The 57,671-nt window shown below is 36.1% G+C and carries 33 protein-coding genes (2 of these 33 cut by a window edge); 10 read left to right on the top strand and 23 right to left on the bottom strand.

What is annotated here, in order from left to right; translation table 11 throughout:
- From ACIGAM_RS05145 to ACIGAM_RS05130, 4 genes are all read right to left on the bottom strand, one after another.
- Positions 1 to 761, bottom strand: partial view of an ATP-binding protein gene (locus tag ACIGAM_RS05145; protein WP_396510388.1) — the beginning only. 1,186 nt of this gene lie to the left of the window's left edge; only the first 761 of its 1,947 coding nucleotides appear in the window; it begins with the start codon at positions 759 to 761; its stop codon lies beyond the left edge, outside the window.
- A 58-nt stretch (positions 762 to 819) separates the two neighbouring features.
- Positions 820 to 1,839, bottom strand: coding sequence for a quinone-dependent dihydroorotate dehydrogenase (locus ACIGAM_RS05140; RefSeq protein ID WP_396510387.1), 1,020 nt, complete (start codon positions 1,837 to 1,839; stop codon positions 820 to 822).
- A 112-nt stretch (positions 1,840 to 1,951) separates the two neighbouring features.
- The gene (locus ACIGAM_RS05135; RefSeq protein ID WP_396510386.1) at positions 1,952 to 4,489 is read right to left on the bottom strand and encodes a TonB-dependent receptor plug domain-containing protein; all 2,538 of its coding nucleotides are present in this window, start codon (positions 4,487 to 4,489) and stop codon (positions 1,952 to 1,954) included.
- A gap of 57 nt (positions 4,490 to 4,546) precedes the next feature.
- Positions 4,547 to 4,831: a carboxypeptidase-like regulatory domain-containing protein gene (locus tag ACIGAM_RS05130; protein WP_396510385.1), complete on the bottom strand. Its 285-nt coding sequence runs from the start codon at positions 4,829 to 4,831 to the stop codon at positions 4,547 to 4,549.
- 162 nt (positions 4,832 to 4,993) lie between these two features.
- On the opposite strand from ACIGAM_RS05130, the gene pepT reads away from it, so the two are divergent.
- Positions 4,994 to 6,229: a peptidase T gene (gene pepT / locus ACIGAM_RS05125; RefSeq protein ID WP_396510384.1), complete on the top strand. Its 1,236-nt coding sequence runs from the start codon at positions 4,994 to 4,996 to the stop codon at positions 6,227 to 6,229.
- 68 nt (positions 6,230 to 6,297) lie between these two features.
- On the opposite strand, the gene ACIGAM_RS05120 is transcribed toward pepT, so the two are convergent.
- Complete coding sequence (locus tag ACIGAM_RS05120) at positions 6,298 to 6,834, bottom strand: DUF421 domain-containing protein (RefSeq protein ID WP_396510383.1); 537 nt, start codon at positions 6,832 to 6,834, stop codon at positions 6,298 to 6,300.
- Between the two features lie 200 nt (positions 6,835 to 7,034).
- Here ACIGAM_RS05120 and sbnA point away from each other — a divergent pair, with 200 nt between their 5' ends.
- The 5 genes from sbnA (at position 7,035) to ACIGAM_RS05095 (ending at position 14,082) form a co-directional block, all read left to right on the top strand.
- Entirely contained in the window at positions 7,035 to 8,015 is a 981-nt protein-coding gene (sbnA, locus tag ACIGAM_RS05115; protein WP_396510382.1) for a 2,3-diaminopropionate biosynthesis protein SbnA, read from the top strand.
- The gene (locus tag ACIGAM_RS05110) at positions 8,015 to 9,772 is read left to right on the top strand and encodes an FAD/NAD(P)-binding protein (protein WP_396510381.1); all 1,758 of its coding nucleotides are present in this window, start codon (positions 8,015 to 8,017) and stop codon (positions 9,770 to 9,772) included. The genes sbnA and ACIGAM_RS05110 overlap by 1 nt, the downstream gene beginning before the upstream one ends.
- A 1-nt stretch (position 9,773) precedes the next feature.
- Entirely contained in the window at positions 9,774 to 11,192 is a 1,419-nt protein-coding gene (locus ACIGAM_RS05105; RefSeq protein WP_396510380.1) for a Y4yA family PLP-dependent enzyme, read from the top strand.
- Positions 11,193 to 11,249: 57 nt separating this feature from the next.
- On the top strand, positions 11,250 to 11,669 hold the full coding sequence (locus ACIGAM_RS05100) for a hypothetical protein (RefSeq protein WP_396510379.1): 420 nt from the start codon (positions 11,250 to 11,252) through the stop codon (positions 11,667 to 11,669).
- 271 nt (positions 11,670 to 11,940) lie between these two features.
- Positions 11,941 to 14,082, top strand: a complete 2,142-nt coding sequence (locus ACIGAM_RS05095) for a catalase (protein WP_396510378.1) — start codon at positions 11,941 to 11,943, stop codon at positions 14,080 to 14,082.
- A gap of 57 nt (positions 14,083 to 14,139) precedes the next feature.
- Here the strand turns inward: ACIGAM_RS05095 and ACIGAM_RS05090 are convergent, their stop codons facing one another.
- From ACIGAM_RS05090 to ACIGAM_RS05080, 3 genes are all read right to left on the bottom strand, one after another.
- Positions 14,140 to 14,277, bottom strand: coding sequence for a hypothetical protein (locus tag ACIGAM_RS05090; RefSeq protein ID WP_396510377.1), 138 nt, complete (start codon positions 14,275 to 14,277; stop codon positions 14,140 to 14,142).
- Between the two features lie 150 nt (positions 14,278 to 14,427).
- Complete coding sequence (locus ACIGAM_RS05085) at positions 14,428 to 14,790, bottom strand: response regulator (protein WP_396510376.1); 363 nt, start codon at positions 14,788 to 14,790, stop codon at positions 14,428 to 14,430.
- Positions 14,791 to 14,802: 12 nt separating this feature from the next.
- On the bottom strand, positions 14,803 to 16,686 hold the full coding sequence (locus tag ACIGAM_RS05080; protein ID WP_396510375.1) for a PAS domain S-box protein: 1,884 nt from the start codon (positions 16,684 to 16,686) through the stop codon (positions 14,803 to 14,805).
- Between the two features lie 411 nt (positions 16,687 to 17,097).
- Between ACIGAM_RS05080 and ACIGAM_RS05075 the strand changes: the two genes are divergently transcribed.
- Complete coding sequence (locus tag ACIGAM_RS05075; RefSeq protein ID WP_396510374.1) at positions 17,098 to 21,216, top strand: two-component regulator propeller domain-containing protein; 4,119 nt, start codon at positions 17,098 to 17,100, stop codon at positions 21,214 to 21,216.
- A 222-nt stretch (positions 21,217 to 21,438) separates the two neighbouring features.
- Here ACIGAM_RS05075 and ACIGAM_RS05070 read toward each other — a convergent pair whose 3' ends face one another.
- From ACIGAM_RS05070 to ACIGAM_RS05050, 5 genes are all read right to left on the bottom strand, one after another.
- Positions 21,439 to 23,622, bottom strand: coding sequence for an endo-1,4-beta-xylanase (locus tag ACIGAM_RS05070; protein ID WP_396510373.1), 2,184 nt, complete (start codon positions 23,620 to 23,622; stop codon positions 21,439 to 21,441).
- A gap of 16 nt (positions 23,623 to 23,638) precedes the next feature.
- Positions 23,639 to 25,003: a glycan-binding surface protein gene (locus ACIGAM_RS05065; RefSeq protein WP_396510372.1), complete on the bottom strand. Its 1,365-nt coding sequence runs from the start codon at positions 25,001 to 25,003 to the stop codon at positions 23,639 to 23,641.
- 31 nt (positions 25,004 to 25,034) lie between these two features.
- Entirely contained in the window at positions 25,035 to 26,669 is a 1,635-nt protein-coding gene (locus tag ACIGAM_RS05060; protein WP_396510371.1) for a RagB/SusD family nutrient uptake outer membrane protein, read from the bottom strand.
- Between the two features lie 10 nt (positions 26,670 to 26,679).
- Complete coding sequence (locus ACIGAM_RS05055; protein WP_396510370.1) at positions 26,680 to 29,847, bottom strand: SusC/RagA family TonB-linked outer membrane protein; 3,168 nt, start codon at positions 29,845 to 29,847, stop codon at positions 26,680 to 26,682.
- Between the two features lie 610 nt (positions 29,848 to 30,457).
- On the bottom strand, positions 30,458 to 32,395 hold the full coding sequence (locus ACIGAM_RS05050) for a sialate O-acetylesterase (protein ID WP_396510369.1): 1,938 nt from the start codon (positions 32,393 to 32,395) through the stop codon (positions 30,458 to 30,460).
- Positions 32,396 to 32,642: 247 nt separating this feature from the next.
- Here ACIGAM_RS05050 and ACIGAM_RS05045 point away from each other — a divergent pair, with 247 nt between their 5' ends.
- Both ACIGAM_RS05045 and ACIGAM_RS05040 read left to right on the top strand, forming a co-directional pair.
- On the top strand, positions 32,643 to 34,793 hold the full coding sequence (locus ACIGAM_RS05045; protein ID WP_396510368.1) for an alpha-glucuronidase family glycosyl hydrolase: 2,151 nt from the start codon (positions 32,643 to 32,645) through the stop codon (positions 34,791 to 34,793).
- Positions 34,794 to 34,816: 23 nt separating this feature from the next.
- Positions 34,817 to 37,618 (top strand): glycosyl hydrolase 115 family protein, encoded by a 2,802-nt coding sequence (locus ACIGAM_RS05040; protein WP_396510367.1) that lies wholly within the window; start codon positions 34,817 to 34,819, stop codon positions 37,616 to 37,618.
- A 63-nt stretch (positions 37,619 to 37,681) separates the two neighbouring features.
- On the opposite strand, the gene ACIGAM_RS05035 is transcribed toward ACIGAM_RS05040, so the two are convergent.
- From ACIGAM_RS05035 to ACIGAM_RS05025, 3 genes are read right to left on the bottom strand one after another with little or no spacing between them, the layout of a single operon-like run.
- Positions 37,682 to 38,644 (bottom strand): glycoside hydrolase family 43 protein, encoded by a 963-nt coding sequence (locus ACIGAM_RS05035; RefSeq protein WP_396510366.1) that lies wholly within the window; start codon positions 38,642 to 38,644, stop codon positions 37,682 to 37,684.
- Between the two features lie 46 nt (positions 38,645 to 38,690).
- On the bottom strand, positions 38,691 to 40,424 hold the full coding sequence (locus ACIGAM_RS05030) for a glycoside hydrolase family 43 protein (protein ID WP_396510365.1): 1,734 nt from the start codon (positions 40,422 to 40,424) through the stop codon (positions 38,691 to 38,693).
- Between the two features lie 60 nt (positions 40,425 to 40,484).
- Positions 40,485 to 41,654 (bottom strand): endo-1,4-beta-xylanase, encoded by a 1,170-nt coding sequence (locus tag ACIGAM_RS05025; RefSeq protein ID WP_396510364.1) that lies wholly within the window; start codon positions 41,652 to 41,654, stop codon positions 40,485 to 40,487.
- 439 nt (positions 41,655 to 42,093) lie between these two features.
- Here ACIGAM_RS05025 and ACIGAM_RS05020 point away from each other — a divergent pair, with 439 nt between their 5' ends.
- Positions 42,094 to 43,521 (top strand): nucleoside hydrolase-like domain-containing protein, encoded by a 1,428-nt coding sequence (locus tag ACIGAM_RS05020; RefSeq protein ID WP_396510363.1) that lies wholly within the window; start codon positions 42,094 to 42,096, stop codon positions 43,519 to 43,521.
- A 31-nt stretch (positions 43,522 to 43,552) separates the two neighbouring features.
- Here ACIGAM_RS05020 and ACIGAM_RS05015 read toward each other — a convergent pair whose 3' ends face one another.
- The 7 genes in view from ACIGAM_RS05015 to ACIGAM_RS04985 are tightly spaced (at most 24 nt apart) and all read right to left on the bottom strand, a layout consistent with a single transcriptional unit that may run on beyond the window.
- Positions 43,553 to 47,599, bottom strand: coding sequence for a two-component regulator propeller domain-containing protein (locus tag ACIGAM_RS05015; protein WP_396510362.1), 4,047 nt, complete (start codon positions 47,597 to 47,599; stop codon positions 43,553 to 43,555).
- Positions 47,600 to 47,612: 13 nt separating this feature from the next.
- Positions 47,613 to 49,463, bottom strand: a complete 1,851-nt coding sequence (locus ACIGAM_RS05010) for a metallophosphoesterase (protein WP_396510361.1) — start codon at positions 49,461 to 49,463, stop codon at positions 47,613 to 47,615.
- Positions 49,464 to 49,466: 3 nt separating this feature from the next.
- Positions 49,467 to 52,424 carry a glycosyl hydrolase 115 family protein gene (locus ACIGAM_RS05005; RefSeq protein ID WP_396510360.1) on the bottom strand — a complete coding sequence of 986 codons (2,958 nt, stop codon included), beginning with the start codon at positions 52,422 to 52,424 and terminating at the stop codon, positions 49,467 to 49,469.
- 6 nt (positions 52,425 to 52,430) lie between these two features.
- Positions 52,431 to 53,576, bottom strand: coding sequence for an acyltransferase family protein (locus ACIGAM_RS05000; protein WP_396510359.1), 1,146 nt, complete (start codon positions 53,574 to 53,576; stop codon positions 52,431 to 52,433).
- Positions 53,576 to 55,813, bottom strand: coding sequence for an alpha-N-acetylglucosaminidase (locus ACIGAM_RS04995; RefSeq protein ID WP_396510358.1), 2,238 nt, complete (start codon positions 55,811 to 55,813; stop codon positions 53,576 to 53,578). The genes ACIGAM_RS05000 and ACIGAM_RS04995 overlap by 1 nt, the downstream gene beginning before the upstream one ends.
- Positions 55,814 to 55,837: 24 nt before the next feature.
- Positions 55,838 to 57,400, bottom strand: coding sequence for a glycoside hydrolase family 28 protein (locus ACIGAM_RS04990; RefSeq protein ID WP_396510357.1), 1,563 nt, complete (start codon positions 57,398 to 57,400; stop codon positions 55,838 to 55,840).
- A protein-coding gene (locus ACIGAM_RS04985) for a GH92 family glycosyl hydrolase (RefSeq protein ID WP_396510356.1) crosses the window boundary here: on the bottom strand, positions 57,390 to 57,671 show its end. It continues 2,076 nt past the right edge of the window; 282 of the gene's 2,358 nt are visible here — the last part of the coding sequence; its start codon lies off the right edge, out of view; its stop codon occupies positions 57,390 to 57,392. Before ACIGAM_RS04985 ends, ACIGAM_RS04990 begins: the two co-directional genes overlap by 11 nt.

The raw sequence follows: 57,671 nt of genomic DNA, 5'->3' as shown, positions 1-57,671 counted from the left end.
CATTTTGCTAAAAGTTTAAATTGAAGCGGAATGTTTTCTTGATTTAAAGAAGCATTTAAATTTTTAAGAGCTTCCTCAGGATTTTTGACAAAATACTGAGCCGTACCCATATTAAAATGAGCTACAGATAAAAAGCGCTTGTCAGAAAGTTTTTTTGAATACTCAATTCCGCGCTTAGCATAATATAATGCACTATCCAGATTTTTTTTCTCCCGATGCACAGCGCTCAAATTAAGCGTTTCTTTTGTGTATTGATTAAATTGAGATACTGTATCTAGAAGTTCTACAGACTTGTGAAAATTTTCAAGAGCAGCATCATAATCTTTTAAATAAAAATCTAGAGAGGCAAGATTACCGTAAGTCGTACTAAGACCAACAGAATTATTACTTTTTTGATAAAACTGCAATGCTTTCTGAAACTCTAAAATAGCTTCTGTATATTGAGAGGTTACTACATAATAAGTACCTTTTCTATTATGTGCATTTGCAATACCTGATGACCAGTTATTTTTCTCCGCAAGTTGCAAGGCCTTGTTGACATATACTAATGTGGAATCTGGTTTATAATATAAATATTGATAAGCAATTTGCTCATTAATATCACTGCGAAGAGTATCTGACGTAACTTCTTTTAAAAGTTTAGAAAGGGAATCTATTTTAGTACTTTGCGCAAACGCTTGGGGTACCATCAAAAACAAAATACAACTACATAGTACAGAATAAACCTGCACACTTAGTGTAAAGTAGCCTATGTTTGACATTATAAAAGAAATTAGATTTGAGGTAATCTAATGTAATTTAAGTAGAATTAAATTCAAATTACAATCCTCTTGATATAATTTCTTTATTTATTTTTTTTATGACCTGTGGGCCTTCATAAATAAAACCGGTATAAAGCTGAATTAGTGATGCACCCGCTTCCAATTTTTCTATTGCATCTGCAGCATTGTGAATACCACCCACACCAATGATTGGAAATGCATTTTTGCTTTCCGTAGCCAAAAAACGAATGACTTCAGTAGAACGATTACGTAAAGGCTTACCACTTAAACCTCCTTGTTCTGCTTTATTTGCAGATGACAAACCTGCTTTGTCAATTGTTGTATTTGTGGCTATTACACCTGCTATATGTGTTATTTTAATAATATCAATTATATCTAATAACTGCTCGTTAGTAAGGTCTGGAGCTATTTTGAGAAGAATAGGCTTGGGGTTGCTTTTCTTAGTATTTAAATCTTGCAAACCAGATAACAATTGTGTTAGAGGCTCTTTATCTTGTAAGGCTCTTAAATTTGGCGTATTTGGTGAGCTTACATTTACCACAAAATAATCTACATAATCAAAGAGAGCTTCAAAACAAATCCTATAATCTGTATAAGCATCATCATTAGGAGTAACTTTATTTTTACCAATATTCCCTCCTATTAAAACACTTTTATTTTTCTTCAATCTTTTAACGGCATCCTCAACACCACCATTATTAAACCCCATTCGGTTAATTATCGCCTCATCTTCTTTTAGACGGAATAGGCGTTTCCTAGGGTTTCCACTTTGGGCTTTGGGTGTTAGTGTTCCTATTTCTATAAAACCAAAACCAAAGTCTGAGAGCTCTTGATAGAGCTTAGCATCCTTATCAAAACCAGCAGCGAGTCCCACGGGGTTTTTAAATTTAAGACCAAAAACTTCCCGCTCTAACCGCTTATCTTCGATATTAAAAACGGGTCTAAGTAGTTTTGTTATTCCTAATCTACTCATTAAGCGAATACTTTTAAAACTGAAATGGTGTACCGCTTCGGGATCAAATTTAAAGAGTAACGGCCGTATAATTGATTTGTACATAGCATGATAGTAAGTGGCCTCAAAAATACACTCGCTAATGGTAAATCAAAAAGAAAACTGAACATAAAAAAAGGCTCCCTAAAGAGCCTTTGAAGTTTATGGTAAATAAAGTTTAATTAAGTGTAATACTCAACCTTGCAAATAAATAACGCCCATCTATACCAAATTGAGTCGAACGTCTTGAATATAGGAAACGACCATCAGATTGAAACGCAGCATCAGATTTATCTGGATATACATCTAGTAGATTATTAGAACCTATTGTTAAACGCATTGCTGAAGAAAGGCTGTAACTCGCACTTAAGTCTGTAATTATTTTACCTCCATAAATACGATCTACTGTAGGATCTATATTGTTTGTAGCCTCTTCTACTTCTCCAAAATAGGTGTTACGTAAATTAAAATTCCAATCATTCCCTACAGATAAACTATTTGATAAACTACCTTTTGTACGAGGGACTGCAGCTTCTATATACAATTCACTTGTACGATCAAAATAAGTATCTGTAAGGCCTGCTGCCGAAATAGCGTCGGGAACATTAATATTTTCTATAGTTGTTTTAGAAACAGTGAAAGACAAGGTACTTTTTAAACGCATATCCTGACCAAATGAAGCGCTGTGATCTGCTACAAAGTCAATACCTTTTGTTTGCGTATCTACAGAATTTACAAAGAATGCAGCTTGTGTAGCATTAGCCTGACTAAATAAACGCTCTAATTCTTCGTTTCCATTTGAGGTAAACTGTCCTGTAAGAACTACGCGATCATCAATATTTATTAAATATCCGTCTGCAGTAAAGGTCAGGTTCGCATCAGGAATTTTAGCTGTAAAACCAGCCGTAAAACCAAGTGAAGTTTCTTCTTTTAACTCCCCTATTCCTAATAAACGGGCAACCCGAGAAGTATTTGAAAAAATACCTACTTCTTGAGGAACACCATCAACAAATAGCGTAGATGTTGAGTTGTAATTTATCTGATGCAAAGACGGTGCTCTAAAACCAGACTGCACAGAACCTCTTACGTTTAATACATCATTAACCTTCCACAATGCAGAAGATTTAAAATTTAATGTACCGCCAAAATCTGAGAAATTCTCATATCGCAAAGCTCCGGTTAGGCGAAATTCTTCTGTAAAATCTGCTTCCACATCTAGATAACCAGCTACCGAATTACGAAATGAGTCAACGACATTTTTAGGAGCAAACCCAGGAAATACCTGTATTCCTCCGGGACGTGAATCTCCAAAAAAGTCTGTTGCTACCGTTGAATTAGGATCTGTAGGATCATGCACATTACCTAATGTATTGTACTGTGCATATGAAAGCTCTTCTCCTGCTATAATATTGTAATTTTCAACACGGTATTCTGCTCCAAAAGCAACACTCAAGCCAGAAAGTACATCTTCAAAAAAGCGACTTACATCAAGATTTGAAGTATTTTCCTGATAACGGTATCCGCCAGCATCAGCGTCAAACGGAGTTGAGTTTAAAAGGGATGCATTTAAGGTATTTGCAATTCTATATGTAAATTCATTAATACCGGTATTGTTGCTTAAATCAACATTCCACTCACCTACCTTACCCTTAATACCTACTGCAATTGCTTTATCTTTTATGTTAGAGTTTATTTCAGGTAAAAATCCGTTTAAATAAACCGATGTCACGTTTCTAGATTGAAAAGGCAATCTGTAAAAACCGGCTGCATTACCGTTTTTAAAACCTATTCCACCAAAAGAGTAAAGCTTAAATTCACCTTCTCCTCGTAAAGGAAGTTCTAAATTTCCAAAAAACTGACCTCCTCTTAATTGAGAGTTACCCACACGCATATTGTAATCACTACGTTCCTGGCCTCTAAAACCAAGTTCTGTATCTGTATTATCATAGTTGAGAGCAGTTCTTAAATCTGGGATTCCTGTTGCTGCATTTACATCTGCAAGTACATCTGCTGGTAAGCCTGCAGATTGTGCAAAACCTTTAATTGCATCAACATCTGTTTGAAGATCTAATAGATCAAAACCAGAGTTATTGGCAACCCGCTCTATAGAACTATACCCCGAGAAAATTTGCCCAGAAAATGATTTCATTCTATTTGTAGCTCCTCTAAAATTAAAGTTTCCAGTAAAATTTACAAAACCACCTTGATCACCTAATGGCACGCCATAGTTTGCTCCTATATTAATTTTCTCACCGTCTATACCGTCATCAGGATTTTCACTAGTAAAATTAGCTCCCGTAGTTAAGTCTATAGCAAGTTTGCCGGTAGCTTTTTTAAGCACAATATTTATAACTCCTGCAATCGCATCAGAACCATACTGTGCAGCAGCACCATCACGTAAAATTTCAATACGTTCAATAGCGTTAGTTGGGATCGCAGATAAATCTGTACCTACAGAACCACGACCAAAAGTACCATTTGTATTAACCAGGGCCGTTTTATGTCTTCGCTTACCATTTACAAGAACTAAAACCTGATCTGGTCCTAGACCTCTTAAAGCTGCAGGAGCGATATGGTCTGTACCATCAGATATGGTTTGTGGATTAGAAGAAAATGAAGGCGCTGCGTAGTTAAGAATTTCGGTAACTGTAATTTGTGGAGAACTTTCTGCAATCTCAGATACACTTAAAACATCTACTGGTACTGCAGAATTCACAGCTGTTCTACTGGGATTTCTAGTACCTATTAAAACAACCTGATCTAGTGAAACGCCTTATGTCATTGTGACGTTAAGTGTTGGACCATTTGCTGTTAAGTTTTGAGTTTCAAAACCTACATAAGAAAATACGAGTGTCCCACCTTGAGGAACTTCAATCGTATAGTTACCGTCAAAATCTGTAATAGCCCCTTTGTCTGTACCTTTTACCTGAACAGATACACCAAGTAAAGGAGTTGCCTGATCATCGAGGACTGTCCCCGATACTTCGATTTGCTGTGCAAAACCTGTGATCATAAGAAAACAAGAAAACAGCACAGTCATAGTGTAATGTCTAACCATAGTATTAATTTTGGATTTGATTTTAAAAGTCTGAATTGACTCTTTTTAAGATAGTTAAAATTATTAACATATTCTTAAAATATCATGTTATTTATATCATTTAACGTCAATCGTTGCAGTAAAATCAATAAAACCATTCAATTTTAAATTTTTTGTCAAAAAATGTTACAGAAAGATAACCTTATTAACCGTTTTACGAGCTACGTCACTATAGATACACAAAGCGATGAAAACAGCACAACCACACCAAGTACAACTAAACAATGGGACCTTGCAAATAAACTGCATCAAGAACTTTTAGATATGGGACTCTCTGATGTATCTATTGATGATCATGGTTATATAATGGCTACGTTACCCGCGACAACGGCCGCAGAAGTTCCTACCATAGGTTTTATCTCGCATTATGATACAACTCCAGACTTCTCTGGCACAAATGTAAAGCCACAGATTATTGAAAATTATGATGGAAAAGATATCGTGCTTAATACTGAATTAGATATTATTTTGTCTCCAGATGATTTTGATGATCTTTTGCAATATGAAGGTCAAACATTAATTACTACAGATGGTACTACGCTACTTGGCGCAGATGATAAAGCGGGTATAACCGAAATTATGGAAGCCGTGCAATACCTCAAAAATCATCCTGAAATTGAACACGGAACTATACGTGTAGGCTTTACGCCAGATGAAGAGATAGGTCGTGGTGCACATAAATTTGATGTTACAAAATTTGGTGCAGACTGGGCGTATACAATGGATGGTAGCCAGATAGGTGAGCTTGAGTTTGAAAACTTTAATGCTGCTGGTGTAAAAGTATTTGTAAACGGAAAAAGTGTACATCCGGGTTATGCAAAGGGAAAAATGATTAACAGCATTCACATTGCTCAAGATTTTATCAACTCACTTCCCCGTTTAGAAACACCAGAACATACTTCAGACCGTGAAGGTTTTTTTCACTTAAACGGAATTAAAGGTGATGTTGAGCAAACCATTCTTGAATATATTATTAGAGATCACGATCGTGGGCACTTTGAAGCTCGTAAAGAAGTACTGAGTAATCTTGCTAATGAGATTAATAGCCAATATGAACTTGAATTAATCACATTAGAAATTAAAGACCAATACTTTAATATGCGTGAAAAAATTGAGCCGGTAATGCATATCGTCGAGCTCGCAGAAAAAGCAATGCGTGCCGTAGATGTAAAACCTATTATTAAGCCCATACGTGGCGGCACAGACGGATCTCAACTTTCATTTATGGGGCTACCCTGTCCTAATATTTTTGCCGGTGGACATAATTTTCACGGAAGATTTGAATATGTACCCGTAGAAAGTATGATTAAAGCGACCGAGGTAATTATTAAAATCGCCGAACTGGCAGCTAAAAATTAAAAAAATAAACCCTGACTCGTTCGAGTCAGGGTTTCTTTTCTAATTGTGATTTTTGAGCATAATTAAATTTAAACATACTCAGGTATTCCTTCAACTCCCTGCAAAATTTTCATATCAAGAGTAGACTTATCAGAACTATGTAAAACAGACATATCGCCAGTAGATTCTAAAATTACCGCGCGCACTTCAGACAACTGTAAGGCATTAGATTCGCGTAATTTTGCGATTAGATCATCTTCACCTACGTTTGTTTTGTTTAAATTCTCGTACAGTATTTTCCCTTCATACATAAGCATCATAGGAGCATTAGTCAAGATTTTATTCATTGTTTTAGACTTTCGCACTACAAATGAAAAAAATGTTTGAAATAGAATAATACCGCCTAAAGCAATAGCTCCCTTAAGTAGCGACTGGTTTGTATTCATCACCACAGTTGCAAGTATAGAACCTATTGCAATGGTAGATGCAAAGTCAAAACTAGACATTTTTGCAAAAGTTCTAAGACCGCTAATACGTGTTATTAATATTATGATTGAAAAGATTACGAGCAAAGAGATTAGTACTTTAGCTAGTATTGAGGCTGAAGCAAATGTCCAGGTTTCCATAGATTATATATTTAATATTGGTTAGTTTTATTCAAATTAAAATAATGAAATCGAGTATCCATAATTTCCTGTTTAACTTTATCTTTTTTTAACGAGTAGCTGTTAAATATTGTTATTGTAAATAAACTGAGATTGATAATCATATAGATTTGAATTAAATCTCAATCAATAGGTATTTATAAACAACCATCACTACTATTATGAATGCGACACTCACTTCTCCAAGACCTATTACAACAAATCAATTTGACTCTATATTAAGTACTGTAGGTAATACACCTTTAGTACATTTAAAACAGCTATCAACTCTAACAGGTGTTGATGTTTATGGAAAGCTAGAAATGGCAAATCCCGGCGGTAGTATAAAAGACCGTACTTCTTTAAGTATCATTGAAGAAGGCATTAAAAAAGGTGATATAACACCTAATACAACGCTTATTGAAAGTAGCAGCGGGAATATGGCTATAGGTCTGGCACAAGTATGTGGTTATTACAATATACCTTTAGTAATTGTTGTAGATCCTAAAGCAAATGGTCACACCCTAAAAATTTTAAAAGCATACGGTGTAAAAGTTGATATCGTAGAAAAGCCTTCTGAAGATGGTGGGTATTTAGGAGCCAGACTTAATCGCGTACAAGAGTTATTGGAAGAAATAGAAGATTCTGTTTGGACAAATCAATACGGAAATAAAGCAAACCCAAAGGCTCATTTTCAGACAATGTCTGAGATTGCACACAATTTACCTGATGCAGATTATGTGTTTTCTGCAACAAGCACCTGCGGTACCTTAATGGGTTGTGCTGCTTATATTAAAGAGAAAAACCTTCCAACAAAACTCATCGCGGTTGATGCTCAGGGTAGTGTGATTTTTGGCAATAAGCCTAAAGAACGTTTTATACCGGGTCACGGTGCAGGATTGCCATCTCAATTTTTAGATAAAAATCTTATTGATGATGTCTTTCATATTTCAGACATGGAGTGTGTGACGGGGTGTAAAAAACTTCTTGAGACCGAAAGTATTATGGCAGGCGGTTCTTCTGGTGCAGTAACTTCAGCTTTTTTAAAATTAGTACCTAAACTGCCTAAAAACAGTAAATGCGTATTGATTCTTTGCGATCGTGGAGAACGCTATGTAGATACAATTTATAATGATGAGTGGGTTGCTAAAAAACTTGGCTAATGGCTCGCTCTAATTTTAATATAGGGGTTGTAGGTTTTGGCCCTAAAGGTTTTTACGGTTTTGAACGGCTTATCGCGACTTTGCATGAACAGCCTGAAATCCCTAACGTTACCATTCATTTATTTAATGAATCTGAAGCATTTGCCACGGGCTGGGTGTATGATATAAATCAACCGGATTATTTATTGATGAATTATCCCAATAAATATATTTCGCTAAATCCAATTTCTAGCCCTGATCCTATTTTACCTATTTGCTCTTTCTCAGAATGGCGCTCTAAAGAAACAGGAAATTCGGTAGCATTTGAAGATATACAAATAGCGCCACGAAAAGATGTGGGTTTGTATTTAAGTCATTACTTTAAACAAATTTGCTCCTTATCAAATTCTAATATTGCTGTAGAAAAGCACGTCGCAAAGGTGGAGTTTATTGAAGAAAAAGATTCTAATTATCTATTACATACAAAAAACAAGCTATTAGAAAATATTGCGTTTGACGCTCTATTAATAACAACGGGGCATTCTCCTGCGATTTCCAGTAAATTACAAAGCGCAGAAGCAGATGAATTTACAATACCATTTGTATACCCTTTCACCGAAAAATTAAAGCATATACAGTCGCAATCTTCAGTAGCTATAAAAGGAATTGGCCTTACTGCAATTGATACAATTTTAGGTATGACCGAAGGAAGGTCTGGCTATTTTAAGGCGATTAATACTAACCAACTGACATACTTAAAAAGCGGTCTTGAACCAAAAGTAATTTTACCTTTTTCAAGATCTGCTGTTCCTATTATTCCTCGTGGGATGCATACTACCAAGTTGAAACAAACTAGCTTTTATTTCAAAAAATTTGTAGAAAGGTGTAAGCAAGACAACCTTCAATTTAATTTTGAATCTGAAGTTTTACCCGTAATAAAGCAAGATATTACAGCCTCGTTTTATCATATTCTTTTTGAATTAAATAATTTTGAATTTGACCCTAATTTAAGCTATGCTCAATTTCAGCAGGTTGTTACAGATTTTCACAATCACTTTCCTGAAATAGAAAAATTTACTGCCGAAGATTTATTGTTTCCTAAACTAAATATAACTAAGGGCCAACATCACGCAGTAAAATCATACTGGCAATTCTGGTTAAAAGAAAATCAAAAAGATAAAAGTCCGTTTGTAGCTGCTGCTACTACGTGGCGTTTTTTATCTGATGATTTTAATTATTTATATAGTCAGGATTTACTTACAAGAGACTCTAAAAAATGTTTTCAGCAAACCTATTTTGGTTTATTTAATCGGGTTTCTTATGGGCCTCCACTAATAAATATTGCAAAAATGATTGCACTTGCAGATGCCGAAATTTTAGATTTTTCATTTTCAAGAAGTCCATCTATTGAGCAGAAAACTAAATATGCGACACTATCTCTTCCAAATAAAAAAACAGAAATTGATTATTTAGTCGATGCCAGACTTCCACGAGGATTTTCTAATAATTCTTCTACATTATTTAATTCATCAACAGCTAATTTATTTTCTTTCGAAAAAAAATCAGAGAATTATAATGAACTTAAATGTACTCGACACGGGCATCCAATTAATTCTTCAGGAGCACTTGTAAAATCAATCGTACTTTATGGTACTCCTACCGAAGAAACACTTTTTGATAATGATACGCTTTCGCGAAAACATAATGATACTGCCACGCAATGGGCTAAAAATACAGTTGCGAAGCTTATAAACACAAACAACTGCATAACCTTTTAAAATGGAAAATAGTTTACCAAAATTAGAGCCTATAACTTCAGAATGGATGTTTAAAATTATAACCGATTTTAAACTTCAGGAAGCGTTATTTGAGACTTATAATTCGCCTATTAATATTCACAGTTTATCCTCTTTTGTAGATAATATAAAAGAATATCAGGATATTTTGGGTACGTATAAATTTAAGAGTAGAATCTTTTTTGCGCGTAAGGCAAATAAATTTCAAAATCTAATACAAGCTGCTGTAGAAAACGGTATTGGCGTTGATACTGCCAGTTTACAAGAGATGCAACAATGTTTAGATCTAAATGTAGATCCTGCAAAGTTGATTTCTACTGCTGCTATAAAAAATAATCAACTTTTAAAAGTCGCAATTAAAAATCAGGTTTTGCTCGTAATAGACAATCAAGACGAACTTGACCAAGTAGCAAAAATTTCTGAAAGATTGAATATACAAGCGCATATAGGCATTCGTATTTCAGGCTTTATGTACGAGGGTAAGAAGTTGATGAGTCGGTTTGGTTTTGATATAGATCAGGTTCACGATTTGATGGTATCGTATTTTAATAAAGATAATAAACACCTCTTCAAAGTAGACGGTTTTCACTTTCACCTAGATGGGTATAGTACAGCTCAGCGTGGCGAAGCGCTACATCAAACTTTAGATTTAATAGAAGCTTTACAAGCTACATTTCCACTTTCTTTTATTGATATAGGTGGTGGTATTTTAATGAACTATCTAAAACATCAAAATGAATGGAATGCCTTTAAGCACGAACTTAAAGAGGCTGTTTTAGAAAACCGTGATGCACTCACTTACAATAACGACGGTCTTGGCTACATAAATAGAAATGGTGTTATAGAAGGTAATCTTGCGACATATCCCTATTACAATGAGAACTCAAAAGCAAGTTTTTTAAAGGAGATTCTTGATGTAACAAATGCGGAAAGCAGAACTGTTTATCAACGCCTGGAAACACTTAGTATAGAATTGCGATTAGAGCCAGGCAGAAGCTTACTCAATCAAGTAGGAATAACATCGGCAAGGGTAGCACATCGTAAAATAGATGCTCGCGGAAATCATTTGATAGGTCTAGAAATGAATATGTCTCAATTAAAAAGTTCTAGCGCAGATTTTTTATTAGATCCTTTCGCAACTTTTAAAAATCCAGATTCTGATGCTACTCCTGTTTCAGTTTATTTTACAGGAGCCTACTGTCTCGAGCGAGACGTCCTTTTAAAACGAAAAATAAAGTTATCACAGTTACCAGAAATAGGCGACACCATAACTTTTGTAAATACTGCTGGTTATATGATGCACTTTTTTGAAACCGAAGCGCATCTTTTTGAACAAGCTAAAAATCTTTCAATTTCAGAAAGCAAAGAACGCTATCTGCCTGAAGATTTTAAAGGCGAATAAGTTTTAAAACCTGTAGCCTAATTTGCTTAGAACGAGTTGATTTAATAAAACTTGATCATGAATATAATTAGCATTCTAATAATTTCGGGTATTAGCACACTAGCAATGACGGCTTTTAGTTATTTGCTGACGCTTCTTGTTAAAAAAAATCTCATTGAGCCCTATTGGTTAAATGTCGTTTTATTTCAATCCAAAACTACATTTAGACCTTTAGGTTGGATTTTGCATTATATGACAGGTATAGGATTTTTATATCTTCAACTTTTTATCCTTAAGTTTCTTCCAGAAAATAGTTTAGCTAATGGCCTGCTCATAGGAATAATTGAAGGTATACTTGGCATTTTTATGTGGCATACTTTATTTAAAATTCTCTTTAAGCCAGATGAACTCAAATTAAGCTGGTACTATCTAAATCTATTAGGTGTTCATATCGTATTTTGTTATACAGCTCTCTATTGTATAAATTACTTATTATAATTTTAAATAATATAATTAAGCTTAAGTATAATTTTTAATTTACGGCATAATTCAATATAATTTCACATTTTATGTTTAAACACCGCTTATATTAGCTTGAAAACCTAATAAATTTATTTTTTTTAATAATTAGACATCATAATCTAGTTAATCCTTAATATAGTTTAAGATTATTTTAATTAACCTTAAACTATACTTTAACCTTTCCTTGTAATAATTATTTAACGCAGGTATTAATTTTAGGTTTCTAAACTAACCTAATATTTTTATCATGGCCAAACAACCAAAAAAAGAGCAAGTCACCTTCAACAAAATTGATCAACTTGCTGAGCATACTAAAGAAATGAAGGGTACTACTTTGACTACTAATCAAGGTTTAAAAGTAAATGACACTAATAATTCACTAAAAGCTGGGGAACGCGGAGCCACACTACTCGAAGATTTTTTATTGCGTGAGAAAATAACCAGTTTTGATCACGAGCGCATTCCAGAACGTATTGTTCATGCACGTGGTAGCGCTGCTCACGGTTATTTTGAGCTATATAAGAGTATTGAAAATTATACAAAAGCAGGATTATTTACAGATACAAAAAGAAAAACGCCTGTATTCGTACGTTTTTCTACAGTTGCCGGTTCTAAAGGATCTCCTGACCTTGCACGCGATGTACGCGGTTTTGCAGTTAAATTTTATAATGAAGAAGGCACATGGGATCTTGTAGGTAATAATATGCCTATTTTTTTCATACAGGATGCGATGAAATTTCCTGATTTAATTCATTCTGTTAAACCAGAACCTAATAAAGAAATCCCGCAGGCAGCTTCTGCACATGATACTTTTTATGATTTTGTATCGCACGCAACAGAAACCTTGCACAATCACATCTGGGTAATGAGTGACCGTGCCATCCCGCGTAGTTTGCGTATGATGGAAGGTTTTGGGATACATACCTTTAGGTTTATTAATAAAGAAGGTAAATCACATTTCGTTAAATTCCATTGGAAACCAGTTTTGGGAGTGCATTCGGTAACCTGGGATGAGGCAGTAAAAATTAATGGCGCAGATGCAGATTTTCATCGAAGAGATTTATGGGACGCTATTGAAGCAGGTCAATACCCAGAGTGGGAATTTGGTATTCAGGTTGTTCCTGAAGAAGATGAACATAAATATGATTTTGACTTGTTAGATCCTACCAAGTTAATTCCTGAAGATATGGTTCCTGTTGAGATCATAGGTAAAATGACACTTAATAAAAATCCTGAAAATTTCTTTGCAGAAACAGAGCAGGTTGCATTCCTACCGGGTCATATTGTTCCGGGAATAGATTTTACTAACGATCCGCTTTTGCAAGGTCGCTTATTCTCGTATAGAGATACGCAACTTTCTCGTTTAGGAAGTCCTAACTTTCATCAAATCCCAATTAACAGACCTATTGTACCTTCTCACAACAACCAGCGTGACGGGCATATGCAAACAGAAATACCGAAAGGTCAAACGGCATATTTTCCAAACTCATTAACTATGGGTTGCCCACATCTTGCAAAAATGGCAGATGGTGGTTTTACCTCATATGAAGAGCGCATAGATGCTCGCAAAATACGCTCTCGTAGTGATAGCTTTAGCGATCACTTCTCACAACCGGCATTATTTTACAGAAGTTTAGCTACTTGGGAAAAAGAACATGTAGCTGATGCCTATACCTTTGAATTAGGTAAATGTGAACACCAGTACATTAAAGAGCGTATGCTGTGGTTAATTAATCAAATAGATACTGATTTAGCTGAGAAAGTTGCCGATGGCTTAGGATTAGAAATCCCTAAGGAAATTGAGCAACCTATAAATCAAGCGATAGGTGCAGATGCAGAAGTTGAAAATTTTCAACCTAAAGCAAAAAAAGAATATTTAAAAGAAGACAAAGCGTTGAGCCAGGCAAATACAAAATTTGAAAGTATAGCTACGAGACAGATTGCTGTTTTGGCCGCAGATGGTTTCTCTATGAAAGATTTCAAACCGTATAAAGATGCTCTAGAGAAAGGTGGTGCTATGGTTAAAATTATTGCGCCTCACGGAGGAAAAATCATGTGTGATGAACAAATGGAACATAAAGTCGCAGCAGCAATTATGACAACAGAAAGTGTTTTATTTGATGCAGTTTTTGTTCCGGGTGGTAAAAAGTCTATAGATTCACTATTGAAAACCGGGAAATACGGCAAGTTTATTAGTGAAGCTTTTAAACATTGTAAAGCAATTGCGGTTTGTAATGAGGGGGAAGATCTTATTAAAAATAGTTATATCAAAGATTATAAGGATGATAAAGCTGTTTTTGTAAATGCTAAACCTGAAGATTTTGTAAAAGCCATTGCGCAACATAGAAATTGGGATCGTATGGAGGTTGCCGCCAGCGTACCGGTATAGAATACAAGTAAAAAATAGGCTGCCAAATGGCAGCCTTTTTTTTATCGCTTAAATTTATTAAGCGCCGCGTTTCTTATCTTTATTGTCGTCTTGATCACCATATTGATTAACGTGCTTATCCTTTAAAGGGCCTTTATCAATATTGCTTTTTTTCTCTTTCTTGTCGTTCTTGGTCTCTTTATCGTCTTTACTCATAATTTTAAGATTTGAATTAGTTTTATTAGATTGAGATTTAAACAATTCTCAATCACTTATAAATCAACCAAAAGTTACTTTTTAAGAATTGAAATCTTCTTAATTTTTTCCTATTATTAGATTCTAATTAGTATTAATATATGTATAAACTCAAAGTGAAATCAATTTTGCTTTGGTTAGTGGTTTTTCAATATATCCTTTTACAAGTTCATATTGTTCAGCTCTATTTTTATCTGCTAGATCAACAGATGAAGTAACCAATATCACTGAAAATCGGTTAGAATTTTCAAAACTGTTGAGTTTTTCAATAAAATCCCAACCATCTAATTGTGGCATATTTATATCTAAATAAAATAAAATACTTATAGTATCTGACACTTGAGATATACATAATAATGCCTCCTCGGCATCTATAAATATTTTAGGCACCTCATTATGTACATTAACTATCACGTGTTTATGAATAAGACAAATGACTTTATCATCATCAATTATAAAAATTTCTCTATTCATTAAGTGATGATTTTACTCTGTTAACAAAGATGCCTTTTTTGATATAGATCTAATAATCTCATCAAGCTCTACCGCCGAATTTAAAAATTCGTTTAAAAACATTTTATTATCATCTGCATCTAAGGGTAATTCTTCATTAACAAGCTCTACAATTCCCATCATTTTTGCTAAAGGTGCGCGTACCACGTGTGATTGAACGCGAGCTATCTCCTGTAAACGTCTATTCTTATCTTCAATTTCTTGTATATGCTCTAAAGTTTCAGATATATCTACAGCCATAACAACCCTTAAAGGATCTGTTTCAGTACTTAATTGATTACTATGCACTTCTACTTTAAAAATACTTCCATCTTTTTTCTTGTGTAGATAACCTCCTACTTTTCGAACATCTATATTCTTTTTAGTGTGTTCTACTACTTCTATTAATTTTTTTATCTCTTCTTCAGGACGCATTTCCTTAATGGTCATATTCAAAAATTCTTCTCTTGAATACCCATAATTTTTAATAGCAGCTTTATTTACCTGAATTATTTGTAGTGTATTTAAGTTATAAACCCAACAAGGTATGGGCATTAATTGAAATAGATCACTATTGCGTTTTTCTGAGGCTACTAAAGATAATTTTAATAATTTTTGAAAAGTAACATCTTGAAAGGTACCTTCAATACGCTTAGAATTATGACCCTTATTGGTTGTGGTACAGCGAATCCATTTAAAACTGCTATCCTCAAACACTATTCTAAAGTAAAAGTTATTTTCATCAATAGATTGCTCGTTAAAAAAATTTGCTTTAAAACTTTCAACATCTTCAGGATGTATCGTTTTTATAATATAATCAATATTGAAAATTTCGCTGTCATCGGGAAGATTCCAAATTTTATAAATTTGATTTGACCAGTACGTATTTTTAGTCCTTTTATCTAACTCCCAATATCCTAACCTGGCTATTCTCTGAGCAATCTTAAGTCGCCTGTTAGTAAATGTAACTTTCTGCGTTGCCAGTTTACGTTCTGTTATGTCAGAATGCGTTCCAAACATTAATAACGGTACATCGTCGTCATTCCACTTTACTATTCTACCGCGATCTAGTATCCAAACCCAAGAACCATTTTTATGTCTTAACCTGTATTCACATGAATAAAAGTTAGTCATTCCATTAAAATATTCTGATAAGGTCTTTTGAAAATTTTTAATGTCATTTTTATGTATTCTACTGTATAATGAATCCTTAGTTACCGGCTTTAGCTCATCTAATTCATAACCGAGTATTTCAGCGAGTTTATCATTATAGATTACGTTACCTGTATTCAAATTCCATTCCCAGGTTCCCACATTTGAAGCTTCAATAATATTAGAAAACCGCTCTGATTTATCTTTAAATAGTGCTTTACTAATCTCTAAGTCTCTAGTCTTTTTCTGTAATTCAAAAATTTGTAGAATCTGATTCGCCAAACTTTTTAATCCTTCAAATTGCTGATCAGACAATTGTCGTTCTTTATGATCTATTACACATAAAGTACCCAGAATAAAATTCTCCTCATTAATGATGGGAAAACCCGCGTAAAATTTTATGTGGGGATATCCGGTTACATATTTATTTTTAGAAAAACGAGGGTCAATATTGGTATTTTCTACGATTAATGGTTGGTTGCAATTTTTCAATAAAAACTCGCAAAATGCTTCCTCACGCGGCACCTCTTTTAAATCTATACCATAGTTAGAAATAAAATTATGTCGATGCTCTTCCATAAAACTTATAAGTACAGAAGGTGCGCCACTTAATATTGAAGCAACTTTTGCTATCTGATCAAAATCTTCTTTACGCGCATCTTCTACAAATAGGTAAGAGTTGACACTCTTTAACCGTTGAGATTCTTTATCCTGTAATTTTTGCATAAGCCAGACCTTAAAACGTCAAATTCGTAAGCTACTTCCTACTAAATATAAAAACAATTTAAAACAATGCATTAATATCTGTATAGAATTTATGACACAAAAAATTAATGATCTGTATATCAGAATACTGATATATTTTTGAGAAGGCAAATTTGGTTTGTAATTATAATTTAATCATTTAAGTACTTTAAAACTAAACTATAATATTTTAATTAGGATAAACCAGACAATAAGTTAGATGAAATGCAATTTATAAAATTTTATTCTCAATTATCTCACATCTAATTATTCTATTTTTTTACTGAATTGTTTATCTCCAACTACCTGTTTTAATACTAAATAATAAGCGGTATATTTAAGTGTCATTACAAAGTATTACTCGTTAACTTTCCTATAAAACACCTTATAAATTTGAAAATTAAACCCATATCGCTGCTTTTAATTTTATTTTTTACATTCTTAGGCACCTGCTTTTCACAAATTAAAGACTACCCTGCATACGACTTCACTCAACTTAAGAATAACATAACCCAACGGGCTGTATCTACAATTGCTCAGGATCAACAGGGGTTTATTTGGTTAGGAACTAATGGTCTGGGATTAAATAAATATAATGGAATTGATTATACACCTTATCAATTTAGCTCACAAGATTCTACGAGTCTCAGTAATTCGCTTATACACGCCACCTATGTAGATAGTCAAAATAAAGTCTGGGTCGCTACAGAAACGGGTCTCAATGTATATAATAGAGACCAGGATAATTTTAAACGCATACCACTAATTGAGAATCTTGGCTCTGGTATGATTTCGGTACAGGCCATTTTAGAACATGAGGATGGTTCTATTCTGGTAGGTACACATCAACACGGGCTCTTTGAGGTAAATAGTCATAATTATACGAGTAAAGCTTTCAAAACTGCAGGCTTAAAACAAATAAATAATTTACTTATAAATAGTCTAGCCTCTTTTGATAACCGCTATTTGTTAGGAACTAATCTAGGCGTTTTTGAGCTAGACGTTGCAAACCAGCTCATAAAGCCATTCTCTATTAATACTTTAAAGGGTAAAGTTTCTGTAAAGAACGCTATCAAAACCATGCAGGTAGATCATAAAGGAAATATTTGGCTGGGAACAATTAATCAGGGTTTAATTAAAATTGACAAAAATGAGAACGGAAGATTTGTAATTAAAGAGTTTCCTATTACATCTAAACGCGTTTTATCATTATTGAATACACCCCGAAATACCATTTTATGTGGCACAGAAAACGATGGTTTATTTGAACTCAGTCCTAATGGGGAACTACTTAACCATTATTACAATACTAAATTTAAGGACACCGGTATTAAATCTAATTCAATCTGGTCATTATTTCTTGATAATCAAGAGCGCATTTGGATAGGATATTATAACAATGGTGTAGGCGTATTTGACAGATTCTACGATAAATTTAAAGATCTAGAAAGCAAACCCAATTACCCTAATTCATTACAATCAAGCTCGGTTACAGGTATTCAAAAAGATGAATTAGATAGATTATGGCTGGGTATAGATGGTGGCGGCATAGATGTTTACGATACTAAGAGCAACATATTTACGCATTTATTAGATACTGAAAACACAATAGCTACGGGTCTTAGGTCTGCAGATGTGCAAACTTTGTTTAAGGACAGTAAAGGAACTTTATGGGTAGGAACCTGGGATTATGGCATTTATGCTTTAGAAAAAGATTCTAAAAAATTTATTAATTATACCATCTCAAATACAAACGGAAAACTAAGTTCAAATAGAGTTTCTAGCTTCTCTGAAGATTCTAAAGGCATTATCTGGATAGGTACATTCTCGCACGGTATTCATTCTTTTAACCCATATACAAAAGAATTCTCGAATTATAACCAGAAAATATTTAAGGAAAACAACCTGAATTATAGTGACGTTCGTAAAGTCTATGTTGATAGTGAAGATAATCTCTGGATAGGTGGAAATGCAGGTTTGTATAAATTTAAAACCACAGATAATAACTACGCCTTAGAAAATCTTACAGCACAATTATACAAAGACGGTGGCTCTAAGAATCCTAAAAGTCTAGTTATAGAAATTTATGAAGACTCTTCTAAAAATATTTGGATAGGTACAGACCTTGCGGGATTAAGTAAATATGAGATGAACACAAATACTTTCTCTTGGGTAGAACTAGCTAAAGGTTTTAACAAGATAACGGTTTCTAAAGTTATTGAAGATGAGTCTGGTTTTTTATGGATTGCCGGAAACAACGGTTTAACCCATATAGATAAAAATAAAAATATTCTCAAAAGTTACTCAACTACAGATGGTTTACTGGCTAATGACTTTAATGGTGCAGCCTATAAAGATGAGAATGGTCAAATTTATTTTGGCTCGTATGAAGGTGTAAATTATTTTAATCCAAAAGAACTACCCGTAAATAGAAATACCCCTTCGGTTTACTTAAGTGATCTAAAACTCTTTAATGCATCTGTGAAGCCAGGTACAAAAAAATCGGTTTTAGACAGGGTTATTTCACAAACTAATAAAGTAACCTTTAATCATGAACAGTCAGTTTTTACCATAGATTATGCGGCGATAGACTTTACAAGACCCGAAAATATTCAGTTTGCATATTACTTAGAAGGTTTTGAAGATAACTGGAATTACGTTCAAAACACGAGAAGTGCCACCTACACAAATCTTCCTTCTGGAAATTATATTTTTAACGTAAAAGCAGCTAACAGTGATGGTATATGGAGCGATGACATTGTTAAGCTTCGCATAACTGTTCTGCGCCCCTGGTGGTTTAGTAACCTGGCATTTGTATCGTATTTATTTTTATTAATTGCCACATCATACATTATTTATAACTTCATTAATGCGCGATTAAAGGCTAAACGAGCTATTGAACAAGAACGCAAAAATCATCTTCAGGAAGAAGCCCTCAACGCTAAGAAAATTCAATTTTTTACAAATATATCACACGAGTTTAGAACGCCATTAACACTTATACTAAGTCCGTTAGACGCTATTTTAAAAGATGCTTCGGTTCCCGAAAAACTAAAGAATAAACACCGCATAATTCATAAAAATACTACACGCTTAAAACGACTTATTGACGAGTTGATGGACTTTAGAAAGCTTCAGTTTAATAAAATTCCATTACACGTTTCAGAATTTGATATCAGGACATTAGTTTCCGAAATACTCGATTACTTTCATGAAGAGGCACATCAACGTAATATTGTGTTATCACTAGAAATTAGAAATGATTTAAAATCTATTTGGGCAGATAAAAATAAACTCGAAAAAATAATTTTTAATATTCTTTCAAATGCTTTTAAGAGTACATCTAATAATGGCATTATAACGCTTCATGTTAGTTTAAAAAAGAAATATATCTTTAAACGTATACCTAATACTCCTACCGAAGCTCTAGAAATAAGCATCGAAGACACTGGTAAAGGAATCGCTACAGATGAACTGGAAAAAATCTTCGACCGCTTTTATCAAATAAAAGAATTAAACGAGCAATATTTTGGAGGAACCGGTATAGGCCTTGAAGTTGTGAGCAGCTTTGTAAATCTGCATAAGGGAGAAATTTATGTGGAAAGTGAAATAGGTGTAGGTACAAAATTTAGAATTTTAATTCCCATAAGTGAAGAGCATTATGATTCTACAGACCGCATTGAACTTCCCTTTGGTAAAGCAGAATTTACAAATCAGATTCAAGAAACCGTTTCAGCTATTGAAGTAGAAAGCTATACAGATAAAAAAACTCTTTTGATTGTAGAAGACAATCCTGAACTTAGAAAATATCTGGTCACCGAACTTGCGGAAAACTATACTATTCTCGAGGCTGAAGATGGTGAGGAAGGATTAAAAAAAGCTATCGAGAGCACCCCAGACATAATAATAACCGATGTAATTATGCCAAAGATGAACGGCGTCACCTTATGTTCACACCTCAAAAGTGATCTTAAAACAAGTCATATCCCGGTGCTTATGCTCACTGCTAAAGCAATGGCAGACGACTGGATAGAAGGTTTAGATTCTGGGGCAGATGCTTACCTCAACAAACCTTTTAATATGGCGGTAATGCAATCACATCTCAAGCAATTAGTTAAAAACAGAGAATTACTATTTAAAAAATTTATTGGCAACGTAGTCCCGGTAAAACCAGTCACAAATCCGGTATCCTTAGATCAACAGTTTATACTAAAAATAATTGCCTATATACAGGAAAATATAAATGAGTCTGAACTTAATGTAGAAAAACTTGCAGATGAATTTAGTTTAAGTAGAAGTCAGCTTTACCGAAAAATAAAAGCACTTACCGGTTTAACGGCTAATGAGTTTATACGCAATTTACGTCTTGAGCGCGCTAAGAAATTAATTGAAGAAAGCAATAACTCTATAAGTGAGATTAGTTTTAATGTAGGCTTTTCCTCCCCTTCCTATTTCTCAAAATGCTTCAAAGCACACTTTGGGATACTTCCTACTGAAATCAAAAAGGATTAGAGCTAATTATAAAAGTACAATTCACGCAGTGCAATATTATAATTGATTTACAAAAAAGCTTTATGATACAGATGCTACAGCTTAAAATATATTTTTTAGAATAGAGTAACCACAATACACATCTAGGTTTAGTTGATATATAAATTAGGGTAATATATAGAATAAAAAAATGAGGGCTTTCGCCCTCATTTTCGTTGCTAATTGTAAATTCAGATAAATGAGTTAATCTACAAGTTCGCCACTAAAATCTTCACTAACATCTCTTCCTGCTAGACCATCAGCCACACCTTTATATGCCGGTTTTCTACCAAAGTTGGTGTCAAATACATTAGGAGACTCCTCCGGTAGCCAGAATTCATGTTCATTAGCCTTATCAGATAAATTCCATAAGGTGATCCCATATTGCTGTGATGCAGGTATAATCTCACGGAAAGAATCTACTACAAATTGATACATAGCAGACTGGTCTAACAACTGTTGCATAGTAGGTGATGCGGTACCTAATCGCACGTCTAATTCGCTAACCTTAATCAGTTTACCACTAGCAGCTAATTTTTGAAACATCTGTACAATATTGTCTCTGCTTGTATTTAGAGAAATATGCATTTGTGTACCTATACCGTCAACCTCAGCTCCCTGACTTTCTATATAATTTGTATACTCTATAAGACCATCTAATTTTGCTAAACTAGACTCCAGATTATAATCGTTTATAAACAGAACATCATCAGAATTACCATACTGTCTCGCCAGTTTAAATGCTGTTACTGCATAGTCTTTTCCTAAATATTTTACCCAGTAGAAATCATCATTTGCAGGATCTGTAACATTACCGTCACGCAAGCTACCTCCTTCTTTCATAGGCTCATTAACAACATCCCACGCGTGAACATCTGCTTTATAATGTGTAAGCATTTGAGACATCCAATTTTCCATTGCGTCCCCTATCAATTCTGCTTTTTCTTCGTCAGTTTTTTCGATGATAATAGTCTCTGAACCTGCCGCGACTTCACCGGTAGTAAGTACTATATCATCAATATAGAATGTTGCTGCAGAAGCCCCAAAATCAAATATAAACTTCTTACGATCTGCTTTACTTGGGGTTAGGGTGCGTACCACTTGCGTCCAGTTTGTAGTTGTATTAATAGCTCCCGAATAATCTGCAGAATAATCTGGACTCTGTAATTCTACTTCTAGAGATGCTGCTACATCAGATTTTATGTAGAATGAGATGGTATGCGCTACACCACTTTCTAAAGATGTCGGAAATTCAAAAACTTGCTGAGCCGAGTACGAATTGGCAACTACAGGATTTGTTAATACCATCGCATAATCACTACTATACCCTGCTCCCTGTGCAGATACAGAACGGGACGATCCGTTGCCATAACCACTCCACGGGTTTAAGGAGGCATTTTCAAAATCACTATTGGTTATTAAATTTACCACTTCAGTTTCTGCATCAAGATCTACAAGACTCAGCGTATTTACATCTACATAATAATTAACATTAGACCCATACCCGAAATTAAAATCTATTCCAAAAGGTTGTAATTGGCCACCTTCAGTTTTAAAATCACTTACTGTAAATTTTACTTGTTTCCATTCTGAGGTTGTTGCAAAATTATCTGAGGCGCCAGAACCATACCAATCTTTATAAGGATAATTATTGTCTAAACCTCTAAAGGTAACTTTACCGTTTCCGCTATTATCTGATCGCACATAAAAAGAAATCTCATACGTATGCCCGGCTATAATACCGGTATTTAATGGAGATCTAAACTGTAAATCGTAATAATTAGCCGGAGTTGCCGCTTCAAACTTTACTGCTTGTGATCCTGCTGCAAGCCCTTCGTCTGCTGCAACTGTAACAGTGCCATTTTTTCCCCAGCCGGTAAGACTTCCATCCTTAAGGCTAGATAAATCTAGAATATTGCCTCCACTGGTACCGGGAATTATGGTTGGGGCTATTAAACTATTAAGATAATTTGCGTTTTGATTTGCATGCCAAACTAATGTATGCCCATATACATCAAGACCGGCTTCATTAGTTAATGCGATAAAATTATCTACCGGGCCAAAATTAATCTGTCCCTGATTGTTAACCATCGCACCATGCTTCATCGCGTAACCTACCGTTGCATCATCATAATTTTCATTTACCAGAGCTCTATAAGCCGCGTCGTTCACATATAGATCCATAACGATACCAACACCTAAAACAAAGTCTGTGTAGGTCTTAAGTGGCTCATATCGACTTATTTTCTCTGCAAGTTCAAGTGGTAATTCTGCAGTGGTAATTTGATTCTCTTCCGGTACTTCTTCCCAGTCCATAATACTATCCTCACAAGAGGACATCAACCCTACAAAAATTAGGAATGCCGGTATTAATTTTAAGTTTTTCATCGCTTTATTTTTTATGTTATTCAGGAAAATCTGTAACCGTAGGTACTTCTAGAGATACAATTCTCCAATTGTCTGTATATATATCCACATATGTAGGTGTGGCAGCAAATTCTACATCACTGGGACTTCTAGTTACATTACTCAGCAAAACATCTGTGTTATTAAAAAACATCCCAAAATTTTTAAATGTTGCCGCTTCACGGAATGCCAGCAGGTCTGCAAAAGTGAATTCTGTATCTTCAGCTTCATAATTGTAGAAATCTGTAAACGGTACGGTAACCGTGGTCCAGCCTTCAGTCATAAAAGGTTCACGCTCCTCATCTACAATCCACGGCACATAATTATAAGTTCCGCCATTCCATTCACCACCATTAAAATTATTGATGAGTAAAATTTGTAAAACACCGCTGTTCCACGCTTTCGGAACATAAATATCAAATTGAAAAGCCAGCTCTTCTAATGGAGTAGTTGTTGGAAAAAAGGGTGTGAATTGCGTGCGCCAGCTTTCGCCCCCTGTTGTAAATACTTCAGATAAACGATTTGAACCTGCCGGAAACGTTCCTTTTCCTTCGGGACGATGCGGTACATAAGTACCTTGTGACGTATTACCTTCACCTATTACTTCAGATTCTAATTGAGCTGTGCGAATGGTGTTTCCAAATTCACCAATACCTCCCATACCATCAAAGTTGAGAATCACACCTTCTTTAAAATTGAAATATGCAGGAGAATAGGCTGCACCATTTGCAGACTCTATATAAATAGAGCCTCCTGAGGTCGCTACACCTTCAGGCATAGTTACCGTAAAAAACTCACCATCTACTTCGTCAAATATTATTCCGTTTGTAACCTCAACGTCTCCCGGAAAAACAACTTTTGTAACTTCAATTAAACCAGAACCATATACCGTGATTTCTTCACCCGGCTTTGGCATTGTATGCGAAATACGATTTATTTGAGGTGCAGAAGATCTAATTTCAAATTCAATAATCTTTTCTGAATTGTCTTTTACAAAACGTATCGTATTGCGTACCTCATCTGCTGCTTCTACCGTAGGGGTATCACCCGAAACCCGAACAAGCATCGAGGTATCTGATACATAAACCGGATTGAAACCAGTTTGATAACCATTTATAAATACGCGTTTAAGCCCTGTAAATCCAGAACCTTCTATGCGTAATAATTGTCCTAATCTTACAAATTCTACCTGACGGTCTGGTACTGCAGAATTTACATCTTGAAGAAAAACCGCACTTACGGTTATCTCTCCTCCCGTTGCATCGTCATCATTAGAACAACTTGCAAGAATTAAAAAGAACAAGAATGCCCCAAAAAACCGGGCTAAGCTCCTATCCAAATTTTTTATTAATATGTCTTTCATCTGTAAACTAGTTTTAGTTATTTCTAATGTATTATTCAAATAAGTCTGTAATACGTTCTTCAGTAAATTCATAAGGAACAGCAGCTTCTCTCAATAGCGGATTTTGAACCACTTCAGATTCAGGATATGGTAATAAAAAAATGCCTTCATCAACCACACCTATAGCACGAGATTCCGGGTCACGCGTATCATCTATATTTGCTTCGTTCTTTTCTTCATCATATGTAAATGGCACAACTACATCACGATCCTGAGCACTTATATAGTTGATCATTTCTTGCTCTTTGTAATAGGCTCTACGCACGATATCATACCAGAATTGCCCTTCCATACACAGTTCAACTCTACGCTCGTGAAACAAATCATTAAATGTTAAAGATGTTTTTGAGGAGAGACCCGCTCTGGTACGCAATGCATTTACATACATTAAAGCAGTTGCATCTGTAGTTGAAGCATTGTTGCCCAACGCAGCTTCTGCATAATTTAAATACACCTCACCCAAGCGTAACATATAGGTATTTAAAGCAGAATTTTGTCGTGAAATACTAGGATTATCTTTAGTAGAACCTACAACTCCTTTTTTTACATTCACATACGTATTCTCGTGATCTACAAGATACCCGCCATTAGCTTTGCTCAACTCGGGATAAAAATCTCCATCTGCCATCCAAGTTACTTTGCGACGCAAATCTCTAGCTTCATACTCTTCTAATACATCATAAGACGCTCGAGTAAAAAAACCATAAGCAGCATCATCACCTGTAATTTCTGAACCTAAGGCAAAGAATGCCTGATGCGGATTATTTACACCATACTCTCCGTTAGGAACCCATTGCAATGCAAAAAGTGATTCTGAATTATTATTATTTTCGACTTTAAAGAGATCTTCATAGTCATCTAATAAGGTATACGGTCCTTCTTCAATTACTTTTGCCGCAGCTTGTTTAGCCAGGTCAAGTAGTTGTTGATTTCTGTTTCCACTATTTGCATTATCGCTTAGACCTGCATAAGACAGATATAAACGTGATAACATCCCAAAGGCACTGTATTTTGTTACTCTTCCGGCTTGACCGGCTTGTTCTGGTAAAAACTTAGCAGCATACTCCATATCGCGTATTGCAAACTCATACACATCAGAACGCGGACTTTTATTCACAATAGGATTGCTAATGATATCTGCCTGACTGGTAGCGATAATAGCATCACCCCACAACGAGGCGATATACCAGTATGCAGCGCCCCTCATAAAGCGAGCTTCGGCGATATATTGCGTTTTTAATTCTTCTTCAACACTACTGCCTTCTATGGCTTCAATCGTATTATTGGACTGCTGAATTACAATATAAAATGATCTCCAGGCTTCAACTAAAGGTCCGGTTAGTCCTGTTTCAGTTAAATCGCTAAACGGATAGATATAATCTGAAAATGGCGCATAAAGATTATAAGAACGCCCGTCTCCCAAACCAAAATAGAATTTATCATTAAATGAAAACCAAACGCGATTGTATAAGGGTGCAGTAGCAGCTCTAAAATCTTCTTCAGACTGAAAGAAATTTTCTTTTGCAATCTGATCATTAGGTTCTATCTCCAGATCATCGCTACAGCCAGAAATACTAAGTGCCAGAGCGGTAATTAAAAACGTATAAATTAAGGTATGTGTTCGCATAGTATTTTTATTAAAAATTGACATTTAGACCCAGTGTATAAATACGAGGTGATGGATAACGACCATTATCAATACCTGTTAATAGTGCATCCTGATTAAGGGAGCCCACTTCAGGATCGTAACCAGAGTACTTCGTGAATGTGTAAACATTCTGAAGGTTTGTAAATATTTTAAAATTGAGTAAACCGAATTTTTCTATAAAATCTCGAGGAAGACTGTATCCAAAAGAGATATTTTGAATTCTCAAATACGACCCATCTTCAAGAAAACGGTTGCTGTATCTAAAGTTTGAGGTTGATGCCGCCGATGATGCAGCAATTCTAGGCATATACCGGTCGCCGCCTACAATCTGCACGTTTCGGTAATCATTAGGACCATCAGGATTAATTAAGCCTAGTTCTGCATAACCTAAAGCAGTATGTAATAGGTTTGTATTACCTCTTGGGTTTTCTAAGAAACGTCTTTGATAATTAACAATTTCGTTCCCATATTGCCCAGATAGCTGTACGTTAAGATCAAAACCTTTATAGCTAAACGAGTTTCCTATACCATAACTAAAATCTGGTAATGGGTTTCCTATGTAATCCCGATCCTGCTCATTAATTACGCCATCGTTATTGATATCTTCAAATTTGTAATCTCCTATCCATACGCCATTTTCACTTATGGTTAAGCCTTCGGGTAATGCAGTAGGAACAACTTCTCCGGCTTCATTTCGGTAATAAAAATCTGTTGCATCTTCAAAACGACCTATTACTTTATAACCATAAAACTGCCCTATAGGTTTTCCTACAGCTGTACGCGTTACAATCGTAATATCTGAACCTTGCTGAAGTGTTCTGTTTAAAATTCCGGTTTCCGTAGCCAGACCTAAAACTTTATTTCTATTTAATGTGAATATGAGGTTTGACTTCCATTGAAAGTTGCCATTATCAATATTTACCGTATTCAAAGTAAGCTCCAGACCTTTATTCTCAAGGGAACCTATGTTCACATAAGGTGCTGAAGTTGCCCCTACTCCGCTTGTACCTGCATAATCAGGATAGGGAGCCAATAATAGAAGGTCTTTAGTTTTCTTATAATAAATGTCTGCGATAAATTCTAGGCGGTTATTAAACATATTAAGGTCAAGACCTAAGTTGCTTGAGTAGGTAGTTTCCCATTGCAAATCTGCATTTGCTGTATTTGCAGCCAATAAACCGGCTCCAAAAGGTGTAGGAGAAGCGGCATAAATAGATGTGTATGCATAGTTAGGAACACTTTGATTCCCTACTGCCCCATATCCCAGACGTAATTTAAGGTTGTTTATAAAATCATTTTCTTTTAGGAAATCTTCGTTTGAAACCTTCCAGGCTAATGCTGCAGAAGGAAACCAACCCCATCTGTTTTCTCTTGAAAATTTTGAAGAACCGTCATAGCGTATGGTTGCCGTTAAAAGATATTTGTCATCAAATGAATAAAAGGCTCTTGCGAAATACGAATTAAGAGAACTTTTAAAACTGGCATTAGAATTACGAGCTGTAGTAGCATCTCCTGCATTTAAATCTGTAGCTCCATTTGTTAAATAGCCAGATCTATACCCAAATAAATTCTCAAAATAAGATTCCTGATATTCCTGCCCCAGAATTGCATTTATACTATGCACCCCAAACGAGCGATCATAGGTCAATACGTTACGGATGTTGTAATATTTATTATATCCTTTAGTACGCGTTCCCTCTCTGTTTGTGTTAGAAACACTTTCACTAAAAAAATACGAAGGGTTAAACGTGTAAGCATTTTGAAAACCGTAATCAATAGAATATTCCGTTCTTAAACTAAGTCCTTCAACAAATTCGATCTCAGCAAAAGTATTGGCTCGTATACCCGTATTTTCGGCACGATTATCACGTAGAAAAGCTAAACCTACCGGGTTACTCTGCGGAAACTCTTCATTTACCGGACCCGAAAAATCGCCATCTGCATTACGTACAGCGACATTAGGTGTTTGTCTTAAGGCCGTAAGAATTAAGGATTGATCTGAAAAGGTTGTATTTTGATTAATGGTATTGAACGCAAAATTGATTCCCATTTTCACATAATCTTTTACCTGAGAATCAAAAACACCACGCATCGTAAAACGCTCAAAAGAAGAACCCAGCGCAATACCTTCCTGATCTAAGTAACCTATACTCATATTATAAGTACTTTTCTCATTTCCGCCAGAGACAGAAAGGTTATGATTTTTCATCATCGCCCGGTCAAACATCGCATCCTGCCAGTCTGTACCTTCACCTAACAAATCTGGTCTTATAAAGTCTGCATCCCGCTGTACTATACCCAGATCTGCTCTGTTATTTTTATGAATAGCATATTCCCACAAGTTTAATAACTCTAATTGTTTGGGAATTTCTTGATAACCTATGTAATTGGAATACGTGATTGTAGCCGCACCATTTTTTCCTCGTTTAGTAGTGATAAGAATAACTCCGTTTGCTGCACGCGAACCATAAATAGCCGTTGCAGAAGCATCCTTTAAAATATCTACAGAAACAATGTCTGATGGGTTAATAGAGGCAAATGCATTTTGACCACCCTGACCTGTATTGCTGTCTACGATCACCCCGTCTATAACAAAAATAGGTTCATTAGAACCCGTGATTGAGCTCACCCCTCTAATACGTATAGAAGAACTTGCGCCGGGAGCACCACTATTTTGTTGAATTTGAACACCGGCAGCTCTACCCTGTAAAACCTGATCTAAAGTGGTAGGTATCGATTTTTCTATCGCTTCGCTAGAAACTGAAACCACAGCTCCGGTAACATCAGAACGTTTCATTTTACCATAACCGATTACCACTACTTCATCTAAAGATGATACATCAACCTCGAGTGTAAGATTAATAGATGTTTGATTATTTACGGGTACTTGCTTTGTCTGAAAACCCACATAGCTGAAGACCAAAACGCCATCTGCAGGAACATTACTAATTGAATAATTTCCGTCAAAATCGGTTACGACCCCATTTTGGGTTCCTTTTAATAAAACAGAAACACCGGGTATAGGTGCAGTATCATCAGATACGGTACCGGTAATTGTAGATTGAGCGAATCCCGCAAGCGAAATCAGACTCACCAGTAGCGTGAGATACACACCACAAAATTTCGGTTTGAGTTTGTTAAGTAAATGTTTTGTCATTGTCATAGATAGTTTAATAACGAGTTTAAAGATGATTAAGCAACTGCTTTACTATATCGATTGAATTTATGTGCATTCTATTATTTTTTAGAATTTGCTCAATCAAACGAAAACGATTGAAGTAAATAAGACGTTGATTATTTTTTGATGACTTCTAACAAATATATCGGCAGAATCAAGAATTGTGTAAAAGATTTGTAGCAAGCCAACCGTAATTTTGAAGCATTGCCTGTATACACTGGGCTAACGCCAATTTTTTTAACAAAAATCGCTTCATTTTTAGGCGAAAAACACACTTTTTTGACCAATTTTTACATAGTTTTTGGTGAAAATTTCGCGCTAAAACGACAACTTGTAGTCAAAATGACTATAATTTTGAAATTTTTACGCTTTCAAAAATATTAATGTATTTTTTACATTCTTCGCAGAAGGATATAATTTGATTACAATTTGTATCGCATACAAAAATTGCTCATAACACGCATTTAATTTGATCTGGAATAACACGCACTCAAAAAAAAATACCCCGGAATAACGTCTCGGGGTATTTTTAAAATTTCACTAGATATTTTAACTAGAGTCTATAAATATCAGGTAAAAGCAGTCATCGCTATTTATCAGTTCTAAATGGCAATGCAGGTAATCCTTGAGTATTAAATACATTTACAGTATCAGGATTATCTGCCCACGCATACCGCACATACAATGGTTTTGAAACTTGCTCACTTGTTAATACAATCGTGTTTCCTACAACCTGAGCTTCCGCCCAATAAAATTTACCATCTGCTCCTGCTACAGCAAATCCCTGGGGTTTAGCCCCTTGTATTTGAATTGAAGAATTAAATAAGTCGTAATGAACGATTGCTTTATTATCTTCAATTTTTAAAGATTTAAATCGGGGTCCGCTGCTCACAACATCTTTATGATAGACCAGTTTTTTAGCTCCTAAGGCAAGCCGATGACCTACATCCTTTTTATTTAAAGGGTGAATATCATTCCACTCACCCACATCTATTAAAACGGCCATAGCCGTATTTTTTAAATCCAGCACAGCTTCCTGCGATTCGCGCATCTTGGCCCAGTCACTCTCTGTAGGTTCTTCATAAGATTTAAGAAAATTAGCAAGTTGCGCCAATAAGAAAGGAGTATCCCCTTGCACCCATTTAGAGCGCCAGTCATTAACTAAAATTTTTATCAACTCATTATACTCATCTGCATTGCTCACATTAGACTCACCCTGATACCAGAGCATACCGGCTATTTTATAATTTAATAATGGGTTTATCATGGCGTTATACAATCCGGTAGGTTTCCACCTAATAAAAGTAGGAGAAGCTAACGGCTCTTGGATTGCTCCCAGTTTATACTGCCACGTGCCTTTAAGGTCTATCACTGTATCCTCAAAACGAATTTCATAGTCTTTATCTTCAACAAAACCCCCACGTCCCTGCTCATTAATTACCCGAACTACAAGCTGGTTCTTTTCTTTTAAAATACCTTTTGGAATCTCATAACGTCTTGGTGGATATTGATAGGTCGTGTTTCCAATAAATGTCCCATTAATAAAGATTGAATCTGCATCTACAATCCTTCCCATTTCTAGATGCGCTTCTTTTCCTATGAGTTCTTTAGGAAGATTAACTGTCTTCATAAACCACACAACACCATTAAGAGCGCCTAGATTAGTTTCTGCCCAATAGCCCGGTATTTGCATCGAATCCCAATTTGAAATCTCAAATTCTCCCGATTTCCAGTTATTCTTTAAGCCGGTATCAGCGTTATTTAATTTTGAATACCAGTCTTGCTGCCGTTTAATATCGCTAGTTGCTATACTATCTCTATAACTTTGACTTTTAAATTTTTGAGCTGAAGCCTGTGCTCCGGGAAATGATTTTAGTGCATCATAATCTAACCAGGATTCTATAGGAGAACCACCTAAACTGGCGTTAATGATCCCCACAGGAACATTTTGATCTAAATGAATTTCTTTAGAAAAAAAATAGGCAACTGCAGAAATATCTTCAATAGTTGCGCTGTTTACCGCAACCCATTTACCACCCGGTAAATCTAATTGAGGGCCTGAAAAATCATATACTTTCGGAACTTCAAAATAACGAATATCAGGAAAATTTGCTGTGGCGATTTCCTCTTCATAAAGAGGTTTTACACGCGACATAGGCAACTCCATATTTGACTGTCCTGAGCATAGATAGACATCGCCTACCAGTACGTTGTCTACAGTAAGCGTTTCTAAGGCAGATGTTATAGTAACTGAGGACGCTTCGGCTTGATTAGGAGTGTTAAATGTTGTGATCCAGATTCCTGTATTATTAGTTTTCACTTTTTTGTGCTTTCCTAAAAAAGACACCATTACAGGCGCACCGGAATCTGCATAACCCCAAATATTGATTTCAGTATTGCGCTGTACGACCATCCCATCACTTACGAGCTTAGGTAGTTTTAGTTGAGCTTCAATCCGAGGTATTGAAAATAACATGAACAGACAAACTAAAATACTGTTTGTGCTTTTATATATATATGTATTCATAGTCCCTACTTTTATTTAAAAAAATGATGTTTTGGCTTATGTGAACGTGTTATTCTTATATCGTAAAGACCACTAATAATTAAAATTATGATATGGTCATTATTACTATATGTGGTTAAATTTAATTAAATTTGATTGATCACCTCTTAATTCGTGTTATTAAATTTAAAATCATGCAATCGATTTCGTTTAAATGTAGCTTATAGCTCTTTTTAAAGCGACTTACTCACATTCAGAACAGTATACCATGAAAAAACTTTTATTCTTAATAATGCTTTGCGTTTCTATGCATTCTTACAGTCAGGATGCATACAATTTATGGTTACAATACCATCCAATTCAAAATGAAACCCTGTCAAAAGAATATACCGCGATTCTTAATACTGTGGAACTTCGTAGTACTACACCCACTTCAGCTGTTATAAAAAACGAATTAAATATAGCTGTACCAGCTATGCTTAGTATCAACCCCAATTTTGCTACCTCCTCGCCTACACTGCTTATCTCTAAAGTAGCAGATCTTTCTGAAGCAGAATCAGAACAACTTAGTAGCACTCAGGAAATAGGTTCAGAAGGTTTTTATATTAAACCTATTCAAGTCAATAAAAAGAAGCTTCTTCTTATAACGGCAACAACAGATAAGGGACTTTTATACGGTACCTATTACCTGTTAAATCAAATACAGCAAAATAATTCCCTGCAAAACATAGATGTGCTTGAGAATCCGCAATTACAAAAAAGACTTTTAAATCATTGGGATAATCTAGATCGCACAGTTGAGCGCGGTTATGCCGGTTTTTCTATCTGGGATTGGCACCTGTTGCCAGAGGTCATTAAAAAAGAATATATAGACTATGCACGAGCTAACGCTTCAATAGGAATTAACGGTACGGTTTTAAATAATGTTAATGCAAGTGCCGAAATTCTAGAACCCTTTTATCTGGAAAAAGTAAAGGCACTCGCAGATGCTTTTCGCCCTTATGGTTTACAAGTATATCTCACTGCACGCTTTTCTGCTCCTATTGAGATAGGTGGCCTGGAAACAGCAGACCCCTTAAATCAAGAGGTGCGTAATTGGTGGAACCAAAAAGTAAACGAGATTTACACGCAGATACCTGATTTTGGAGGCTTTCTGGTAAAAGCTAATTCTGAAGGCCAACCGGGTCCTAATAATTATGGGCGTTCGCACGTAGATGGTGCAAATATGCTGGCTGAAGCCCTTGAACCTCATAACGGTATTGTAATGTGGCGGGCATTTGTATATTCAGACGAAAAACCAGACGACCGGGCAAAACAAGCCTATTCTGAGTTTGTACCTTTTGATGGGACCTTTAAAGATAATGTGCTGGTTCAAGTAAAAAATGGAGCCATCGATTTTCAGCCCAGAGAGCCGTTTCATCCGCTTTTTGGCGCTATGCCCAATTCCTCTTTAATGATCGAATTTCAAATCACTCAGGAATATTTAGGAGGCATTTCACATCTAACCTTCTTGCCTAAATTATTTGAAGAAACCCTGCAGGAAGAAACGTTTAGCCAGGGAGCAGGTAGTACGGTGGCCAAAGTCATTGATGGGTCATTAAGTTCTAAAAAACTTACCGGTATTGCAGGAGTATCTAATATAGGAACCGCCCATAATTGGACGGGGCACCCATTTGCACAAGCCAATTGGTATGGCTATGGCAGACTCGCGTGGAATCCCAATTTAAAAGCTGAAAATATTGCGAAAGAATGGCTTAAAATGACCTTTACTTCAAACCCTAAGTTTGTAGAATCGATGACCAGACTTCTTCTAAATTCACGCGAAGCTGCCGTAGATTATAGAACTCCACTAGGATTGCATCATATTATGGCAGCGGGTCATCACCAGGGTCCGGGACCGTGGGTAGATTATCTGGGGAGAGCAGACTGGAACTCGGTGTATTATCACAAAGCAGATAAAAACGGCATTGGGTTTGACCGAACTAATACGGGTAGTAATGCGCTAGAACAATATGCGCCAGAGCTTCAGGAACTCTATAATGACCCAAAAACAACACCTGAGAACTACCTACTTTGGTTTCATCATTTACCCTGGGATTATACCATGAACAATGGCAATACGCTATGGTATAATCTTGCGCAGCACTATCAAAATGGTGTTGAAACGGTTGAGAGTATGATTGCAACCTGGCAGCAAATGAAACCCTATGTGGGAACTGATGTTTTTACAGAAACCGAAATGCTTTTAAAACTTCAGCTTAAAGAAGCAAAATGGTGGCGTGACGCGTGTTTACTTTATTTTCAGGAATTTTCACAACTAGAAATGCCGGCATTTATTCCTAAAGCGTCGCATACTCTTGAGTATTACAAAAATTTTAGAAATAGGTATGCACCCGGAATCAATCCCTCGTGGGATTAATAAAATAGAACTTATTATCAGTTATGAATACTAATACAATGTATCGAAAGCGCTTAAATTTCACGTTGGTGTTGCTTCTGTTAAACTGCACGCTATTTGCGCAGCAAAAATTAATTTCAACTGAATTTGTAACTGGAAGTTTTACCCTTGCATCTACTAAAGATACAGCGCCTGTTGTAATAGACTCCAGCGATTTTGAAGGTGTTCTGCTGGCCGCAGATAACTTTATTAAGGATATCGAACGGGTAACCGCTAAAAGCAGTTCTAAACGCTATAATGTTGAAAAAATAGGATCTATAATTATAGGTACTATTGGTAAAAACAGGTTTATAGACAATCTTATTGAAGAAGGAAATCTTGATGTAGACTCAATCAGAAATTCCTGGGAAGCTTTTACAATTCAACAAATAGATGGAAACCTAATCATTGCCGGAAGCGATAAACGCGGCACCATTTACGGAGTATATACTCTTTCTGAAGCGATGGGCGTATCTCCCTGGTATTGGTGGGCAGATGTACCCATAGCGAAGGCATCAGAATTGTATTTTACTGAAAATATGTACGTCAACCCGGGACCTAAAGTACAGTATCGGGGAATATTTATAAATGATGAAGCGCCCGCACTATCTGGTTGGGCTGAGGAAAAATTTGGTGGATTTAACCATCAATTCTACGCACACGTATTTGAACTTATCTTAAGACTGAAAGGAAACTACCTGTGGCCTGCAATGTGGGGTAAATCTTTTAATGATGACGATCCTCAAAACCCTATTTTGGCAGATAAATACGGTATTGTAATGGGAACTTCTCATCACGAACCCTTAATGCGTGCACAGTCTGAATGGAAAAAATATGGGAGTGGTGAATGGAATTTTAATACCAATGCAGAAAAACTAAATGAATTTTGGAAAACAGGAATTGAGCGTATGGGTGCTCAGGAAAGTATTGTAACTGTTGGGATGCGGGGAGATGGCGACGAACCGATGACCGAGGGAACAGCTATTTCACTACTTGAAATTATTGTAAGTGAGCAACGTAAAATCATTGCCTCAGTGACGCAAAAACCGGCAGAAGAGACACCACAGCTCTGGGCATTATATAAAGAAGTACAGGACTATTACGACCAGGGAATGCGCGTTCCTGAAGATATCACGCTGCTTCTGGCAGACGACAACTGGGGAAATATTAGAAAACTGCCGCCTTTAGATGAGGGTAACCGTAAAGGGGGTTACGGTATTTATTATCATTTTGATTATGTGGGCGGTCCACGCAGTTATAAGTGGCTAAACACAACACAAATAAGCCGGGTGTATGAGCAAATGTCACTCGCTTATGCTTACAACGCTCAAAAAATATGGCTTGTAAATGTTGGCGATATTAAGCCTATGGAATACCCTACCAGCTTTTTCCTTGACTACGCCTGGAATCCTGAAGCTTTTACGCTGAGTGACTTAAAGGCCTATCCTCAAAAATGGGCAGCCGGCCAATTTGGTGACACCTACTCAGCTGAAATTGCTGAGCTGCTGCAAACGTATTCAACATTGGCAAGTAGACGTAAACCCGAATTATTAGATTCAGAAACCTATAGTCTAGATAATTTTGAGGAAGCTGACACGATTTTAAAAGAGTATGCAAATCTTGAAGATCTGGCTCTAGCTATTCAGCAAAAATTACCCGAAACTCATCAAGCTGCCTATTATCAATTGGTTTTATTTCCCATTCAAGCACTGGCAAATCTTAACCGTATGTATATCGCTTCCGCGAAAAATAAACGCTATGCAGAGCAAGGCAGATTATCAACGGCTGACTATGGTAAGCAGGTTGAGGAGTATTTTGAAAAAGATAAAAAACTTACTGAAAAATACCACCAGCTCAACGATTCTAAATGGAATCATATGATGTCTCAAACCCATATAGGATATACCTACTGGCAACAACCCGAAGAGAACACGATGCCATCAATTGCATCTATAATTATTCCCGAAGCCGGAAGTCTGGGAATTTCTACTGCGGGAAGCACCGATTTTTTTCCTGAAAAAGACACCTTAAATATATTAGCCTTTGACAAATACCATAGTCAGCAGACCATTACTTTATTTAACCGCGGAAAAAAACAGATTACTTACAACGTAAAAAATCTTCCAGAATGGCTTAGTATTTCGAACAAAAAAGGAACATTAACGAAAGATCTTCAGCTTACACTTCAATTAAAAAAAGATGAAATTCCAAAATCTAAAACGACTGCACAGTTTATAATTTCTCAGGCCAATTCTAATGTCATACTTCAAGTAAATTATGAGCCATTTGAAGTAGATACTGAAGGACATCTTGAATATAATGGTATAGTTAGCATCCCGGCAACGGCATTTACAACTCAAACAGGTTGGGAACTTCTACCCGATTTAGGACTCCTAAACAGCGCAATAAGACCTATACATAAATTTAGTAAAGACATTAACCCAAAAAATACTGTGATTACCTATGACTTTACGGTTAAAGAAGATTTTGAAGGTAATCTTGAGTTTTTGTTATCTCCTACCCTAGACTTTCTTAATCACGGAGGTCTAGAATTTAGCTATTCACTAGATAATGATGAGATTAAGACACTCAATTTAGAGAAAGATGGTTTGCAGGATTGGGATGAAGTATTGCGTACTAATAGAAATCGTATTAAAACTTACTTACGTTTAAAAGCGGGAAAACATACACTCAATATCTATGGTAAAGATCCCGGTATTGTACTTCAACATATAGTTTTACAAGCTTCCTCAAATAAACAAGAATTATATCTCGTTCCTCCAGAAAGTTTGGTTAATGAGAAGTAAACATCAAGCAGTAAAATAAAAAGAGAGGCTAATGCCTCTCTTTTTTTGCTCTTAATTCTGCATTTACAAACCTTCTAAGGTTTTTATGCTGCCGTCTGATTCATATTCAAGCTCAACAACTTTCATACTACGTAACCAGGTTTTACCTCCGGAAGGTTTTGAATCATGGTAAAACAAATACCACTTACCTTCAAACTCGAGTATAGAATGATGGGTTGTCCAGCCTACAACCGGTGTCATTATAACTCCCTGATACGTAAACGGCCCATAGGGGCTATCTCCTGTTGCATAGCATAACTTATGCGTATTTCCTGTAGAATATGAAAAGTAATACGTGCCGTTGTATTTATGAACCCATGATGCTTCAAAAAATCGTCTCTCGTGGTCTCCTGCTATTAATGGCTTGCCGTCAGTATCTAAAATTACAATTGGTTTAGATTCTTCTGCAAACTCAAGCATATCATCAGAAAGCTTTGCTATGCGAGATGGCAAAGCTGGTTCGTCATCTGCAGGCTCAGACGGATTCTCAATGGCTTTACCATCACGGTAGCGTTGCAATTGACCGCCCCATAAACCTCCAAAATACATATAGTAATTTCCATTATCTTCAAATATGCAGGGATCTATAGAAAAACTCCCTTTCATAGGTGCGTCCCTGGGTATAAAAGGACCTTCAGGTTTATCGCTGGTTGCTACTCCTATTCTAAAAATATCTGTTTTATCTTTTAGCGGAAAGTATAGGTAATAAGTACCGTTTTTAAAAGCGATATCACAATCCCAAAGTTGTCTTCCACCCCATGGGATATCGCTCACGTGTAAGGCCTCACCGTGATCAGTTACTGCACCGTCAATCTTTTCCATAGAAAATACGTGATAATCGCGCATATCAAAATGGTCGCCATTGTCATTTTCTGCAATACCCGATTCTACATCGTGAGACGGATAAATGTAAATTTTTCCATTAAAAACGTGTGCAGAAGGATCTGCCATATACGCGTGATTGGCTAGATATCTTGGTTCTTTCATGAATAATGTATTTGTGTAATTCTAATTTAATGCGGTCTTCAATAATTTATTTAGTGAAAATTGTGTCATTAGCAGTTGTTGCATACAAGCCTACTAGCGCTCCTGTAAAACCACCGGCATTGTTTGTAGATAATATATCTCCAGACACAGTACCTCCCAGATTTATAAAATTGTTACTATTTTCTTCGGAAAAACTAAAGCGATATGCATCGCCCAGAGCTTCTACTTTAAGATTTAAATTGGTTGTATTTTCAATCGCAACGGAAGCTATAAGAGTAGATTTTCCATTTTCTGTTCGCTCAAGAAGCAGGTGATTTTTATTACCATTTTTGGTAACTCCAAAAACATAATTAAACCCTTCATTCTGCAGACATACAAGTCCTGCCAGCTCCTTTTCCGATTTAGGATTGAAGGTAAGCGTCGTTGTAAATGAGAAGTTTTTGTGTTGTTGTCTGTGAAATAAAGTTGATGTGGGCTTCTTCTCTTTTATAGAAACTGCAAAGGGTTTAATTTCTAAGCCTGCTATTGTTTGTTTTATAAAATCTTCACGCGGTCCTCTTAGTCCAATCCAGCGGTAATCAAGCGTGTCACTCTTAAAGTTTTCTGTATATGTATAATTTCCATTAGGAAAATATCCCGCTTTCCCTGTTTGATTAACCACACCCTCAGGCATTTTTAATTTAGGTTTTAAGGGCACTAAGCCGTTCTCAAATACCGGAAATTCTCCAGACCAATCAACCGGTAAAATGAAAGTTTCTCTCCCAGTATTTACACGATCCTGCTCGTTAGGGCGTACACCTAAGAACACTCCATAGTATGTGTCATTAGGACCCTGTATCAAATCTGCGTGACCCGCCCAGTCTACTTTGTCTTTTCGGTCTTTGGGAAAATGACGCTGTGTTAAAATAGGATTTGATGGCGCAGGCGTATAAGGACCTTTAGGATTATCACTCACAAAAATCACTTCACTGTGCCAATCACCGGTTCCGCCTTCAGCACACATTAAATAATATAAGCCATCTTTTTTATAAATATGCGGTCCTTCAATCCATATAGGATTATCGGCAAGATTAACACCGCCATTAACAATCACCTGATCTGAACCCGGTATAATTTTATCGGTCTCCACATCGTATTCCCAAATTTTAATTACGCGATGACCGTTGTATAGCGGTTCGCCATCTGGAGCATCATTATGCACTACATAAGCTTTACCATTATCATCAAAAAACAAACCGGGATCGATCCCACCAAAATCTAGTTTTATAGGATCACTCCAACCCTTTTTAGGATCTTTAGTTTTTACAACCATGTTGCCAATACCGCTGGCAATTTGCGTTGTAATCATATAGAATGTGTCGTTATTAGGGTTATAGGTAATTCCTGGTGCATAAATACCTTCGCTAATACCAGAGTTTTCAACCTTCAATTGAGATTTACGATCTAAGACGTGACCCAGCTGCGTCCAGTTTACTAAATCTTTAGAATGAAATATAGGAACTCCCGGTACCATAGCAAACGAGGAACAAACCATATAATAATCATCGCCTTTACGGGTAATTGCAGGGTCAGGATAACAGCCTTGTAAAATGGGGTTGTAAAACTCTCCTTCAGCTAAAGGATTATTTTGGTATACCTCATCTTTTCCTTCATAAATAGCCTGTTTAAATACCGGATTACGAGATGCCGGCGTCTTAGGCTTACTTAAATTATTTTGTACTAAAAACGAACTAAAAAGTAGTACTGAACTGACTAATACAATAGATATACGTGTATTCATAAAAACATATTTAATTCAAAAGATTGAACTATGTTACCAAAACTGTACGGGCAATTCAGTTTATTTTTTAAGTGCCAGTTTAATTATAGAATCAACTACCGGTTTTGCTTTATTCTCTCTATCAAAAAGTAAAGGGTAATCTGTACGACCGGCTATAGGCCAGTCATTTCTCCACGAGTTTCCATCATTAACACCCCAAAAAGTAATTTTTTCCATCTTATCCTGATGCTTTAAAAACACTTTAAAAAAGTCGAGATAGCGGTTAGTAAACTTTACATTTAGAGAATCTGGGATTCCATTTATATACGGGTTCATCTCCTCTTTATACTCGGCATTATTGCTTACTTCTGCCCCATCTAAGTTTTTAGGAAATGGCAATACGGTTATGTCAAATTCGGTAACTGCAACCTTTAACCCTAAATCTGCAAAAGCCGTGATACTTTTCTCAAATTCAGCTACCGTAGGTTTATCTATACCTACGTGACCTTGCATTCCCATACCATCTAGCTGCACACCCTCACTTTGAAGTTTTGAGAGCATTTTTATAATTCCTGCTCTTTTTTCTGGGTATGAAGTGTTATAGTCGTTGTAATACAATTCTGCTTCGGGATCTGCCTCGTGAGCAAATTCAAAAGCCAACTTTAAGTAAGAGTCTCCCAGAATTTCATAAAATTTACTTTTACGCAATTCACCGTTATCTAATACCGCTTCATTTACCACATCCCACGATTTCACTCTGCCCTTATAACGCCCTACAACAGTACTTATGTGACTCTTCATCCGTTCGGTAAGTGCTACTTTATCTATTTGATTACCTAGACTATCTTTAAAAAACCACTCCGGAAGTTGTGAATGCCAAATAAGCGTATGCCCATGTACCACCATATTATTGTCTTCACCAAATTTTACAAAAGCATCTGCTGCCGTAAAATCGTAAGTACCTTGTGCTGTAAATAAGTTTTCACTCTTCATACAGTTTTCAGCAACAATAGAATTAAACTGCTCTTTTATGAGTGCTATGTCACTAGTTGCACGACCTTCTATCTGATTTAGATTTAGTGCAGTACCTATTAAAAACTCACCTTCAAACGCATCTTTTAACGAAAGCATTTTTTCAGCAACAACTTCATCCTGCTCCTCTGAATTATTGGTTTTACAACTCAAAAAAGCAAACGAAATCAAACCTACAAGAAAGATGTTTTTAAAAATGGAATTCTGTAACCTATACATAATTTTTAATTTTTGAAGTTTATAATTTAATCTATCGTAATTCACCATTTTATTCACTCTAAAGTGACCAAAAACTTCTAAGTATATCGATTTCGTAAAATGAAAATCACATAATAATTAACAAGACCATTCTTCTATTCTTTCAATTTACGCAAAGCCATTATGTAGATTATTAAAAAAATTGCTTCTACAAAAAATGTAAACAACTAAAATATTTACTACTTTTAAATAGTTATAGTTTATTTGACTACAAGTATAGTATTATTAATTGATATTTACAGGCTATTCTTAAATATTGATATAAATATATTTTTAACTTACTGTAAAACAGCATTAAAAAAACAGTTTAGTAATCTCAAAATCTTAACTCTAATCGAACATAAAATTCTGGTAACTCAAAGATGTACCTGATTTGCGCATTCATTTATAAAAATTAATTATGAAAAAATATTTAGTTGTTTTAATCTTTTTAATAAATGTCTCGCTGGTTTTAGCCCAAGACGTCACTAAACATCGGGTTATTATTTTATCAGATATTGAAGCTGATCCAGATGATACACAATCTTTTATTCGTTTGTTTTTATATGCTAATGAAATTGACTTAAAAGGTCTTATTGCCACAACTTCTGTTTGGCATAAAACAGAAATCAACCCCGAGTCTATTCATAAAATAATTAATGCGTATGCTAGAGTTCAGCCAAATCTTTTAAAACACGCAAAGGGTTTTCCCGAAGCTTCTACTCTGTCCTCTTTAGTTAAAAAAGGGCCGTCTGTCTATGGAATGTTAGGCGTAGGTGCAGGAAAAGAAAGTGAAGGTTCTAAGTGGATTATTCAGGAACTAGAAAAAGAAGATTCCCGCCCGTTATGGATACCTGTTTGGGGAGGTGTAAATACTTTAGCGCAGGCCTTATTTACTATTAAAAATACACGCACTGCCGCCGAAACAAAACGCCTTATTGCAAAACTTAGAGTATATACTATTTCAGATCAGGATGATAGCGGCGTCTGGATACGTAAAAATTTTCCCGATCTATTTTATATTGTAAGTCCCGGGGACGATTACGGTAGTGCAACCTGGATTACCATAAACAGTGTAATTCAGGGAATTGATAATTCGCAAATAAGTAATACGTGGTTAGCAGAAAACATTCAGCAAAATCACGGTCCTTTAGGTGCTGCTTATCCTGATGTTGCGTGGGGAGTTGAAGGTGATACTCCCTCTTTTCTATCTTTAATCCCTAACGGTCTAAATGTTCCTGAACATCCCGAATGGGGCGGCTGGGGTGGCCGCTATGAATTGTATAAACCCGATTTTTCAAAACAAAAAAAAGGAAATTCTGGAGTGCCTTTGGAAGCAGAAACACGTCCTATTTATACAGATGCTATAGACAGGTATACACCCTACAAACCTAATGAATATGGCAGAAGTGTAAAGGTAGACACCACTATCACATATGCTGATAATAAAGCTACGTTATGGCGCTGGAGAGCAGATTTTCAGAATGATTTTGCAGCGCGTATAGACTGGTCTGTTCAAAGCTACGCAGATGCTAATCACAATCCGATAATAAAATTGAGTCACTCTGATAGCTTAACGGTAAAATCTGGTGAAGGTTTTGCTTTAGATGCCTTTGAAACTACAGATCCTGATGGCGATAATCTTAGTTTTTTATGGTTTAATTATCCTGAAGCCGGTTCTTATAAAAAGCTAATTAAAGTAGATGGTGCAGAAAATGTACACAATGCATATGTGATTGCACCTCGTGTTACAAAGCCAGAAACCGCTCATTTTATACTCAAAGTAACCGATAAAGGAGAACCGGCATTGTCTAGTTATAAACGTGTAATTGTAACTATTGAACCTTAGGTTTAAGGATATATCAAAATAAAACCTAATTCTATTTAAGTAAGGAGCTGGGAGACCTGCCAAATTGTTTTTTAAAGCAGCGACTAAAATATAATGGGTCATTAAAACCTACAAGATTAGCTACTTCAGATACATTGTGTTTTTTTGTTTTTAATAGTTGTACAGATTTTTTTAAACGAATAGTACGTATAAATTCGTTGGGTGATAAATCTGTAAGCTGGGTAATTTTACGATATAACTTTGATGAACTCATCGCCATTGCATCACTTAAAAAACCGGGAGTAAGCTCGGGATTATTAATATTTTTATCTATAATCTCTTTAATTGTAGAGATTAGATCAATATCTATCTGCGAGTGTGCCAGCTTTAGTACGTCTCCTTCTTCTTCGCCAGAAAATTTCTGCTTAAGATCAAAATGAATTTTAATGATATTGTCTATGCGTGTTTTTAGGAGTGAAGGATCAAAAGGTTTAACTAAATACCCATCTACACCTATTTTATAGCCTTTAATTCGGTTTTCATTTTCAGCTAAAGCGGTTAACATCACTACAGCAGTATGACTAATATTAGCATCTGCTTTTAGTTCTTCTACAAATTCAAACCCATCCATAACAGGCATCATAACATCTGCCACACAAAGTACCGGTTTTTCCTTACGGCAGATTTCAAGCCCTTCTTTTCCATTTTCGGCTTCAAACACTTTGTAATAGCCAGACAGGTATTCTACAATATAATTACGTAACTCGGTATTATCATCTATTACCAGAATTTTATGCTTTATATTGGTATTTCCGGGAACAGATTTTACAGGAGTAAGGGTATTTTCTAAATGCTTTATGGGTACTAACTCTTCAATACTTTTAGGATCTGGTTTGTAATCATAAATTTCTTCGCGTTTATAGGCCTTTTTATTTACCGGCAATTCTATGGTAAAAACACTCCCACTATCGGGATTACTACTTACTCGAATTTTTCCCTTGTGAATTTCTACTAAAGCCTTTACCAGTGACAACCCTATACCGGTGCCGGTGGTATTATCTTTACTGTTATGAGCCTGATAAAATCTTGAAAAGATCTTTTCCTGACTTTCTTCAGGAATTCCTATTCCGTCATCGCTAACTTCAATAACTAGTATTTTTTTATTCCCGTCTTTAAAACCTAAATACAGATCTACGTTACCAAATGTATTTGTAAACTTCATCGCATTAGAAAGCAAATTATATAGGATTTTATTGTACTTATCCATATCAATCCAGCACATAAGATGTTCCTTTTCAATATTTAGATTAAGATTTATATTTTTAGAATGGGCCAGTTCTATAAAACTGTTGAATATATTTTTTGTGCTTACTAAAATTTCAGTTTTAGAAACCCGAAGCTTCAATTCGCCGGTTTCTGCTCTTCTAAAATCAAGAATTTGATTTACCAGACGCAGCAATCTATTTGCATTTTGATAAATTAAATCTGCACGACTGCGTGCATAATCTGTAGTATTATCAAGCTCCAGTAATTGCTTTACAGGACCCAGAATTAGTGTTAGCGGTGTTCTTAATTCGTGTGAGATATTTGTAAAAAAACGCAGCTTATCGTTATTTAATTTCTCATCTTTCTCTCGTTTTACTTTTTCCAGAAGTAATTCCTGTTTTAATGCCAATCGTATTTTTAGTTGTTTTCTAAGAATATAAAATAGAATACCCACAAAAAGCAGTATTAAGAGAACACCTTTATAACTTAGCCAAAAAGAGGGTAATATCTCTATTTGATAAGAAGCAGTTTCACTCCATACGCCATCACTATTTGCTGCTCTTAATTTAAATACATAGGTTCTGGGATATAAATTTGTGTATTGCACCGTACGTGAACCGCTGGTAGTTTCTATCCAATCTTTATCAAAACCTTCTAATTTATACTGAAATTTATTTAGACGTTCGTTCGTATACGTAGGTGTAGAAAACTGTATCGAAAAATTGCGATTTGCATAATTGAGCGTAACGCTTCTGCTATGGTTAATATCCTCTTCAAAGGGTACTTGTCCATTTACAGTTGTGCCCGGTATTATTTCTTTATTCTGAACTTTAAACTCGGTAATTATGGGTTTAGGAGCGTAGGTATTTTCGGTAATTGCATAAGGCGAAAAATATAGAATACCGTCTTTTCCGGCTAAATAAATCGTAGCATCATTATAATTGTAAAATCCGCTAGAACTAAAAATATCCAGACGATTACCACTCATAACATTATAAATGTTAGCAGTTTTATTGTTTACATCAAACTTGGCAATACTATTATTATTCATATTAAGCCACATATTGCCTCGCTTATCTAATGCTATATCTGTAATCCATTTATTTTTTAAAATTTTTGGCTCCTCAACAAATTTAAAACGATCTGTTGTTTTATCATAAGCAGCCAGCCCCAGACGCGTGGCTGCCCATATTTTATTGTGTAATGTATCTATATAAATATCACTGATATTATCTTGCGGAAGTTCAAAATTTTCTGATTTTGAATGTCGGTATTCCCGTGTTTTTTGAGTAGATACATCATAGGTTAGCACTCCGGTTTCCGTAGCAATCCATAAGGTATTTTCTAGTTTTTTAATAGTATTTATCTCATAGCCCGAAAATAAATTACCGTGATCAACTTTAGGTTGCAACGTCTCTAAATCGAGAATACGCAGACCCTCACCAAAAGACCCTGCAATCAAAGTGTTAGCATCATATTTTAATACAGATAGTACCGCCGAGTTTGTAAAACCAATATCTACAACTTTCCCGGTGTTACTTTTATAATTATAAACCAGTAAATCGCCATTCCATAGACCACAGTAAAAAGTGATACCATCATCAGAATAAATACTTGCAATATTTTCCTTAAAATCCTGTAGTGGTTTTATGTGATTGTTAGCATATAAAAACAGCCCATTATGCCAGGTCGCAACGATTAAATCGCCAGTATAGGTTTGTGCAAAACCCCGAATTCTGGGAGCCTGATTGTCTATAAATGTTGATATATCTTTATTGAGCTTAAACTCATTTTCATAGGGATCGTATTTATCGAGACCATCTTCAGTGCCTATCCATAATACTCCGGAAGCATCAAAATACAACGCTGAAATTAAATTATCTATCAGCGAGGTATCGTCAGAAAGTATGGCATAATACCACGTAAAATTACCTGATTGAATATCTTCTAATTGATCACAAACTATAAGTCCGCCTAGAGTTCCTAACCAGTATTTACCATCTGGAGCTTTTGCTATAGATAGAAAATACGGTCCTAAATTTTCTCGTATCGTCTCGTCTTCAATATATAAATCGGTGAATTTATTGGTACTTCGCTCTAGTTTAAAAAGACCTTTGCGGGTTCCTGCGAACAATTCACCCTGAGTATTTTCAAAAATAAAATTGAGATACGGATTTGTTTCTGTAGAATTATGTATGGTTAGGTTGTAAGTTGTTATTTCTTGAATCGCATTGACCGAATTCAATGTTATTTTAGCAACTCCTACCTTACCAAAACTTCCTATCCAAATATTACCCTGAGAATCTTCAAAAATCTCTTTAACATAACTAACATCAGGAAGATCAATTTTTTTGAAAATTTGATTTTCTGAATCAAATAAATAAAGACCGGCATTCTTTGTACCTACCCAAACGCGCTTATTTTTGTCTATTAAAACTGCCCGTATCTCCTCGTCGGGCAGGCTACCAGACTTAGAAGAATCTGATAAGTAGGTCGTAAACTTTTGTTTATCTGTTTGAAAAAGGGTGAGCCCTTTTCGTGTACCTATCCATAAATTATGAGAATCTGCATCGAGTTCGAGTGCCGTTATGTCGTCATTCTGTAGTCTGTTTGAATCTTCTGTGGTACTCAAATACGATTTAAATTGATACCCGTCAAATCTGTTAAGACCGCCAAAGGTTCCTAACCACAAAAATCCCTGATCATCCTGCACAATATGCCGCACCGAATTGTGAGACAAACCATAGGTGTCATTATAATGCTCAAACTTGATATTTTGAGCAGAAATACCTGTTAAGACAAAAAGAAAAATATAAAATGTGGTATGCTTCATAATTTTAAAAGGCTCAATTGAGATCTTTTATGGTGTTTGAATTTAAATCTATTACAAAATGGGTAGCCGGTAAACCGGTGCTAATTTTACTAAATATTGCTCCCCAGAGTTGAAGTTGGGTATTGTCTGTCTTTTGCAAGTGCTCACAAACCATAAGGTATTCATTAAAACGGGATTTACCAATATCAGAAAGTGCGAGTTTATCGGCATTTTTTAATTTATAAAAATCCTGAATCATATCATAACCGGTCCAGCGTGCCAATTTTTTTTCTGAGATTTTAATAGTGTTTTCAGCTTTGTAAACTTCATATTCCTCTTGCGTTTTAAAAGTCATTTTTAGCAATTCTAAACCCGATTTATTAACCAGTAAATCCTTTAATTCTGCCGACCAATCTTGTTCTAAAAAACGCAAGCGTACCAACTCTTCCAGATGCTTTAAAACAAATTCTTTGTAAGTTTTTGCATTAAGAATTTCGGCATTCCAGGCAGCTGTTTCTGCCTTAGTTTCTAAATATTTTTTTTCTAGCGCATAAAGCGGAAACAGATCGTCAAAATCAGGAACCTCATCTAGCGTTATGGTTTCTATTTCGATGTTAGAATCCCCTTTAATTGTCGCAATTTTATAGCCCGGAATATACGCTGCCAGCGACGGAACCTGAATATTAAATAAAGTTCTGGATGCATCTAAATCATATCTTCCTGTATCGTTAATATGCATATGACCTGCAAAATGAAGCTGTACTCCTGCTTTTGCTAAAGCCTTTGAAACTTCTTCTGTAGGAACCCGATACAATTGCATTTTGTTTTCACCAAAAAGTTGACCCATCAAATCTGAAGAATCATCGTTAAATTCTACACCGGGAAAATGACTAAAAACGATTAATTGTTTATTTAATTCTTTGGCACGTTTTGTAACCGAAGCTATCCAGGATAAAAGGTGTTTTTTATGCGTTAACACATTTTTATAACCTGTTCCTGCTCCTTCAAATTCTACAGATTCTCCATCTTCTTTTTCTACTTTAGATTTAGGGATATATACATTAGCATCTATGGCCAGAAACCAAATATTATCTCCTTTTTCGACCAAATAACTCAAATCGGGTACTTCTAAATCTGTGTTGGGTAAGGTATAATTACGTGCTGCAATCCCTTCAGCATTTGAAGCTTTTTGATAGGTGTAGTTTTTATAATTATAGTTTGTAAATGGAGTTTCCCAATAGGTATCCTGAGGCTTTGGGTAAAAACCAAAATCTTTTAATTCACCAAGAATACCTTCATAACCTAATTGCGCAATGTCTTGTGTGATGATAACCGGTAAATCCTCACCAGTCTTATTTTTAAACAAACCTTCTTTACTATAAATAGGCTGCTGCTTCCCTTCTGCTCCCATAAAATCTGCCTTACCCGCATCTGTTATAAAGGGTTTTACAGGATCGTGATTTCCGGTGGTGAGCATAAAATGAATGCCGTATTTAGCTGTATACTCCTCTAAAATTTTCCGTAAGCCGCGTAAGTTAAACTGTTGCCCGTCATCACTAAAATCTCCCGGAAACACCACATATTTTATTCCTCGGGCAACCACATCATCTAATGCAGCAAGAAATGCGAAGTAATTCTCATTAAATAAGCGCGTAGAATGCAACTGCGCCTGCATCGTTCTTAAAATTGTGTTCTTGCCTGTTTTAGGATTTAAAACTCCCTTATAGTCCGAATCTGAAAATTCACCATAAATATCAGTGAGATGTACGTCAGATAAGAATGCGACCTGAACGGGTTTTGGGGTATTTTGTAAGGGTTTACAGGCACAAAAAATAAGAATGCCAAGCAGTAATCCTAAATGTTTTACATGCTTATTAATACTCATAAATTAGTTTTTAGTCTCTTCGGGAAATGCATAGGCATCCTTTAGTCCACCCAAATCTATCACAATTTGATCAAGCATTACACCGGGATCTACCATATAAACCTTTAGCGAATGTTTACCCGGTTTATTTACAATTTGAGAGACGCTTTGTACGCTTCGGTTTTTGAAGACGTTTTCTTTCCAGGACTCGCTGCGGCCTTCAGTCTGAAAGTCTATTATTTGTGGTGTTGCACCATCAATCGATACTGCGCAACGCACCCCTTTTCCGGGATAAACAGCGTGTGTAGGTAATGCGCTTACCTTAACGTCAACGGTTCCAAAATTAAACGTATAAAAATCATATTCCAGCACAGGAGCATTTTTCAGTAGTGCTTCTAGTATAGTTTCTGAGGCTGCGGTAAGTGGTTCTGCCCGCATTACGCTATTGCTGTAACCGAGTCGGTTTATGATTTTCCAAGATGCTTCTTTTCCTTTTTGTACTGCGGAAGGATTTTCAGCATTAATCACCACAAAACCTTTATCCTCAACAAAACCGTTAAAATCTTTCAACACTTCAAACTGCGGATTGAACACCGAAACCCCAACTGTTGTTTCTGAAGTTCCGGTTGTAAAATCTATCTTAGAATTCACTTTATAACTGGGCGGTATCAATTGATGATCGTGGCCTAACGGTGCTTCTTTTTTATTGGTTCCCTTCGGAACCTGACTCCAATTTATGGTAACCCAAACACGCTCTTCCGGATTTTCTGAAGAGAGTTTGCCCGAAGTTGTAGAGAGTTCTATCCACGATTCTGCAGGTGTCGCAGACCAGGTTTGCGGTTCGCTTCCTTTTAAAAATACATCTATATAATATCTGTTTTTTGTATAAGCATTAAAAACCGGTAAAACATCTGCAAATGAATTGGTCGTTTCCTTGTTATATTCCATTTCATAGCCTTCTAAAGCGAGACCTACACCAGGTTCTTGAGAGTTTACAAACGATACTACAGGTTTTGAAAATACGGGTAAATTACGCGGTGCTTTATTCATAATATGCTGCCATTTGCCGTCTTGTATCGTGTCATTAAAATAACGGGTAAGTCGCTCTATTGCATCATAAGATTCACCAGATTTTTGTGCATATACCGCTGCACTGGCTCGGCCCTGAGACGCCACGTGTTTATTTTTATACGCATATAACCACATCTGATTAAGCTGTGCCGCTCCCATTACCGGATAGTAAACCAATTCAAAAAACGCATCTTTTCGATTTGCTGAAATAGTGGGTTTTAATGCTTCCACCTTATCCATTAAAGTTTGATAGGCATCAATACGTTTACTTACTTCATCCCCATAATGTATTTGTGTTAACTGCGTCTCACCACTTTTTATTACCGGTTCTACGGCACTCCACGCCATAAATTCGGGTCTGCGTTGTAAAGCCAACTGGTAATAAGTGTCTAAAACAGCATCTATTTGGGTAGCATTTGCTGTACCAAATTCACGTGCTGCCCAATCGAATTGATGCTTTGCAACCGCCTCGCTTGTTTCAAATTTTGACATATCCCAGGCCATATCCATAAACAACTCAGTATTGTATTCGTGGGGTTTGATATCTCCGGCGTTTAAAATCCAGATATCTTCTGCCTTGAAGCTATAAGCTTTTGAAAGTTCTTCCCACATTAAAACCGGATGCGTCGAGTTTAACCACAGGTAATCGTGCGGTCTTCCCCAGTATGAAGTGTGATAATAAATACCCGCCCCACCGCTGCGTTTTTGTTCTTCCGGATTGCTCAATTGGCGTAAGTACCCATAGTTGTCATCGGTCCAGACCAGCGTTACATCCTCGGGCAATTTTAAACCGTTTTGATAGTAATGCAACACCTCTTTATAAGGCACAAATGCCTGCGGAACTTGAGCTAAATCCTGCTTCGTTTCTTTTAAAATTTCCCGTTGATCGGTAATTACCTGCTCTAATAACTTTACCTGAGAAGGCGTGTCATCATCTCCCACAATCATTGGCGAATCGTGCTCTCCACGCATTCCTAAAGTATAAATACCTTCGTAATCTGCAGTTTCTCTGGCTCGTTTTTTAAACAATTTTTTGATTTCTCCTGCATTGGTATCATAGCGGTAATCACCCATCTTATCGTGATCCCATTCAGCATTTATATTGCATAACATGGGTTCTGCGTGCGAACTGCCAACGACTATCGCATAATCATCTGCGACTATTTTATTTTCGGGATAATGGTAAAAAGCCTTGGTACAGGTATGCATAGCGGGCCAAATGGTATTTGCCCGTAAACGCAATAATAATTCAAAAACTTTAGCATAGGTTTTAGGACCAATATCACCCGTTTTTGGCTCAAAATTTAAAGCGGCCCAGCGCTGCAAACCCCAATCTTCATCATTTAAAAATATCCCTCTATATTTTACCGAAGGTTCACCATATACTTGAGGCGTGATAGTTAAGCTTAGTTGTGCATTTTTATCGGGAGTAACATCTGCCCACCATTCCCACGGAGAAACCCCTATACGTCTTGAGAGTTCTAATAACCCGTACGCTGTGGCACGACGATCTGATCCTACAATTACTAAAGCCTGACTAATATCTTTAGTAGGATTTTCTATTAATTGAATTGAATAAGTTTCCCATTTACCACTCAGCTGTGTAGTATCGATTTTTTTTGCAGCTACCAGATCATTTATAAAAGAACTCGTACCTAAAGTTCCTGCCAGTATGGCTGTTGATGTGTTATTTGTTGTTGTTCCTAATTGCTTTCCGGTGATTTTAAACACGTCATTGTTGAGCATTTCAGCCGCAATATGAACCACTTTTGGTTCTTTCTTATCAATGCGTAAACTGGTTCTTTCTTTAGAATCTACCAACTTAAACGAAGTCTGCGCAGTGCTATTTGTAATTCCGCCTAAAGTAAGGATAATTGCAAAAAACAAATAGATTTGAGGTGAACTCTTCATAAACACTTAAATTTTAATGTAGATTGATTTCTTATCTAAGATATATCCTAAAAACCAGCATAGCAGCATAAATACAAATGCGGTAAGTAGTGCTCCAAAACTACCCGAAGCTAATTTTTGAAAAAATTCCTGACTTACCCAGTCAAAAACCGACAATCCCGAAGGGGTTTTTATTAATAATAAAACGATAAAAAACAACTCTGAAAACAGATAAATAAACAACGGATTCTTCCCAAAAACTGTAAAGAAATAGGTTCCGGTTTTGAGTTGTTTTAATTCAATACTGAAGATTAATAACGCAATGATGCATAGGTCTATTCCCACCGTATAAAGTACAAAAGAGCTGGTCCATAATTTTTTACTTAGCGGAAAACTCACCTCCCAAATCAATGCCAATGCATAAAGCACAACACCGGCGATTAAAAGTTGTGCAATGGTTTTATAACTTTTACCAGATTTAATTATAAATGCACCCGCAAAGTAACCGCCTACTACATTTACAATGGACGGCAGCGTACTTAAAAGCCCTTCAGGGTCAAATGAAATACGGTCTTTTTTATACATATGGCTTTCGCCAAAAATGATCTGATCAAGCCAGGTAATTCCATTTGTTGCCATCTCTAATTCGTGTCCGTTAGTTCCCAACAAATAAAGCAATGCCCAGTACACCATTAGTATTCCACCAGAGATTATAAAAATCAATTTTGTTTTAAAATAGTGAACCAGAATAGCAGTAAAAAAGTAGCATAACGCAATGCGCTGCAACACCCCCATAATTCGGGTTTCTGAGATGGGTTTTAGTTGTAAATCGCCATCTGTACCGTACTCAAAAAATGGAAACCAGTACATTAGATATCCTATAAAAAAAATAATAAGGGAGCGCTTAATTATTTTTTTCCAGAAAGCTACAGAAGTGCCATTTTTAAATCTGGGCATCGAGAAACTCATTGCATTACCCATAGCAAACAGAAACGACGGAAAAACCAAATCTGCTAAGGTAAACCCGAACCAGGATGCGTGGGTAAATGCAGTATAAAATTTTGCGCCAGATCCCGGAGTGTTTACTACAATCATTAAACAGATGGTTAATCCCCTAAATACATCAAGAGATAAAAAACGTTTTGATTGTTTAAGTGCAGATGCTATAGCCATCAATAATCGTAAATTATAGGTTGCATCTTTGCGATTAGCGGCTCTATTTTACTGCGGTATTTATCGTGCAATTCTTTTGCAACTTCTATTGCATTTCCGCTTGCCTCAACAGGAAAAGACTTTTCGGTTGTTACCCAATTCCATTCCCAGGTTTTAATGGCTTCATCAAACTGGTTTTGATCAAAATCGCTCCAGTTGTTTTGCACTTCGGTGAAAAATTGTTCCCAGCGGGGTTTATAAAAATCGGTCATTAAGCCACTCCACTGTCGATTACTGTATTCGTGAAGTCTGTTATCTGCTCCTCCCCAAAGTGTAATTAAATCGCGTGCATTTTGCTCATAAAGCGCTTTTTCATCTGGTGTAGTTCCCCAACTTCTCGCATCTGCAATCCATGGGCCTAATAAAAAATCTTTTCGCGTAGCTAATAGACGGTCTAAATCTTCTATAAGCTCTATAAATTCTGCGGAATACATTTTAAAAGCTTCCTGATTTCCATTTTTATAGGCGTATGAAATTTGCTGCTGCAACGGCAACGCATAATTTGCCAGTACCTGCCGCGTCACATCAACTACATCATATTTAAAACCGTCAGAATATTCAAACTCTGAAGAAACCTCAACAAATAAATCCCAGGCAGGTAGTAAATCTTCTGCGGGATAATTGAGCTTTGTGCGTGCCCATCTGCGATAGCCTTCAAAAGTGGGGCGCGCTACAATAATCGATTCGGCGCCATCGCGTATGGTTTGTCCATTATAAACCGTTTGCACCAAAATATCCCAGGCCTCAAGCAATTTAAAATTTACAGCCCCATAGCGGTTAAGATTGTAACTTTTTAGCCAGTTATTAAGTTCAATGGGCTCGGTATTCCAGGTATTATCGGTCATCAATTCATACAATACAGGATTCTGCTCTATGGCTTCCATCGTAAGGCCAATGCCTTTCAATTTACCTGAAGTGCTGTCTTTTAAAGCTGCCGCAGGTTGTGTTGCCACTGTTTCAATACGCCCAAACAGGCTAATGTTTCCACCAAAATTATGCAACATATTCCAAATCCATTTTTTACCATAAAATGCTTCGGTACGTTTCCACACCGGTTCAATTTCCGTAGCCAAATCGAGAATAATCATGTTATCATCGGGTACCGCATCTAGCAACCCTTTTATTTGTGGAGCTTTCCAAAAATCACGATGACTGTAAAACAACCAGCCCTGCATCACCCACACCGCTTCTTCATCTGCAGAACGCATCCCCTCATACACTTGTTTACTCAAGTTTGATAAATACTCAGGATCGTTAGAAGGTGGTGTATTTTCATTAAAGGTATCTGCAGAATACAGATGGTCTGTACCGTAAATTTTGGTTTGTTCTTCCAGAAAGCGTTTACCGATTTCAGCAAAAAGCGGATCGTCGCAATCGAGAATATAGGTGTCCTCAAAATCATTACCCCAATTGGTTTGTTTCAGTTTTGCATCAGGAAAAATACGTTTAAACGATGCCGGAACGTGCCCTGTAAATGCCGGTAAAACCGGAGTCATCCCCAATTCGCGTGCCCGATTAAGAATCTTAATTTGAAGATCGCGGTGGCTCTCTTTCCAGCTTTGTGGTAATGGACCACCCCAGCCGTCCAAATTTCCCATCCAGAACCAAGAGAAATACGACGGACCACTAAAAAAGCCACTCAGATCTTCTTCTGTAAAACCATAGGATTTATATACGTTATCCCAGATAAACTCTTCACCGGTAATGGCAAGCGGCATATTTATACCGTGTAACGCCATCCAGTCTAACTCTTTTTCCCAGCGTTTCCAATCCCACCAACTCATCGTATAATTAAAGGTGCAGTAGTTTAAATAATACCGGTATTCGTAAGGTGTTTTTTTGATTATTTTTTCGCTTAGCAGCGGAAGTGTTTCAGGAAAATTAAGATTGGTTCCATTCCAGGTGATTTGCCCGTGAACTATATTTTTTATGTAATAATATAATGCCGAAGCTACCGAAACACCGTTGTTTCCGCGTAAACGTATTTTATCATTACGCGAGTCAATCTCAAACCAATCTTCTTGAACAGTAGTGTCTAATTCTATTATAAATTGATCTGCGTGGTTGGGTAAGGTGCGTTTTAATAACGCATATTCCGGAGTATCTACAGATTCTGTGTGCTCTTTAGTTTGCTGAGAAGTACAACTGCATATAAGCAAGAATACAAGATAACCGGCATATGTATTAAGAAGTCGCATATGTTCAATTTTTAGGTTGCGGTATTACTGTTCTATAACAAGAAAATGTTTTTTAATACTATCGGTTACTTCCGGCTTAAGATTTACATTTTTTAATGCAATTTGTTGTGTGAGGTTATATGGTAACTTTATACTTTCTAATTGTAATTGACTTACATCATCAAAAACAAAAGCCGGTCTAAAATCTGTTTTAGCTAACGCGAAATTGATATTCTTAAGTTTCAGATTTTTTGCGTGACGCACATACAACCCCCAGGCAGGCAATTCGCCAAACATCGAAAACTCAGGATAACCTGCGCGTTCTTCGGGAACTGCCTCAAGCCTACTCAACGGAATATACCCCATTCCTTTTGTTGCATTACCGGGATAGAGAACGGTGATATTCTCAAGCTTTACGTTTTCAATTACAGCATCTTCAAGACCTACAATAGACGCAGGAAAAGGATTGTGAAAAAAATCAACTTCGGGTCCACGTAAATCATAATCTATATCGGGTCTGCCAAAAGGAACCTCAACAAGCATATTTTTTATACTCACATTCTTAACCGAACCCGGTTGCTCACCAGAACGATTTCCTAATCGTATAAACAGCGCATTGCCTGTGTTCTTTGCCGTAATATTAGATATCTGGATATTTTCAATCATTGCACCATCTACAGATTCTAAAGCAATGGCAGAGCGGAACGTGTCATAGACCTGTATGCTGTCTATGGTTACATTTTTAAAACCTCCATAAGAAGCAGAACCAAATTTTATAGCACTGGCGCTCGATCGTATGGTACAGTTTTTAATTAAAATTCCATCATTTGCATAATTAGGGTAATATGATTTTAGACAGATCCCGTCATCGGCTGTATTTAAATCACAATTGGTAATGCTCACATTTTTGCAATCTGTGATATCAATCCCGTCATTATTCCAATAGGCCCTATTTACAATTTTAAGATTGTCTAGTATCAAATTTTCGGTTAACTCAAACGAAAGTCCCCAGCATGCTGCTGCACCCAGAGACAAATCGGTAATGCTTACCTCTTCACATTGTGAAAACCGAATTAATTTGGGACGTTTGGTTTCGTTAGGACGATTGCGTCTGTAATTGTATTGCGTATCAATATCAATTCCTGCGTGGTGTAAACTATCTATCGCTAGTGCTAGTTTTAATCCCTGACCATCAACTTTACCTTTACCAGTTATTTTTATATTTTTCGCTTTATGCGCTAAGAGTAAAGCCAGTTGTGAGTTATCATCCTTTTTAGGAGATACCGGTCTCCCCGGCATATCAAGTTTTTTATAATCCTGTGGTGATGTACTTCCTAATAAAACCCCACCTTCTTCAATCTCTATATGCACATTAGTTCTAAGCACCAGACTCCCAGTTAAGAACATTCCTTTAGGAAAAACAACCGTGCCTCCTTTTTGTTCAAAAGCCTTATCAATCGCTGCCTGAATGGCGGCTGTATTGAGGGTTTTACCATCTGCAACGGCGCCAAAATCTAAAATAGAAAACTCCCGTGTAGTTGAATCCTGAGCAAAAACAATTGCCTGAAAAATTAGTAATACACCTACAAGTTTGTTTTTAATTTTCATCACTTTTTGCTTTTACTGATAAGGTTTCTAGCGGTTTGTGTGCTTCGCTCGTCATTTGTAACTTCAATACACCACCAGCGGTGATATCACTGTGTTTTAAACTTAAATCTTGCAGCGGTTTATCATTAAAATCTGCTTTGTTTATAAAAACATTGGTCTCTGAATTATTCTGAGCGTCTATAATAAACGTTTTCCCACTATAGTAATCGGGATTGAAATGTATAGTGATTTTATTAAAAAGTGGGCTTCCTAATTGATATTCAGGATCAGC

The organism is Leeuwenhoekiella sp. NPDC079379, from assembly GCF_044542075.1.
Classification (GTDB): domain Bacteria; phylum Bacteroidota; class Bacteroidia; order Flavobacteriales; family Flavobacteriaceae; genus Leeuwenhoekiella.
Note: the sequence above shows the minus strand (reverse complement) of the source record. Positions and strands in the feature narration are given on the sequence as shown.

Excerpts from the sequence above, each read along its gene's own strand:
- ACIGAM_RS05140 (WP_396510387.1), bottom strand. The coding sequence starts at position 1,839 with ATGTACAAATCAATTATACGGCCGTTACTCTTTAAATTTGATCCCGAA.
- ACIGAM_RS05130 (WP_396510385.1), bottom strand. The coding sequence starts at position 4,831 with ATGGTTAGACATTACACTATGACTGTGCTGTTTTCTTGTTTTCTTATG.
- pepT (WP_396510384.1), top strand. The coding sequence starts at position 4,994 with ATGTTACAGAAAGATAACCTTATTAACCGTTTTACGAGCTACGTCACT.
- ACIGAM_RS05120 (WP_396510383.1), bottom strand. The coding sequence starts at position 6,834 with ATGGAAACCTGGACATTTGCTTCAGCCTCAATACTAGCTAAAGTACTA.
- sbnA (WP_396510382.1), top strand. The coding sequence starts at position 7,035 with ATGAATGCGACACTCACTTCTCCAAGACCTATTACAACAAATCAATTT.
- ACIGAM_RS05110 (WP_396510381.1), top strand. The coding sequence starts at position 8,015 with ATGGCTCGCTCTAATTTTAATATAGGGGTTGTAGGTTTTGGCCCTAAA.
- ACIGAM_RS05105 (WP_396510380.1), top strand. The coding sequence starts at position 9,774 with ATGGAAAATAGTTTACCAAAATTAGAGCCTATAACTTCAGAATGGATG.
- ACIGAM_RS05100 (WP_396510379.1), top strand. The coding sequence starts at position 11,250 with ATGAATATAATTAGCATTCTAATAATTTCGGGTATTAGCACACTAGCA.
- ACIGAM_RS05095 (WP_396510378.1), top strand. The coding sequence starts at position 11,941 with ATGGCCAAACAACCAAAAAAAGAGCAAGTCACCTTCAACAAAATTGAT.
- ACIGAM_RS05090 (WP_396510377.1), bottom strand. The coding sequence starts at position 14,277 with ATGAGTAAAGACGATAAAGAGACCAAGAACGACAAGAAAGAGAAAAAA.
- ACIGAM_RS05085 (WP_396510376.1), bottom strand. The coding sequence starts at position 14,790 with ATGAATAGAGAAATTTTTATAATTGATGATGATAAAGTCATTTGTCTT.
- ACIGAM_RS05080 (WP_396510375.1), bottom strand. The coding sequence starts at position 16,686 with ATGCAAAAATTACAGGATAAAGAATCTCAACGGTTAAAGAGTGTCAAC.
- ACIGAM_RS05070 (WP_396510373.1), bottom strand. The coding sequence starts at position 23,622 with ATGAAAAACTTAAAATTAATACCGGCATTCCTAATTTTTGTAGGGTTG.
- ACIGAM_RS05065 (WP_396510372.1), bottom strand. The coding sequence starts at position 25,003 with ATGAAAGACATATTAATAAAAAATTTGGATAGGAGCTTAGCCCGGTTT.
- ACIGAM_RS05060 (WP_396510371.1), bottom strand. The coding sequence starts at position 26,669 with ATGCGAACACATACCTTAATTTATACGTTTTTAATTACCGCTCTGGCA.
- ACIGAM_RS05055 (WP_396510370.1), bottom strand. The coding sequence starts at position 29,847 with ATGACAAAACATTTACTTAACAAACTCAAACCGAAATTTTGTGGTGTG.
- ACIGAM_RS05050 (WP_396510369.1), bottom strand. The coding sequence starts at position 32,395 with ATGAATACATATATATATAAAAGCACAAACAGTATTTTAGTTTGTCTG.
- ACIGAM_RS05045 (WP_396510368.1), top strand. The coding sequence starts at position 32,643 with ATGAAAAAACTTTTATTCTTAATAATGCTTTGCGTTTCTATGCATTCT.
- ACIGAM_RS05040 (WP_396510367.1), top strand. The coding sequence starts at position 34,817 with ATGAATACTAATACAATGTATCGAAAGCGCTTAAATTTCACGTTGGTG.
- ACIGAM_RS05035 (WP_396510366.1), bottom strand. The coding sequence starts at position 38,644 with ATGAAAGAACCAAGATATCTAGCCAATCACGCGTATATGGCAGATCCT.
- ACIGAM_RS05030 (WP_396510365.1), bottom strand. The coding sequence starts at position 40,424 with ATGAATACACGTATATCTATTGTATTAGTCAGTTCAGTACTACTTTTT.
- ACIGAM_RS05025 (WP_396510364.1), bottom strand. The coding sequence starts at position 41,654 with ATGTATAGGTTACAGAATTCCATTTTTAAAAACATCTTTCTTGTAGGT.
- ACIGAM_RS05020 (WP_396510363.1), top strand. The coding sequence starts at position 42,094 with ATGAAAAAATATTTAGTTGTTTTAATCTTTTTAATAAATGTCTCGCTG.
- ACIGAM_RS05015 (WP_396510362.1), bottom strand. The coding sequence starts at position 47,599 with ATGAAGCATACCACATTTTATATTTTTCTTTTTGTCTTAACAGGTATT.
- ACIGAM_RS05010 (WP_396510361.1), bottom strand. The coding sequence starts at position 49,463 with ATGAGTATTAATAAGCATGTAAAACATTTAGGATTACTGCTTGGCATT.
- ACIGAM_RS05005 (WP_396510360.1), bottom strand. The coding sequence starts at position 52,424 with ATGAAGAGTTCACCTCAAATCTATTTGTTTTTTGCAATTATCCTTACT.
- ACIGAM_RS05000 (WP_396510359.1), bottom strand. The coding sequence starts at position 53,576 with ATGGCTATAGCATCTGCACTTAAACAATCAAAACGTTTTTTATCTCTT.
- ACIGAM_RS04995 (WP_396510358.1), bottom strand. The coding sequence starts at position 55,813 with ATGCGACTTCTTAATACATATGCCGGTTATCTTGTATTCTTGCTTATA.
- ACIGAM_RS04990 (WP_396510357.1), bottom strand. The coding sequence starts at position 57,400 with ATGAAAATTAAAAACAAACTTGTAGGTGTATTACTAATTTTTCAGGCA.